The sequence below is a fragment of the Variovorax sp. FW305-3-2-15-B-LB1 genome (assembly GCF_058787635.1).
Genome location: NZ_JBYSZY010000039.1, coordinates 1 through 52,868, shown reverse-complemented (window position 1 = coordinate 52,868; position 52,868 = coordinate 1). Strand labels below are relative to the sequence as shown.

General features: G+C 66.4%; 70 protein-coding genes (1 of these 70 running past the window's edge). 49 read left to right on the top strand and 21 right to left on the bottom strand.

The genetic code is table 11. The annotated features are described in order from the left end of the window. From AC3WQR_RS22015 to AC3WQR_RS21960, 12 genes are all read right to left on the bottom strand, one after another. Positions 1–89, bottom strand: partial view of a hypothetical protein gene (locus AC3WQR_RS22015; RefSeq protein ID WP_492743665.1) — the 5' portion only. 136 nt of this gene lie to the left of the window's left edge; the window shows 89 of its 225 coding nt (coding positions 1–89); its start codon is at positions 87–89; its stop codon lies off the left edge, out of view. A gap of 7 nt (positions 90–96) precedes the next feature. Then, entirely contained in the window at positions 97–426 is a 330-nt protein-coding gene (locus AC3WQR_RS22010; RefSeq protein WP_492743663.1) for a Gp49 family protein, read from the bottom strand. Between the two features lie 60 nt (positions 427–486). Beyond that, on the bottom strand, positions 487–2,049 hold the full coding sequence (locus AC3WQR_RS22005; protein WP_492743661.1) for a DUF935 domain-containing protein: 1,563 nt from the start codon (positions 2,047–2,049) through the stop codon (positions 487–489). Further along, the gene (locus AC3WQR_RS22000; RefSeq protein WP_492743659.1) at positions 2,042–3,661 is read right to left on the bottom strand and encodes a hypothetical protein; all 1,620 of its coding nucleotides are present in this window, start codon (positions 3,659–3,661) and stop codon (positions 2,042–2,044) included. The genes AC3WQR_RS22005 and AC3WQR_RS22000 overlap by 8 nt, the downstream gene beginning before the upstream one ends. Beyond that, positions 3,661–4,197, bottom strand: a complete 537-nt coding sequence (locus AC3WQR_RS21995; protein ID WP_492743657.1) for a phage protein Gp27 family protein — start codon at positions 4,195–4,197, stop codon at positions 3,661–3,663. The genes AC3WQR_RS22000 and AC3WQR_RS21995 overlap by 1 nt, the downstream gene beginning before the upstream one ends. 3 nt (positions 4,198–4,200) lie before the next feature. Further along, entirely contained in the window at positions 4,201–4,503 is a 303-nt protein-coding gene (locus tag AC3WQR_RS21990; RefSeq protein ID WP_492743655.1) for a VpaChn25_0724 family phage protein, read from the bottom strand. Continuing rightward, positions 4,500–4,859 (bottom strand): DUF2730 family protein, encoded by a 360-nt coding sequence (locus AC3WQR_RS21985; protein ID WP_492743653.1) that lies wholly within the window; start codon positions 4,857–4,859, stop codon positions 4,500–4,502. The genes AC3WQR_RS21990 and AC3WQR_RS21985 overlap by 4 nt, the downstream gene beginning before the upstream one ends. Before the next feature lie 5 nt (positions 4,860–4,864). After that, the gene (locus tag AC3WQR_RS21980) at positions 4,865–5,401 is read right to left on the bottom strand and encodes a hypothetical protein (protein ID WP_492743651.1); all 537 of its coding nucleotides are present in this window, start codon (positions 5,399–5,401) and stop codon (positions 4,865–4,867) included. Further along, on the bottom strand, positions 5,401–5,868 hold the full coding sequence (locus AC3WQR_RS21975) for a D-Ala-D-Ala carboxypeptidase family metallohydrolase (RefSeq protein ID WP_492743649.1): 468 nt from the start codon (positions 5,866–5,868) through the stop codon (positions 5,401–5,403). Before AC3WQR_RS21975 ends, AC3WQR_RS21980 begins: the two co-directional genes overlap by 1 nt. Before the next feature lie 58 nt (positions 5,869–5,926). Further along, positions 5,927–6,313: a hypothetical protein gene (locus AC3WQR_RS21970; protein ID WP_492743647.1), complete on the bottom strand. Its 387-nt coding sequence runs from the start codon at positions 6,311–6,313 to the stop codon at positions 5,927–5,929. Positions 6,314–6,349: 36 nt separating this feature from the next. Continuing rightward, entirely contained in the window at positions 6,350–6,586 is a 237-nt protein-coding gene (locus tag AC3WQR_RS21965) for a hypothetical protein (RefSeq protein ID WP_492743645.1), read from the bottom strand. Between the two features lie 126 nt (positions 6,587–6,712). After that, the gene (locus AC3WQR_RS21960) at positions 6,713–7,111 is read right to left on the bottom strand and encodes a helix-turn-helix transcriptional regulator (RefSeq protein WP_492743643.1); all 399 of its coding nucleotides are present in this window, start codon (positions 7,109–7,111) and stop codon (positions 6,713–6,715) included. A gap of 117 nt (positions 7,112–7,228) precedes the next feature. On the opposite strand from AC3WQR_RS21960, the gene AC3WQR_RS21955 reads away from it, so the two are divergent. After that, a complete protein-coding gene (locus AC3WQR_RS21955) occupies positions 7,229–7,465 on the top strand; it encodes a helix-turn-helix domain-containing protein (protein ID WP_492743641.1) in 237 nt (78 codons plus the stop codon). Between the two features lie 26 nt (positions 7,466–7,491). Here AC3WQR_RS21955 and AC3WQR_RS21950 read toward each other — a convergent pair whose 3' ends face one another. Continuing rightward, positions 7,492–7,809 carry a hypothetical protein gene (locus AC3WQR_RS21950; protein WP_492743639.1) on the bottom strand — a complete coding sequence of 106 codons (318 nt, stop codon included), beginning with the start codon at positions 7,807–7,809 and terminating at the stop codon, positions 7,492–7,494. 93 nt (positions 7,810–7,902) lie between these two features. Between AC3WQR_RS21950 and AC3WQR_RS21945 the strand changes: the two genes are divergently transcribed. The 40 genes from AC3WQR_RS21945 (at position 7,903) to AC3WQR_RS21750 (ending at position 38,136) form a co-directional block, all read left to right on the top strand. After that, positions 7,903–8,379, top strand: a complete 477-nt coding sequence (locus tag AC3WQR_RS21945; protein ID WP_492743637.1) for a hypothetical protein — start codon at positions 7,903–7,905, stop codon at positions 8,377–8,379. Next, positions 8,376–8,711: a hypothetical protein gene (locus AC3WQR_RS21940; protein WP_492743635.1), complete on the top strand. Its 336-nt coding sequence runs from the start codon at positions 8,376–8,378 to the stop codon at positions 8,709–8,711. The genes AC3WQR_RS21945 and AC3WQR_RS21940 overlap by 4 nt, the downstream gene beginning before the upstream one ends. Continuing rightward, positions 8,708–9,028: an IclR family transcriptional regulator gene (locus tag AC3WQR_RS21935; RefSeq protein ID WP_492743633.1), complete on the top strand. Its 321-nt coding sequence runs from the start codon at positions 8,708–8,710 to the stop codon at positions 9,026–9,028. Before AC3WQR_RS21940 ends, AC3WQR_RS21935 begins: the two co-directional genes overlap by 4 nt. A 9-nt stretch (positions 9,029–9,037) precedes the next feature. After that, on the top strand, positions 9,038–9,907 hold the full coding sequence (locus AC3WQR_RS21930) for a hypothetical protein (RefSeq protein ID WP_492743631.1): 870 nt from the start codon (positions 9,038–9,040) through the stop codon (positions 9,905–9,907). Positions 9,908–9,939: 32 nt separating this feature from the next. Beyond that, positions 9,940–11,703, top strand: a complete 1,764-nt coding sequence (locus AC3WQR_RS21925) for an integrase (protein ID WP_492743629.1) — start codon at positions 9,940–9,942, stop codon at positions 11,701–11,703. 21 nt (positions 11,704–11,724) lie between these two features. Continuing rightward, positions 11,725–12,912 (top strand): ExeA family protein, encoded by a 1,188-nt coding sequence (locus AC3WQR_RS21920; RefSeq protein WP_492743627.1) that lies wholly within the window; start codon positions 11,725–11,727, stop codon positions 12,910–12,912. A gap of 3 nt (positions 12,913–12,915) precedes the next feature. Next, complete coding sequence (locus AC3WQR_RS21915) at positions 12,916–13,062, top strand: hypothetical protein (protein WP_492743625.1); 147 nt, start codon at positions 12,916–12,918, stop codon at positions 13,060–13,062. Next, on the top strand, positions 13,059–13,271 hold the full coding sequence (locus AC3WQR_RS21910; RefSeq protein ID WP_492743623.1) for a hypothetical protein: 213 nt from the start codon (positions 13,059–13,061) through the stop codon (positions 13,269–13,271). Before AC3WQR_RS21915 ends, AC3WQR_RS21910 begins: the two co-directional genes overlap by 4 nt. After that, the gene (locus AC3WQR_RS21905) at positions 13,268–13,753 is read left to right on the top strand and encodes a hypothetical protein (protein ID WP_492743621.1); all 486 of its coding nucleotides are present in this window, start codon (positions 13,268–13,270) and stop codon (positions 13,751–13,753) included. Before AC3WQR_RS21910 ends, AC3WQR_RS21905 begins: the two co-directional genes overlap by 4 nt. Then, complete coding sequence (locus tag AC3WQR_RS21900) at positions 13,750–13,959, top strand: hypothetical protein (protein ID WP_492743619.1); 210 nt, start codon at positions 13,750–13,752, stop codon at positions 13,957–13,959. The genes AC3WQR_RS21905 and AC3WQR_RS21900 overlap by 4 nt, the downstream gene beginning before the upstream one ends. Continuing rightward, a complete protein-coding gene (locus AC3WQR_RS21895; protein WP_492743617.1) occupies positions 13,956–14,204 on the top strand; it encodes a hypothetical protein in 249 nt (82 codons plus the stop codon). Before AC3WQR_RS21900 ends, AC3WQR_RS21895 begins: the two co-directional genes overlap by 4 nt. A 15-nt stretch (positions 14,205–14,219) precedes the next feature. Continuing rightward, a complete protein-coding gene (locus AC3WQR_RS21890) occupies positions 14,220–14,840 on the top strand; it encodes a DUF3164 family protein (protein ID WP_492743615.1) in 621 nt (206 codons plus the stop codon). A gap of 7 nt (positions 14,841–14,847) precedes the next feature. Further along, a complete protein-coding gene (locus AC3WQR_RS21885; protein WP_492743613.1) occupies positions 14,848–15,192 on the top strand; it encodes a hypothetical protein in 345 nt (114 codons plus the stop codon). 190 nt (positions 15,193–15,382) lie between these two features. Further along, positions 15,383–15,646, top strand: coding sequence for a hypothetical protein (locus tag AC3WQR_RS21880; protein WP_492743610.1), 264 nt, complete (start codon positions 15,383–15,385; stop codon positions 15,644–15,646). Beyond that, positions 15,639–15,950, top strand: coding sequence for a hypothetical protein (locus AC3WQR_RS21875; protein ID WP_492743608.1), 312 nt, complete (start codon positions 15,639–15,641; stop codon positions 15,948–15,950). The genes AC3WQR_RS21880 and AC3WQR_RS21875 overlap by 8 nt, the downstream gene beginning before the upstream one ends. A gap of 3 nt (positions 15,951–15,953) precedes the next feature. Next, complete coding sequence (locus AC3WQR_RS21870; protein ID WP_492743606.1) at positions 15,954–16,667, top strand: DUF2786 domain-containing protein; 714 nt, start codon at positions 15,954–15,956, stop codon at positions 16,665–16,667. Continuing rightward, positions 16,664–16,972 (top strand): hypothetical protein, encoded by a 309-nt coding sequence (locus tag AC3WQR_RS21865; protein WP_492743604.1) that lies wholly within the window; start codon positions 16,664–16,666, stop codon positions 16,970–16,972. Before AC3WQR_RS21870 ends, AC3WQR_RS21865 begins: the two co-directional genes overlap by 4 nt. Positions 16,973–16,983: 11 nt before the next feature. Then, the gene (locus tag AC3WQR_RS21860) at positions 16,984–17,268 is read left to right on the top strand and encodes a hypothetical protein (protein WP_492743602.1); all 285 of its coding nucleotides are present in this window, start codon (positions 16,984–16,986) and stop codon (positions 17,266–17,268) included. 53 nt (positions 17,269–17,321) lie between these two features. After that, a complete protein-coding gene (locus AC3WQR_RS21855) occupies positions 17,322–17,462 on the top strand; it encodes a hypothetical protein (protein WP_492743600.1) in 141 nt (46 codons plus the stop codon). Further along, the gene (locus tag AC3WQR_RS21850; RefSeq protein WP_492743598.1) at positions 17,459–17,911 is read left to right on the top strand and encodes a regulatory protein GemA; all 453 of its coding nucleotides are present in this window, start codon (positions 17,459–17,461) and stop codon (positions 17,909–17,911) included. The genes AC3WQR_RS21855 and AC3WQR_RS21850 overlap by 4 nt, the downstream gene beginning before the upstream one ends. Continuing rightward, complete coding sequence (locus AC3WQR_RS21845) at positions 17,908–18,354, top strand: Mor transcription activator family protein (RefSeq protein WP_492743596.1); 447 nt, start codon at positions 17,908–17,910, stop codon at positions 18,352–18,354. Before AC3WQR_RS21850 ends, AC3WQR_RS21845 begins: the two co-directional genes overlap by 4 nt. A gap of 234 nt (positions 18,355–18,588) precedes the next feature. Further along, positions 18,589–19,602 (top strand): hypothetical protein, encoded by a 1,014-nt coding sequence (locus tag AC3WQR_RS21840; RefSeq protein ID WP_492743594.1) that lies wholly within the window; start codon positions 18,589–18,591, stop codon positions 19,600–19,602. A gap of 49 nt (positions 19,603–19,651) precedes the next feature. Further along, positions 19,652–20,614, top strand: a complete 963-nt coding sequence (locus AC3WQR_RS21835) for a major capsid protein (protein WP_492743592.1) — start codon at positions 19,652–19,654, stop codon at positions 20,612–20,614. A gap of 58 nt (positions 20,615–20,672) precedes the next feature. Then, positions 20,673–21,206, top strand: coding sequence for a hypothetical protein (locus tag AC3WQR_RS21830; RefSeq protein WP_492743590.1), 534 nt, complete (start codon positions 20,673–20,675; stop codon positions 21,204–21,206). Between the two features lie 102 nt (positions 21,207–21,308). After that, a complete protein-coding gene (locus AC3WQR_RS21825) occupies positions 21,309–21,695 on the top strand; it encodes a DUF2190 domain-containing protein (protein WP_492743588.1) in 387 nt (128 codons plus the stop codon). A 31-nt stretch (positions 21,696–21,726) separates the two neighbouring features. Continuing rightward, the gene (locus AC3WQR_RS21820) at positions 21,727–22,233 is read left to right on the top strand and encodes a gp436 family protein (RefSeq protein ID WP_492743586.1); all 507 of its coding nucleotides are present in this window, start codon (positions 21,727–21,729) and stop codon (positions 22,231–22,233) included. Beyond that, positions 22,230–22,685 (top strand): phage tail terminator protein, encoded by a 456-nt coding sequence (locus tag AC3WQR_RS21815; RefSeq protein ID WP_492743584.1) that lies wholly within the window; start codon positions 22,230–22,232, stop codon positions 22,683–22,685. Before AC3WQR_RS21820 ends, AC3WQR_RS21815 begins: the two co-directional genes overlap by 4 nt. Before the next feature lie 29 nt (positions 22,686–22,714). Beyond that, positions 22,715–23,518, top strand: coding sequence for a phage tail tube protein (locus tag AC3WQR_RS21810; protein ID WP_492743582.1), 804 nt, complete (start codon positions 22,715–22,717; stop codon positions 23,516–23,518). 30 nt (positions 23,519–23,548) lie between these two features. Continuing rightward, complete coding sequence (locus tag AC3WQR_RS21805) at positions 23,549–24,391, top strand: hypothetical protein (protein WP_492743580.1); 843 nt, start codon at positions 23,549–23,551, stop codon at positions 24,389–24,391. Positions 24,392–24,393: 2 nt separating this feature from the next. Then, positions 24,394–27,828, top strand: a complete 3,435-nt coding sequence (locus AC3WQR_RS21800; protein WP_492743578.1) for an SGNH/GDSL hydrolase family protein — start codon at positions 24,394–24,396, stop codon at positions 27,826–27,828. Positions 27,829–27,890: 62 nt separating this feature from the next. Next, positions 27,891–28,400 carry a hypothetical protein gene (locus tag AC3WQR_RS21795; protein ID WP_492743576.1) on the top strand — a complete coding sequence of 170 codons (510 nt, stop codon included), beginning with the start codon at positions 27,891–27,893 and terminating at the stop codon, positions 28,398–28,400. Positions 28,401–28,618: 218 nt separating this feature from the next. After that, a complete protein-coding gene (locus tag AC3WQR_RS21790; RefSeq protein WP_492743574.1) occupies positions 28,619–31,867 on the top strand; it encodes a phage tail length tape measure family protein in 3,249 nt (1,082 codons plus the stop codon). Position 31,868: 1 nt separating this feature from the next. After that, a complete protein-coding gene (locus AC3WQR_RS21785) occupies positions 31,869–32,240 on the top strand; it encodes a hypothetical protein (RefSeq protein WP_492743572.1) in 372 nt (123 codons plus the stop codon). Next, a complete protein-coding gene (locus tag AC3WQR_RS21780; protein ID WP_492743570.1) occupies positions 32,240–32,716 on the top strand; it encodes a DUF1833 family protein in 477 nt (158 codons plus the stop codon). Before AC3WQR_RS21785 ends, AC3WQR_RS21780 begins: the two co-directional genes overlap by 1 nt. Further along, entirely contained in the window at positions 32,716–33,096 is a 381-nt protein-coding gene (locus AC3WQR_RS21775) for a hypothetical protein (RefSeq protein WP_492743568.1), read from the top strand. The genes AC3WQR_RS21780 and AC3WQR_RS21775 overlap by 1 nt, the downstream gene beginning before the upstream one ends. Next, on the top strand, positions 33,080–36,274 hold the full coding sequence (locus tag AC3WQR_RS21770) for a host specificity factor TipJ family phage tail protein (RefSeq protein WP_492743566.1): 3,195 nt from the start codon (positions 33,080–33,082) through the stop codon (positions 36,272–36,274). Before AC3WQR_RS21775 ends, AC3WQR_RS21770 begins: the two co-directional genes overlap by 17 nt. 147 nt (positions 36,275–36,421) lie before the next feature. Then, positions 36,422–36,640, top strand: a complete 219-nt coding sequence (locus AC3WQR_RS21765) for a Com family DNA-binding transcriptional regulator (protein WP_492743564.1) — start codon at positions 36,422–36,424, stop codon at positions 36,638–36,640. Further along, positions 36,588–37,379 carry a DNA adenine methylase gene (locus AC3WQR_RS21760; protein WP_492743562.1) on the top strand — a complete coding sequence of 264 codons (792 nt, stop codon included), beginning with the start codon at positions 36,588–36,590 and terminating at the stop codon, positions 37,377–37,379. The genes AC3WQR_RS21765 and AC3WQR_RS21760 overlap by 53 nt, the downstream gene beginning before the upstream one ends. A gap of 35 nt (positions 37,380–37,414) precedes the next feature. Continuing rightward, positions 37,415–37,903 carry a hypothetical protein gene (locus AC3WQR_RS21755; RefSeq protein WP_492743560.1) on the top strand — a complete coding sequence of 163 codons (489 nt, stop codon included), beginning with the start codon at positions 37,415–37,417 and terminating at the stop codon, positions 37,901–37,903. Next, positions 37,900–38,136: a hypothetical protein gene (locus AC3WQR_RS21750; RefSeq protein ID WP_492743558.1), complete on the top strand. Its 237-nt coding sequence runs from the start codon at positions 37,900–37,902 to the stop codon at positions 38,134–38,136. The genes AC3WQR_RS21755 and AC3WQR_RS21750 overlap by 4 nt, the downstream gene beginning before the upstream one ends. Positions 38,137–38,226: 90 nt before the next feature. Here the strand turns inward: AC3WQR_RS21750 and AC3WQR_RS21745 are convergent, their stop codons facing one another. Then, positions 38,227–38,679 (bottom strand): GNAT family N-acetyltransferase, encoded by a 453-nt coding sequence (locus AC3WQR_RS21745; protein ID WP_492743556.1) that lies wholly within the window; start codon positions 38,677–38,679, stop codon positions 38,227–38,229. 123 nt (positions 38,680–38,802) lie between these two features. Here AC3WQR_RS21745 and AC3WQR_RS21740 point away from each other — a divergent pair, with 123 nt between their 5' ends. Continuing rightward, complete coding sequence (locus AC3WQR_RS21740; RefSeq protein ID WP_070060858.1) at positions 38,803–39,831, top strand: aldo/keto reductase; 1,029 nt, start codon at positions 38,803–38,805, stop codon at positions 39,829–39,831. A 6-nt stretch (positions 39,832–39,837) separates the two neighbouring features. On the opposite strand, the gene AC3WQR_RS21735 is transcribed toward AC3WQR_RS21740, so the two are convergent. Next, on the bottom strand, positions 39,838–40,731 hold the full coding sequence (locus AC3WQR_RS21735) for a LysR substrate-binding domain-containing protein (protein ID WP_492743554.1): 894 nt from the start codon (positions 40,729–40,731) through the stop codon (positions 39,838–39,840). A gap of 77 nt (positions 40,732–40,808) precedes the next feature. On the opposite strand from AC3WQR_RS21735, the gene AC3WQR_RS21730 reads away from it, so the two are divergent. Beyond that, a complete protein-coding gene (locus AC3WQR_RS21730; protein ID WP_492743552.1) occupies positions 40,809–41,981 on the top strand; it encodes an NAD(P)/FAD-dependent oxidoreductase in 1,173 nt (390 codons plus the stop codon). Here the strand turns inward: AC3WQR_RS21730 and AC3WQR_RS21725 are convergent. Both AC3WQR_RS21725 and AC3WQR_RS21720 read right to left on the bottom strand, forming a co-directional pair. Beyond that, a complete protein-coding gene (locus tag AC3WQR_RS21725; protein WP_492743550.1) occupies positions 41,978–43,072 on the bottom strand; it encodes an oxidoreductase in 1,095 nt (364 codons plus the stop codon). The genes AC3WQR_RS21730 and AC3WQR_RS21725 overlap by 4 nt on opposite strands. Then, positions 43,069–43,473, bottom strand: coding sequence for a RidA family protein (locus AC3WQR_RS21720; RefSeq protein ID WP_492743548.1), 405 nt, complete (start codon positions 43,471–43,473; stop codon positions 43,069–43,071). Before AC3WQR_RS21720 ends, AC3WQR_RS21725 begins: the two co-directional genes overlap by 4 nt. Before the next feature lie 139 nt (positions 43,474–43,612). On the opposite strand from AC3WQR_RS21720, the gene AC3WQR_RS21715 reads away from it, so the two are divergent. From AC3WQR_RS21715 to AC3WQR_RS21705, 3 genes are all read left to right on the top strand, one after another. Continuing rightward, positions 43,613–44,515, top strand: a complete 903-nt coding sequence (locus tag AC3WQR_RS21715; RefSeq protein ID WP_492743546.1) for a LysR substrate-binding domain-containing protein — start codon at positions 43,613–43,615, stop codon at positions 44,513–44,515. A gap of 8 nt (positions 44,516–44,523) precedes the next feature. Beyond that, positions 44,524–45,819, top strand: a complete 1,296-nt coding sequence (locus AC3WQR_RS21710; RefSeq protein ID WP_492743544.1) for an acetyl-CoA hydrolase/transferase family protein — start codon at positions 44,524–44,526, stop codon at positions 45,817–45,819. A 69-nt stretch (positions 45,820–45,888) separates the two neighbouring features. Beyond that, on the top strand, positions 45,889–46,446 hold the full coding sequence (locus AC3WQR_RS21705; protein WP_492743542.1) for a DUF4189 domain-containing protein: 558 nt from the start codon (positions 45,889–45,891) through the stop codon (positions 46,444–46,446). On the opposite strand, the gene msrA is transcribed toward AC3WQR_RS21705, so the two are convergent. From msrA to AC3WQR_RS21685, 4 genes are all read right to left on the bottom strand, one after another. Continuing rightward, a complete protein-coding gene (msrA, locus tag AC3WQR_RS21700) occupies positions 46,447–47,151 on the bottom strand; it encodes a peptide-methionine (S)-S-oxide reductase MsrA (RefSeq protein WP_492743540.1) in 705 nt (234 codons plus the stop codon). It abuts the gene before it with no gap. 87 nt (positions 47,152–47,238) lie between these two features. Then, entirely contained in the window at positions 47,239–47,490 is a 252-nt protein-coding gene (locus AC3WQR_RS21695; protein ID WP_095745469.1) for a pentapeptide MXKDX repeat protein, read from the bottom strand. Positions 47,491–47,598: 108 nt separating this feature from the next. Continuing rightward, positions 47,599–48,393 (bottom strand): molybdopterin-dependent oxidoreductase, encoded by a 795-nt coding sequence (locus AC3WQR_RS21690; RefSeq protein WP_492743537.1) that lies wholly within the window; start codon positions 48,391–48,393, stop codon positions 47,599–47,601. Then, positions 48,390–49,013, bottom strand: coding sequence for a cytochrome b/b6 domain-containing protein (locus AC3WQR_RS21685; protein WP_369646898.1), 624 nt, complete (start codon positions 49,011–49,013; stop codon positions 48,390–48,392). The genes AC3WQR_RS21690 and AC3WQR_RS21685 overlap by 4 nt, the downstream gene beginning before the upstream one ends. A 97-nt stretch (positions 49,014–49,110) precedes the next feature. Here AC3WQR_RS21685 and AC3WQR_RS21680 point away from each other — a divergent pair, with 97 nt between their 5' ends. The 3 genes from AC3WQR_RS21680 (at position 49,111) to AC3WQR_RS21670 (ending at position 52,418) form a co-directional block, all read left to right on the top strand. Continuing rightward, entirely contained in the window at positions 49,111–49,839 is a 729-nt protein-coding gene (locus AC3WQR_RS21680; protein ID WP_070060847.1) for a response regulator transcription factor, read from the top strand. Between the two features lie 79 nt (positions 49,840–49,918). Then, on the top strand, positions 49,919–51,394 hold the full coding sequence (locus AC3WQR_RS21675) for a sensor histidine kinase (RefSeq protein WP_492743672.1): 1,476 nt from the start codon (positions 49,919–49,921) through the stop codon (positions 51,392–51,394). A gap of 100 nt (positions 51,395–51,494) precedes the next feature. Beyond that, the gene (locus AC3WQR_RS21670; RefSeq protein WP_095948677.1) at positions 51,495–52,418 is read left to right on the top strand and encodes a crotonase/enoyl-CoA hydratase family protein; all 924 of its coding nucleotides are present in this window, start codon (positions 51,495–51,497) and stop codon (positions 52,416–52,418) included. Positions 52,419–52,868 lie beyond the last annotated feature (450 nt).

The window sequence follows — 52,868 nt, the reverse complement described above, 5'->3', positions numbered from 1 at the left end:
CAGAGGAGGCCCGCCACTCCGCATGCGGAGCACAACACCATGAAGGCCAAGAAAAGCCCGCGCACGACGCTGACGTACAGATCAATCATGGGCAGATCAGGTGCGCGCGCCTGGTGCCGATTCGAAAAGTCGCTGCTTGAGGAGATAGCCCTCCAAAGCCCAGATCTTGTCGCGGGCGTTCTCGCGAGCAATCGACCGGCCGACCTGCTCATTGAAGTTCGCGGGGCTGGCTGCGGCGGATTCGCCGGTGACGGTGAAGCCATTGCGAAGCAGCAACGAGCAAACCGTCAGCGTCGTGCCCGGAAAAACGTAGTACTGCTCGCCCACGATGGTGGCGTCGATCTGTGCCGGAGTCAGGCGAGCGGCAACGGTCGCCCCGGCGGACTGGATGAGCGCTTCCTGCGCGGTATCTTGGGCGGTGGACATGGTCGACTCCATTGAAACGGTTGCGGGGTGCTGCCAGCTCCCCGAAATGGGCAGCAAAACTCAGTCGTCGCTGACCCGTGCGAACGTCTCGGCACCGAACATTGCCCGGGCGAGCAGCGACTGCAGCTTGTCGGTCCGCATGCGTGGATAGGCCGCCTCGGCCGCGGCCAGGGCGTCCTCGAACGTGCTGGCGCCCTCGATGGCCTCCATGAGGGGCTCGAACAGGCCCCCCAGTGCGTCGCGCAGCTCGACGTCGGAGACGGCCGCGATCGCTTCGTCGATCGCCTGCTGACCAGCCGCCTGGTCGCCCTCGGCAAACTCAACTGAGCCCGGCCGCAATGGCACGACCTTCTCGCCCGGCTTGGGCAGCGCCAAATTGGCGGGTCCAGGTGCCGGCGCCGGCGCGGGAGGCGCGGCCTCTTCCCAGCCCTCGCCGTAACGCGACTTGACCGAGGCGAGCGTCGGCTTGAAGCCCATGCCCGAGACGTTCTTGTCGGTCTCGCTCGCAGCCTTGAGGTCTTCTTCCTCCTTGATCTGGCGATAGACACGGCACGGCACCAGGCCGTTGAACTCGCAGATCCACGGGATCAACGTGCTGTTGAGGGTCTCGCTGAGCAGATCGCTGTCGGCCTGCGTCAGGTCGAGCCGTACCGCGGAGCGCTCTTTGCTGGCTGCAGCGAGAGCGCCTCCGCCTTGCTTGCGCGGCTCCTGGCCGAGGATGACCTCGGCAATGCAGTCGTCCATGTACTCCACCAGCGCCTGCTGCGTGGTGATGGAGCCGGTCAGCTTGCTTTCGAGCAACTCGATCGCCGTGCCTTCCGGTGTGACCACCGCGCCGTCGCTGTTGAGCGCCTTGAGCGCGTCGAACAAGGTGGCCTTTTCCTTCGGGCCCGAACCGCGCGGGTACTTGCCCCAAACGGTCGGGATGCCCAGGCGCTCGCAGAGCTTGTTCCACGACACGATGCCCTTGCGCTTGAAGAAGACCAGCCAGTAGAGGATCAGGCCGAGGCCGGTGCCCCAGGGGTTGTCGTCTTCCGGGTTGATGCGGTGGACGATGAACTTCTTCGGCCGCAGCGCTTCGCCGTCGAGCATGTTGTCTCGGGTCAGCAGGCGCAGCTCTGGCGGCTTGTTTTCGTCGATTTGCTTGAACACGAATCGGCGGCGGGCCCGCTTGACCACGCGCTTGGGAACGATCTGGCCGTTGACGATGGTCCAGACGATCTCCGAGATGGCAATGCCACCCAGCAGGGCCTTCATCAGGTCCTTGCAGATATTGTCGAACGAGCAGGCCTTCAGGATTTCCGTCAACGTTGCCGCGTCGGCCTCGGCTCGCGGTCCTTTCGCGATGGCTTCCGCCTGCCAGTCGCGGCTGACCAAGGCGAGCACACGTTTCTGCAGGCCGCTGGCCACCTTCGGGTCGCGCTCCAAGTCGCGATAGATCGAATCGTCGGACCCGCCACCGCCGCGCTCGAGCAGCAACGGGTCGTTGGTGCGCACGAGACCCATGTAGGTGTTCTCGAACGGGTCGCGAAGGCGGTTCGCGACTTCGGTGTCCATCTCGGGGCGCTGAACGAAGGTTGCAGCGGCCGTCGCGGTGCGCGTGCGGCGAAAGTTCTTAGCCATGGAGGAAACCTTGTGTGTCCGAGCCGCGGTGCTGCCCGTCGCTGATGAAATCGAATGGAGTGACCATGTTCAGAGCGGCGAACTCGCCCATCACCAGGCTGATTGCGAAGTCGCCGTGTCGGAACAGCTCGGGCTCGGCCAGGTCGCGGCGGTTTGCTCGGGCAACTTGGGGGATGCCGTTGTTGTCCTCGACCGAGCGAAGGTCCGACTCCAGGTTGTCGTCCCGCGGAAGGTCGTAGTCGTCGTCTTCGAAGCGCTGGATCAGCTTCGGCATGAACTCGCCGTACCAGGCGAGGCTGAGCACCACCTGGTGGATCATTTCGTGGCCGAATTGGTCGGCCGTGTACTCGGCGATGGTCTGGCCGGGCCCGGTAGCGTCGATCGCCGCGCCGCGGAAGCGAGTGCCGATGGCGTTGATGAGCGCCCAGAGGATCTGTTCCTGCTGGCGCGTGGGTACGTTCTGCAGCTCGAGCACGAAAGGCACCGTGCGTCGCAGGTGCTGGGTCACCTGCAGCGGCGTGATCACCGAGAAGTTCCGGTGCCGGGCATAGTCCATGCCCACAACCGTCTGCAGCACGGGGTGCAGCAGCTTCAATGCCGGCACCAGGTGCGTCTTGATCCAGGTCGAAGCGAACATCTCGCGGGCCTCGTTGGACTGACGCACGAAGTCATCGGGCAGGGACAGCCGCAGCACGGGTCTGACCTCGCGCATTGCGCGGTCGATCCAGACGCCCGGAATGGAGGCACCGCCACCGTCGCGCGGGATCGCGTCCAGCTCCTCACGCATGGCCGCTTTGCGAGGACCGTAGAGGTTGCGGATCTTCTGGTACCAGGCCTGCTTCCCCTCGGCCGTGGCCTCTTGGCCGGTCATCATGCAGACGCGCTCGTACAGGCCGTTGATCACCGCGTGATCGAACGTGGCCCGATAGACCACGGCATCCTTGCCATAGACACCCTTGAGGATGTCCTGGATCAGCTGGTTGAAGGCGTTCTTCCTGCCGTTGTGGGTGCTGATGACCCGAATCTTGCCGCCCCAGATCAACAACGCGGTGACGGCGTCGAGCAGCGCCTGGACGTTGCGGTGGTACGCCGCTTCGTCGATGACCACGATGCCCTGCAGGCCGCGAATGTTCGCAGGGTTCGACGAGAGTGCGACGATGGAGAAGCCCGAAGCGAAGCGGATGCGATAGGCCGCGATCTGCTGCGTGGTGCCGTCGTCCTTCTGGTCTTCGAAGATGAACTCTTCAATCGAGCTGATGCCCATGCCCTGTGCGCGAGCGATCACCTTGGCGAAGTGGGCACAGTAGCCAATGAACTCTAGGCCCTTTTCCTTCGTGTCGCCGATGTAGTAGATGTTGTTGCCGCCGGCGCTCTTCCGGCGGGCGGCGATCAGCGTGTCGATCAAGGCCTCGGCGAATGTGATGCCGGTGCGCCGCCCCTTCTCCGCTACCTTCAGGTCAGCGGTGATCGCGGCCCACTCGCGCTGATGCTTCATCAGCACGCCTTCGGCGATCGGGTTCAGGTTCGCGGGGATCTGCTTGACGGACGGGGGCAGCTCATCCCATTCGACGATGCGTTGCGTGTCCGAGCGAGCGGCGAGCTTGGTGACCACTACTTCATGCCCAGGACTTGCTTCGCCCAGAACTCGGCCTGCTGTTCATCCATGCCCTGGGCAAGCGCGGTTTCGCCGACCTTCTTGGCCGCCTCGTCGAGAGTCCGCCTACGGACCTCGCGCATCTTGAGCTCGATATCGATGTTGAGCTTGCTCGCGCCGCTCAAGTCCTTGAGTGCCTTCGCCAGGAACATCAGCTCCTGGGAGCCGATGCCTTCGTCGGACTCGCCCATCGTGGTGAGCGTCTGGAACGCGACGGCACGCAGCATCTCGGGCAGCAGGCGGGCCACGTCGCCGTTGGGCTCGTGTTCCAGCTTGTCCAGCCACACCTTGGCAACCTCCTGGCCCTGGCGGTACTTCTCCATGCTCTCGCGCGCCGACTTCACGTAGCGGCCCATGGCCGAACGGGAGACATCGGCACCGAGCGGCTGCAGGGCGCGCAGGATCTCGTCGATCGTGCAGCCCTCGCGGATCAGCTGGTTCACGACAGAGACGATGGACTCGTCCAGAACGGCAACGGTGGATTTACGGGGCATTGGCTACCCCGCGCGCGGACGCTTCACGCCTGGCTGAATGGTGCGGCCAAGCGCCACGTCTTCGCCGCGCGAGAGCAGCTTGGCGATGCGCACGCCGGCGACCAGGTCGACCGCGATCAATGCTTGCTCCTCGAGCCAGGCCAGATCGGTGTGCAAACGGTCGACCGAGACCATGTGGCCGAAGTTGCTGAGCATCGTCTGCAGCACGAACTCGTTGGTGGAGTAGGCGGTGCTTTCGTGGAGCACGCGCAGCAGCGTCAGCCGGCGGTCTTCCGCGAGAGCGGTTGCAAAGTCGGCCGCGCTCATTTGCGTTCCATCAGGTAGTCCTCGACGCGCTGCATCGACAGGGTGAGTGCCGTCAGCTTCGAGTGATTCGATTCGTGCTGGGACTTCTGGATTGCGCCGAACTCCCGAAGATCGCCCTGCATGTTCGACAGCTGCTGCGGCGTTGGCATGTAGCTCATGTGCGTCTCGACCTTGTCGATGCGGCTGCCGTACTCGCCGATCTTCTGCAGGAACACCGTCTCCAGCGCCTTGATGTGTTGGGTGCTGTTCTTGCTCTGGGCGACGATCCAGGCGTACACGCCGACACCGACCGTGCCCAGCATGTTGATAACGCCTAGTGCGAGAGCCAACCAGAAACGTCCGGCTTCGTAATCCATTCCTGTCACTGGTTGGCTCCCGTGGTCGTGATGCGTTTGATCAGATCGTCCTTGTCTTTCGACTGGCGCGAGCTGCCGAACTCGAACTGGTGGGCATCGCGAAGGCAAAGGCCGAAGATGCTGGCGATGGTCGACAGCAGCCCGACGACCTCGCCCGGGATCTGCTGACGGAAGAAGATCAGAACGATCAGGCAAGACAGCAGGCCCAAGACATCGAGCAGCACCATCAGGTCGGCGCGCACGTTGTAGCGGCCTGCTTTGACCAGCTGCACGTCGCGCTCGCGGGCGTTCTGCCGGTCTGCCAGGTGCGCCGTCTCCAGCTCCTTGTCCGCGGCTAGCATCGCAAGGTTGAACTGCTGCGCCAGTTCGGCATTGGCGCGGATCGCCTGCAGGGCTTCCTCGGGCGACTTCACGCCCGCGACCTGCTGCGCGATCGATACGACCTTGTCGGCCGTGGCCACCGACGAGTCGCCTGCGCCGAAGTACCGCATCACGGTGGGCGCGAACTGCGCAAGAGCGAGGGCAATCGATACGGGGTCCATCAGATGATCCCTTTCACGTAGCGGACGCTGCCGCCCGAAAAGAGCGCGGTGATGACATCGCGGCGAGGGTTGGCCGCGTTGGCTTCCTTCGGCGCGGCCAGGTGCACCCATGTGCCCTCGAAGATCAGTTGATCGAAGCGAAGGGGCGAGTCCTGGATGGCCTGGCAGATCTGCCGCGGCGTGCCGTAGCCCGGGCAGATGAAGTCGGCGGCCAGGCCGTCGACGTGGGCGGATGACGCGCTGCCGCCGACCGCGCGGTTGACGGTCTGGCTGCGGTAGCCCGAGCTGATGAGGATGGGCTTTCCACCCAAGAGACTGCGAACCTGCTCTAGCAGCAGCGCAAGCCGCTTGAGGTTCTCGACGATCAAAATGCCGGGCTCATTGCGGAGCCCTAGCCTGGTCGCGGTCTGCGAAGCCGTCAGTTCACTGAGTGCGAAGTGCGGCGAAAGCTGTTGGTCTTGCTGCATGCACGGCAATGTGCCGCGCGCGCGCGAGGGCGACTAAATAAAACGTTTTGTAGTTTTGCTATTGCAGAGGCGTGTAGCCCCGGCTTCGCACGCACTCGCGCATGGTGGCGTAGAGCGTGTCGAGATTCTGGCTGAGATAGCCTGCCTGGACCGCGGTCTGCCCTGCAACGCCGCCGACCGCTACGCCTGACGGCCCTGCTGCGACGCCGGCAGCGACCAACCCCACGGATGCGCCACCAACAGTTTCCAACGTCGAGGCACGGTTTACCGCTCTCTTGTCGTCATACGCCCCTCGTGAGAGGTTGCGGCATTCGTCCAGGTCCTGGTTGTACTTTTCGCGGTTCGGTGCCGTGGCCGGGTCCACCCAAGCATGGCGGAACTGGTCGGGGCCAGCTGCACAACCGATCAACAGGCAGGCCAGCGCGACAGCGGGGATTCTTCTCATCGTTATTCCTTGATTGAAGCGGACCACAGCAGCCGCTCACCTTCGATCTCTGCCCAAAATCTTTGCCACATAGCGTTGCAGCCTCAACAACTGGAAGGGCGTCAGCTCGATGACAAGAGTGGTGCCGAACTCGCGGTCCATGAAGCGCAGTACTGCGCGTCGATCAGGCAGCGAGCGCATTGCTTTCAGCACTTGCCGCTGTTGGTCGCGCAAGCGGCCGTTTGAGGGCGGGTCCCAATCGCGCATCGGCTGGGTCTGCACGTACTGGGTCACATTCACCACCGTGACATCTCCGCCTGCCGATCCAACCTGCACGCTGTTGTTACCCGAGTTCTTTTGCTTCGGAAGCAGTTTGGCGATGAGCGCGGCAATCCACCTCGGTATCTCCCGCCCCACAACCTACCTCCGCCCTTTGACGCTGACGCGGCCGCCCGCGCTTCCGACCTGGACGGCGCCGGCGGCGGTGTTGCTCAGGTGGATCCCCCCCGCTTGGGCACCGAGCAGCGCCCCGAGTGCAGCACGTCGGACCTCTTTCGATGCACTGCGGAAGTGGTCGAGCAGCACCTGCTCCTCCGCCGTCAGCGTCAGGGGCGGTGGCCCCTTTCGGGACCCCGTCACGACATAGGCCACGTCAAGGCCGTGCGCGGCGAGCAGCGCCAAAAACGCGGCGTTCGGAAACGCACTCCCTCGCTCCCACGCGATGACCGTCGTCTTCCCCGCACCACCGAGTTGTCCGAAGGCGGTCTGAGACAAGCCGAGTCTCTCCCGCTCCTCTTTCAGTCGTTCAGCGATATCCATTTTTTGAACCTGCAATCTTCTTGCGAGGTTCCGAAAACTGAACCATAATCACGCCTAACTAGTTCAAACAATCCGCCACTGGCGCCAACCAGTGACAACAAAACAGGACGCAGCAACATGCTTAAAACTCGGCAGCAGGTCCGCGCCGATTTCGCCCGCCGAGGCGGATCGATCTCCGCCTGGGCGAAGCAGCGCCGCTTCAGCCCCGCTCTCGTTCTCGCCATCCTCGGCGACGACGACATCAACCCCCGACGCAAATGCCTCCGCGGCGAGAGTCACGACATTGCCGTGGCACTCGAGTTGAAGGAAGGGGAGCTTTCCCGACTTGCGTCGTCGCAGCTCGCCCCCGCCTGAGGTGCAGTCCGTGTCCTACACGCATCTTACCGACGCCCGGGTTTCCCTTCAGCGGGGGGCGATGGGCTTTCGCTCGGATCGTTCTTTGATCGGCGGTAGCTACGTGCGTCGTCCAGCGCCTGCGCCAGCTCGTGCAGCGTCTTGTGTGCCGTTTGAAGTTGCGGCGAGTGGATCGCCGGCAGTTCTTGACGCCACGCATCCGCAGTCTGGGGGCCATCAATGACCCCCAGCATTTCCAAAGCGCTCACCACGAGAAGCAGCGCTCGGCCGATGCCCTCAATGCGGCCGGCCAGCTCGTCGAAGTCGTCTTCATTCATTCCCGGTTCTGTCGTCGTCGATGTCATGCCTGAATTCTTCGGGCTCGCAGCGCTGCGCACTAGACCAAGCGCGGATCTTTGTTTGGAAGCGCGTTTTGAGCCTACCGCGAGGTCCTTCCAATGAGCCGTCGCAACTGGAAGAACGTCCGGCCGAAGAGCCTGGTAGAGGCGCTCCGCGTGTGCAAGGAGTACGCGCAGGACAAGTCCAACCTCAGCATCGAGCGCATTGCTGATCGCATGGGCGTGACGCACGACAGCCTCTACAAGTGGCTCGGCAGCGGGCGCCTGCCCGCGATCCTGATCCCGGCCTACGAACACGCCTGCGGCTGCAGCTTCGCCAGCGCTTGGCTGGCGGCCAGCGCCGGCAAGTTGGTGATCGACATGCCTACCGGTCGCAAGGCTGACTCCACTGACGTGATGAATGTGAACAGCAGCTGCGCCACCGCGCTGCAACTGCTCGTGACCTTCTATGCCGACCGTGCCTCGGCCGATGCCGATGCAACGATTTCTGCCCTGCGCACGCACTTGGAACAGGTCGCCTTCCATCACCACAACGTGGCGCAGTACGAAGCGCCCCAACTGGAGTTTCTGCCATGACGGTCGCACGCTCAATCCCGCTGCAGGCGGTGCGCGACGCGCTCATGTTCGCCATCGTTCGCCGGAAGGCGACCGGCGTGACGGTGTCGCGTTTTGCTGCCTACACAGCCATTCAGCCGCTGACGGGCGTCACGTGCTCGTCACCGGCCTATCGCCGCAACACACCGCAGCGCAGCCTCGAGAGCATGCACCTGTGCGGCATGTGGCGTGGTGACCTGGACCGCCTCGTAAACCGCCAGCGCCTCGAGCACGGCCTGCCCGAGGTGCGTCGCACCTGGGGTGCGGGACTGCGCGCCCTGCAGGCCGAGTGCAAGGGGTTCTCGCTGCCATGAACGCGACCCGTACCACCGACTACACCAACGAGGCGCAGCAACGCCTCCTGAAGGTGATCCTGGCGCTCTTCTCGGACGTCGTGCAAGGCCTCACGCCCAGCACTCTGGCGCGCGCTGTTGGTTGCTCTCCCGCGGTCATCACGCGAGATCTCGACAACCTGCGCACGGCGGGTCTAGCCGAACGCGACGAAGCCACCGGCATGTGGCGCCTGACACCACGCCTCCCGCAACAGGCCATCAAGGTCTGGAACTCCATCGATCACGCCCAGCGCCGCCTGGACGAATCACGTGCCCGCTTTTCCCGCAACCCCGACTGAGACACACCCATGCCAAGAGCCAAGACCGAACGCACCATCCCAGCCGAGCCTGTGCTGGATCAGCCCAAGATCGAAACCGCGATGGAGTTGATGCGGATCGACCACGCCGAGGCGAACGAACTCGCCCTCCAGCTCGGCTATGACGGTGCGTTGACCGCCCCGGCCCTGGAGGACGGAATCCGCTTCTACCAGCGCCGGTCGGTCGAGGCCTGCCTGGAGCTGGGCAAGCGCCTGTTGCTGCTGCGCAAGATCACTCCGCACGGCGATTTCACCGGACGCGTCGAGCTGCTGGGCTTCTCTGATCGGACCGCCCAGCGATTCATGCAGGCAGCGGCGAAAACCGCCCAATCCGCCAATTTGGCGGGTTTGGCCTCCCAGGTCAAAAGCGCCAGCGCGTTCCTGGAGCTGGTCACGCTCGATGACGACGTCCTCGAAAACCTCCAGACGCTCGATGGCATCGATCGCATGAGCGCCAGTGAACTGCGCAGCGCCCTGAGAGACGCAAAGGCCGAGGCTTCTGCGAACGCCGACTTGATGGCGGACAAGAACGCCAAGATCGACCAGCTCAAGGCGGCCCAGCGGCGTATCAGCAAGGCCAAGCCCGACGAGGAACTGGCCGCGCTACAGAAGGAAGCGACGTCGCTCATGAACGACGCCCTGGGCTGCCTTCGCGGCAACTTGCGCCAAGCGCTGATCGCGCTGCAGAACCACTCGGAAGACAACGGCGTCTTCATGGCCGGGCTCGTCGGCCAGGTCCAGGCCGACCTGACGGCGCTCCGCGACGAATTCAGCCTGCCTGACGTGTCCCTGGCCGCCGATGCGGCCCTGGCCAGCGAAGTCCAGGAATGGGGCACGACCCGCAAGGCAGCCAACGCCTAAACGCCGCCCAGATGCCCCCCCGCACACCCGCCATGACAGAACGACTCGTCGACGTCGCCCGTCTTGCTTCCGCTGCCGGCCATGGCCGGAAGGAAAGCATCTACGCCGCTGCGTGCGTCGAGCTGGGGGTAAGCCGCGCAACGCTGCTGCGTTCGCTGCGTGAGGTGGTCGTCCGGCCCCAGCGCAAGCAGCGTAGCGATGCGGGCGATGTCGCGATGACTCGCGACGAGGCCTTGCTGCTAAGCGCGCTGCTCATGGAGAGCCATCGGAAGAACACGAAGCGCCTGTTGTCGATCGGCCAGGCCGTCGAGATCCTGCGCGCCAATGGCGAGATCCGCGCTGAGCGCGTCGACGCCGACACGGGCGAGTGCAAGCCGCTTTCCGAGAGCGCCATTTCCAGGGCACTGCGCATTCATGCGTTGCACCCCGACCAGTTGCTGCAGGCTGCACCGGCCGTCGAGCTGCGTAGCCTGCATCCCAATCACGTCGCGCAGATTGACGCGAGCATGTGCGTCCTGTACTACCTGAACACCACCAAGCCGTCCGAGGCGGGCCTGCAGGTGATGGAAGCCAAGAAGTTCTACAAGAACAAGCCGGCCAACCTCAAGCGCATCGAAAGCGATCGCGTCTGGTCCTACGAGTACACCGACCACAACAGCGGCGCGATCCGGGTTCACTACGTGCTCGGCGCAGAGAGCGGCACCAACCTCGCCGAATCGTTCATCGAAGCCATCCAGCAGCAGGACGATGACCCGGTCTATGGCGTCCCATTCATCCTGCTGATGGACATGGGCAGTGCCAATACTGGCGGCCTGTTCAAGAACCTCGCGCGCAGGCTCGACGTCACCGTGATTCCCCACGCGCCTGGCAACGCCCGCGCCACAGGCCAGGTCGAGCAGGCACGAAACATCATCGAACGCAGCTTCGAATCCGGCCTCAAGCTCCGGCCGGTCGCCGACCTGGCCGAACTCAATGCGCTGGCTCGCCAGTGGGCCCGCTGGTTCAATTCGACGAAGGTGCACAGTCGCCACGGCCGCACGCGCTTCGAGCAGTGGATGACGATCTCGGCCGACCAACTGCGCATCGCACCGAGCCGCGATCTCTGCCGCGAGCTGCTCACCCACGCGCCGCTGCAGCGCAAGGTCAGCGACTACCTCACCGTTGAATTCAAGGGCCGCGAGTTCGACGTGCGGCACGTGCCGCGCGTGATGGTCGGAGAGCGCCTGCAGGTCACCTACAACCCCTACGTGGCTGACGCGGCCATGATCGTGGACACCGACGCGGAGGGGCAGGAGCTGCTGCACAGCGTACCAGTGGTCGTGCGCAACGAGGACGGCTTCCGCATCGATGCCAACGTGATCGGCGAAGACTACCGGCGCCACGCTGACACCCTGGCCGACACCAACCGCAAGGAAGTGGAGCGCGTCACGATGGACGTGGCCACGCTCGCGGAAGCCGAAGCCAAGCGCAAGGCCAAGGCCATTCCCTTCGGCGGCCGCATCGACCCGTTCAAGACCATCGAGCAGGCCCAGGTGCCGACCTATCTGCCCAAGCGCGGCACCGACCTGCAGCCGGCTTTCAGCAGTTCTCGCGTGGCCGCCCCGCCGCGCATTCTCACAGGCTTCGACCTGGCAGCAGCGCTGGCCCGGATCGGCGTCCAGATGAGCCGCGAACGCAATGCCCAGGTCGCCGCCTGGTACCCGGACGGCGTCCCCGAAACCGACCTGGCCGAACTCCAGCACCGCCTGACGGTCCGCGCGGGCCTGCGTGTCGTCGCCGGCGGCGCGGCCGATTGATCACCCACCACGAGAAGGACCATGCAAGAAGTACTCGACACCCTCGGCGTGACCCAGAGCAGCCTGGCGCGCGGATCCGGCCTCAGCCGGTCTGCCACCAGTCGCCTGGTCGCTCACGGCGAATGGCCGACCCGCAATCCCGCCGATGCCCGCAAGCGGGTCGAAGCGCACCTGCGTAAGTGCGGCGCCACGGCGACTCAGCTGATGGCGTTGTTCGCCACCCCCGCAAAGAAGTTGGCCCCGCCGAGCTGCGAACTCGACGGGGCCGCCCCTGAAGCCTCGACAGACGAAACCACAAAGGAAGACTCCATGCTACTGCAGAACGAAGCCCTGACCCCGGAAGCGCGCAAGCACTTCAACCTGCCCCGCAACCCGTTCGTCGACGACGTGCAGAGCGTCGACGACGTGTTCCAAAGCCCGAGCGTTCGCTATGTGCGCGCCGCGCTCCTCGACGCGGCCAACAGCCACGGCTTCATCTCGGTGGTCGGTGAGAGCGGGGCGGGCAAGTCCACGCTTGCCGAGGACCTGGAAGAGCGGATCAAGGCCGAGAAGCGCGACATCGTGGTGGTGCGCCCCTACGTACTTGCGATGGAAGCGAACGACGCCAAGGGCAAGACCCTCAAGAGCAGCCATATCGCCGAGGCGATTGCCTGGGCGCTGGACCCATCTCTGAAGGTCAAGAGCAGCCCGCAAGCCCGCTTCCAGCAGGTGCATGACCTGTTGAAGGCGAGCCGCAAGTCTGGCCGCCGCCACCTGATCCTGATCGAAGAGGCGCACTGCATGCCCACGGCGACGCTGAAGCACCTGAAGCGTTTCATCGAACTGAAGGACGGCATGCAGCGCCTCATTGGCGTCGCGCTAATCGGCCAGCCCGAGCTGCGCAAGACGCTGGGCTCGCAGAACGCCGAGGTGCGCGAGGTCGCTCAGCGCTGCGAGGTGGTTGAGCTGGAGCCGCTGGACAACGAGCTGGAGGCGTACCTCAAGCACAAGTTCGCTCGGTTCGACCTGAAGTACGAAGACGTGTTCGCGCCGGATGCTGCGGACGCGATCCGCGCCCGCCTGGTGCACATTCCCCGCGGCGGCAAGGCCTCTGACGCCCGCAGCGAGTGCTACCCGCTGGTGGTCAACAACCTGGTGTGCCGCGCAATGAACGCCGCCACGATCGCTGGCTGGCCCCAGGTGGACGCACAGGTGATCGGACGGTGCTAAGCCATGTCGCTCTACCTCATCACCGTCAAGATGCGCGACGGCTCAGGCGCCCGGTACCGGGGCCTGTTCGCCAGCGACTGGGACGCGATCGCCACGATGCTGGAGACCTTCTTCGATGCGAGCGCGATCACTGCCAGGAGGCTGGCATGAAGAGCGTCGATGCCATCGTCGAAAAGGCACTCGACCGCGCTGAAGGCAACGCGGTCTTCCTTGCCATCTGGATCGTCCTTGTCGTCGGGGCCTGCCTCGCGGCGCTGGCCATCCACGACTACGAGCTGCGCAACCAAGAGCAGCTCGAACGCGCGCACACGGCCGGCATGGCCATCGGCTCGACCATGTGCGGGAGGGACTCGAAATGAGCATGCTCTGGCTTGGAGATCACCGCACACCCAAGGGCGCCGTCACCAGCCCGACGCGGCGCGCGATCCTGCAGCACCTGCAGATGAATGGCGAGCAGAGCACCGAGCAGCTGCACGAAGCCTTCAAGAATTTCACCACCTGGCGCATCAGCGCCGGCCATGAGCCGCCGAAGAACATGGGCTGGCTCGACGGCCACCTGCGCCACCTGCGCTCCGCTGGACACCTCAGCCGCCGCATCGACGAAGCGGTGGAAAAGGTGTTCTGGAAGATCGGCAGCGACGCCGTCGCTGTCCAAGAGGTCGAGCCGGATCTCGATGAAGAGCGCGGCGCGGAGACCGTGGCACCTCGACAGGTGAACCTCATGCACGGCCCGGTCTATGCACCGCCGGTCAGTGCGCCAGCGCGGCCGGGCGCCATGGACTTCAGCAAGTTCCCCAGCCTGATGGGCCAGCGCCGTGTCGCCTACCGGAGCGGGTCATGAGCGAGGTGGACCGCTTGAAGATCGTGCTGCTGGCCCTGCTTCCGAACGATGGCTCGCTCATCGCCAGCGCCACGTTGGCCCGCGTGGCTGGCATCGACCGCGTGCAGGTTGACATTCTTCTGGAAGACGCGGTGAACGCCGGGCGAGTCGCGTATTACACGCCGACGTACAGCTATCGCGCGGTCAAGCAAGGAGACGCCCTGTGACGCCCGCAGAGCACGCCATCGCCGTCCAGGCCTTGATCAACCAGCTGGCGCCGGTGGTGAGTGAAGCATCCCGCACGGTGCCGCACACCGTGGTCCTGGCCGCGCTGCTCGGCATGTTCCGTGTCACCGCGATCCACAGCCCCTGCTGCACGGAGACCGCTGCCAGCGCCTGCATGTCGCTCGGCCTCGAGCTGGGCATTCATCACGCCCGGCAGCTACCGCCCGCAGGGGCGCCGATTCACTAACCAAAGGAGTTCCCCATGTCCAGAGACACCCCCGACCAGACGCGCTACATGCGCAACGCAATCGGCCACCTGGTGCCACGTGAGCAGGTCCGCGAGCAAGACCTGCTGCGCGACCAGGTCGCGCGATCGTTGGCTGAAGAGGCCATGGACCTGAGCGATCGCCTCAAGGCGTTCAAGCTCCGTGCCCTCGGGGATGTCGCTGACCTGGTGCGCATTGCGGGCGAGCGCTACCAGGTGACCCTCGGCGGTGAGAAGGGCAACATCACCATCAGCGCCTTCGATGGTTCGGTGAAGGTCGTCCGTTCGGTCGCACAGAACATCGTCTTCACCGAGGAGATCGAGGCTGGCAAGCAACTGATCAACCGCTGCATCGACCGCTGGACCGAAGGTGCCAACGTCAACGTCCGCGCCTTGGTCGATCGCGCATTCCGCACCGACGCGAAGGGGCAGATCAAGACCACGGCCGTTCTGGAGCTGTTCCGCCTGGAGATCGACGACCCCGAATGGGTGACGGCCATGGCTGCCATCCGCGACAGCATCCAAGCCAACGGCACATCGACCTACGTGCGGGTCTACAAGCGCGTGGGCGACTCGGAACAGTACACCTCGGTCCCCCTCGACCTGGCGAACGTCTGAGCGCCCCATGAAGGACGATTTTGAGCATCGGTCGGTCGACGGCGCCACCGCGCCGCGGCTGACGGGCCTTGGCCCGAACAGCCCATTCGCGATGGCTGCTCAGTACCTGCGCCACTCGCCGATCGCAGACACCGAGGCACCTGAAGCGGCGATCGCGGTCGCGCAGTCGGAAGCCTTGGACTCGACTGACATGGGCGCTCAGCCTATGGCGTTCTCGTTGCTTCCCACGGGCGTGTTGCGGATCACCGTGGGCGAGAGCGAGATCGGGTTCTGTTCGGCTTCCGCCACGCGAGGCCTCGCTGCCTGGCTGAGCCAGGCACTCATCGAGCGCGGGGCCAGCGCCAATGACTGAGCCAGCGCATCCCGATCCATGGTGGCCTGCCAACGACCAGGCCGACAAGACGCCGGTCGGACCTACCGACATCTGATTTCTCCCTGATCAGTTGACCGGCGGGCCCGGCGATCGATCTTTACCCAGCGCCTCGGCGCTGGGTCTTTTCCCAAAGCGTCGGTGGTCGGCGTTTCGTGAAAGGACTTTCTCAATGAGCAATGGAACCAAACCGAGCGCTGCCCCGAAGGCACGTCCGGCCAAGCTGCAGGTGAACACCAACGGTGCCTGGAAAGACATCGTGCGCTTCGATGCGAGCAAGGACGTCGCTGCGGCGGAGGTGATGGATGCCGCTGAACGACTGGGCCGCGTCGATGGTGGGCGAATCAAGTTCCGCGTGGCCATCGACGACGATCTGTCTACGGCGCTGTACTACTGGAGCAGCGACACCGGCTGGAAGGTGGCTCCCCGTGCGTGACCCGAGTCTGATCTTGGTGCTTGGCACCTCCGTCCCTCTTGCCGTCTGGTGCCTGATCCGCTGGGGCCTTGGCGCGGTGCAGTACCTGGCCGCCGCCTTCGGCATCGCTGGGGCGCTGGTTTTGGCTGTGCCTGGCGTCGATCCGGCCCTCGGGTTCGTCGCCTTCCTGGTCAGCAATATCGGGTGGCTGGGCTTCAGCGCCACGCGGCGCCACTGGGGCCTATTTTCCCAGCAGGTGGCGTTCCTCGTGACCAGCGTGGTCGGGATCTGGAACTGGTGGCTCGGGCCGCTCGTGCTGGGGTAAGCCATGACGCGAGATCAAGCGCTGCAGAAAATCAAGAAGTGCCTCGCCCTGGCGAAGAGCACCAATCCTCACGAGGCCGCCGCCGGCATGCGCCAGGCGCAGAAGCTAATGGCGGAATTCGACGTCAGCGGTGCCGACGTCCAGCTGTCTGACGTGACCACCGCGACCTGCTCGACCCGCACGAACTCCCAGCCACGCTGGGAGGTGCGCCTGGCTGGAATGATCGCCGACGCCTTCGGCTGCGAGACGATGTGGACGCGCACAGGAAAGTGGGTCACATGGGCCGACGCGGGCGGGCGCATGGTGCACAAGTGCGAGGTGATCTTCATCGGCATCGGCTCAGCTGCTCAGGTCGCCAGCTACGCATGGGACGTGCTATCCCGCCAGTGCGCGAAAGCGCGCCTTGCGCACATCCGCAAACAGCCCGCCAAGTGCAAGCCGATCACGCTCACGGCTCGCGGCGACGAGTTCGCACTGGGCTGGGTGGTCGGTGTGAGCGCGAAGCTCGACGCCTTCGTCGGCACAGAGCGCAACGTGCTGCTGATCGGGCAGTACAAGGCCGTCACGTGGCCCGACGCGGCCGAGCTCAAGCCGAAGGACAGGGCGGCAGGTCGCAACGTCTCGCTCAACGACCGGCACAGCGGCTATGTCGCTGGCCAGCGCGCCCAGCTCGAGCGCGGCATCGACGGCATGGCCGAGCAGAGGCTGCTGTCATGAGCGCCTGCATCGTGATCGAGATGGAGGGCTGCGTCGACTGGCCCGAGACCTTCGGCGGCTATGTCGTCATCCCGGCGCAGAAGCGCCCCACCGCACTGCAAGCCTCGCGCGAGGCAGCCGAACAAGAGGTGATGCGGTTGGTCACCCTCCATCCTGGATGCCGCTTTGTCATCTTCGAAGCTGTCGCGCTCGGCATGCGGATCTCGGTGCCCACCCACGTCAACATCCAAGGCGACACGCTGGTCTCGGGAATGGTTCCTGCCGTTATGTCGCTGCCCGACGTCGATGCCGAAATCCCGTTCTAGGAAGCAACACCATGACGAACACTCGTTCCTGTGATGCCCTCGGCTGCAGCGCGCCCGTCAGCTCCGGCCGTTTCATGTGCATTCGGCACTGGCGCATGGTGCCGGTTGAGACGCAGCGCACGATCAACACCCGCTACCGCGCCTGCCGCGCGGACTTCGCATTCCTGAGCGATATCGCCTACCTGCAGGCCTGCGTCGACGCGCTCTCGCACATCGCTGGTGTTGAGCGCCTAAACCCCGCGCCGACCACGTACGACCGGCTGCTGCGCCAGGCTCAACGAAAGGCGGCCTCGTGAGCGCGCCCACCAGGCGTCAGCTTGCTGCGGGGCAAGTCCGAAGCCTTCGCGCGATGCGCTTGAAGGTCCTGGACATGGCCGCTCAATGGGATGAGGTGGACCAGTACTCGATGAACGTCCTCGAGGAGCTGGCCGATCGCTGCGAGGCGGTGGCGGTCGACCTGGTCGAGGACACAACTGGAGGCGAGGAATGAACGCACCGGAAAAGAACTACATCGGCGCCATCCATGCGGTGCAGAACAAGCTCGGCATCAAGGGCGAGGACGCCGAGTCGCTGAAGATCGCGGTGGTCGGCGTTGCCAGCTCGAAGGACATGACGCAGGCGCAGCGTGCCCGCTACCTGGCACACCTGCGCGGCATCGAGAAGCTGCGCGAAGACCAGCAGAGGGCGGGCAGCCGCGGTGCCGTGCACCGGTCCGCCGACGACGTCCAGGACGATCGCTGGATGAAGGCTCGCGCGCTCTGGAAGCTGCTGGCCACCGCCGGCCAGGTCCGGGCCGACACCGATGCCGCGCTGCTGGCGTACGTCCGCCGGCAGACCCATGCCGACAGCTGGCGCTTCCTCAACGGACACCAGATCAACACCGTGATCGAGAGCCTCAAGCGGTGGTGCCGGCGCGCCGGCGTGGAGATGGACGCATGAACGACCCGCGCGTGACGTCAGAGGATCTGGCACCGCTCGAGCTGGTGATGGACGAAGCCTATCCAGCCCGACTGCGCGAAGTGGCGGAGCGCTTGTTCCTGCAGCTGGTCGACGAGGAAGAGCAGCCGCCGGAATCTGCGCGCGCCCAGCGTCTGGCCGAGATCGCGCTGCGGCAGACCGAGCGGCTGAGCATGGAGCTGGGCGGCGGCAACTTCTACATGCACAAGGGCGTGTCGTTCCGACTCACGCCGCGCAACCGTGAGATGTGCGCGAAGTTCACCGGCAACAACTACGACGTGCTCGCGCTGGAGTACAAACTCAGCGACATGCGCGTGCGCCAGATCATCGGCGACTGGCAGCTCGAGCAGTTCACTCGCCGCCAGGGCACGCTGCCCGGGCTTGAGAAAACCGCCATTTTGGCGAAGCGCCGCCAGGGCCGGTGAGCAGCTTCCTGGCCCCATTCCCCCGCGAATTCGATTTGGGACGATTTGGGACGGGGTTGTGCGCGTTGACGGCGCCTTAAAGGCCCGTAGACAATCCCCCCGGATCGGAATCCACCGCCGCAGCGCATCCGATCCCACGCCGCTGCCTCCCGCGCGCGAGGCCAAGCCGGCACCTCCAAAAAGATAAAACGCTTTAATTAGTGCCACCTACCCATCGCCGCGACAGTGCGGCCCATGGGTTCCACCGCAGCACTCCCCGACAACATCGAGATCTTCCGAGCTGGCCGCCGCACGGCTGACTCGGGCGTGGTCTACGAGATCACCGAAGCGGATCTCGTCGCGGCTGCGGCTGCCTACGACCCCAGCGTGCACGAAGCGCCGCTGGTCGTCGGCCACCCCAAGAGCAATCTCCCGGCCTATGGCTGGGTCGCTGGCCTGACGGTCGGCGCCGGCGGCGTGCTGATGTCCAGCCATCGCCAGGTGGACCCCCAGTTTGCCGAGATGGTCAACGCCGGCCGCTTCAAGAAGCGCAGCGCGAGCTTCTATCACCCCACGGACCCGATCAATCCCACGCCGGGCATCTGGTACCCGCGCCACGTTGCCTTTCTCGGCGCGCAGCCGCCGGCCGTCAAGGGCCTCAAGGACATCGAGTTCAACGAATCCGATGAAGCCAGTGCCATCAACTTTTCCGAACCGATCAACACCCAGGAGCCCGACATGAGCAAGGAACTGCAAGACAAACTCGACGCCCAAGCCCTCCAGCTGAAAGCCGAGAAGGACGCCCGCGAGAAAGCCGAACGCGATCTCGCCGACGAAACGAAGAAGCGCACCACGGCCGAAGGCCTGGTCACCAGCTTCAGCGAACGCGCCGCAACCGAACGCCACGCGGCGCACGTCTCTTTTGCCGAAGCGCAGGTCAAGGCCGGCAAGCTGCTGCCGAAGGACCAGGCCACGTTCGTCGCGGTGCTCGACACCGTGGCGGCCGTACAGCCGGTCGAGTTCTCGGAAGGCGACGCCAAGAAGACCGTGTCGCCGATCGAATTCCTCAAGACCCTGGTCTCGGGTGCCGCGCCACTGGTCGACTTCAGCGAGCAGGCCCCGGCCAACCTGGCCGATGGCGCCAGCAAGCTGGCCGCCAAGGGCGACAGCGAGGCCGTTGTCGACAAGAAGGCCAAGGCCTATGCCGCGGCACACAAGGTGGACTACGCCGAAGCGCTGCGCCAGGTCACGGTGACCTTCAGCAACTGATCGGCCGCGCCGTTCACCACACCCCGCAATCCACCAAGGAATCGACGCCATGTTGACACTCGAACAGATCCGCCTGGGCCAGAGCCAGGTACTCACCAGCCTGCTGCTGGGCTTCGGCCAAGGCACGCTGATCGCCGAACGCGTGATGCCGCGCCTGCCGCAGGCCCTGAGCAAGGTGACCATCGCCCAGGTCGGCAACGAACGCCTGAAGCGCTACAACCTGCGCCGCTCGCCAGGCTCGGCCACCAAGCAGGTCAACATCAAGCTGGACAACAAGACCTACTCGGTCAAGCAGTCGGCCGTCGAAGTACCGATGGCGCGCGAGCTGATTCGCGAGTCTGATATCGCCGGCAAGCTCAACATCAGCGCGAACATCGACATCTCGCAGATCGCGATGAACACGGCCAGTGATGTGCTCAACCTCGACTACGAGATCGAGGTGGCGGACATCGCGACCAATCCTGCGAACTACGCCGCGGGGCACGTCCAGGCGCTCGCTGGCGCCACGAAGTGGAGCGCAGACACCGGCACCCCGGTGACCGACATCGAAGCGGCCAGCAACATCATCCGCAAGAAGATCGGCAAACGCCCGAACGTCCTGAACCTGTCGGCCGATGCGTACAGCGCACTGCGCCACAACAAGGAAGTCAAGGCCAATCTGCCCACTCTGAATCAGACCGGGCCGGCGACGATGCAGCAGCTCAAGGACATCCTGGGCGTCGACGAGATCAATGTCGGCGACGCGATCTGGATGAACGACCAGGACGTCGGCACAGACGTGTGGGGCAACAACGCCCAGCTCGAATACCGTCCCAAGATCGGCGCGAACGGTACGTCGATCAGCCTGGCCGAGCCCGCCTTCGGCTTCACCAATGTGCTGGAAGGCCATCCGTACTCGGAGCCGCCGGTCTACCGCGAGAGCGTGAAGAGCTGGATCTACGGCGCCACCTTCGAGCGCTTCCCGAACATCGCCTTCAACACGGCGGGCTTCCTCTTCACCAACGTCAAGTAAGCCGCACGGCACCGCGCGATCGCGGTGCCGGCTTGCTTGCAACCCTACGAGGTTCCAAATGGCCAAAACACTTCTGACCGCGCTGGTGACGGTGATCCTTCACAACGCCGCGCGCGAACGCATCGAGATCCCGCCTGGCGAAGAGATTCCCGACGGTCTTCTCAGCGATCACGACATCGAGGCGCTCAAGGCAAGCAAGGCGATCGAGGATTCCAACGACGCCGAGCGACTCGAGCGGCGTGCCCAGCGCGCGGAAGAGATGGGCAACCGCGAGTTCGAGGAAGCGCGCCGCCGGGTTGCCGCTGACAAGAGTTCGCGCGTCGGCCCTGTCGGCGCGGACGCCGTCTTGCAATCGACGCTGTCGACGAGCCACGACATCCTTCACGGTGCGCTGTCCAGCCTTTCGACGTCGACCGACCTGAGCACCTCGGCGAGCGATATCTCCAGCCTTTCGACCACGACGAGCCTGAGCACCGCTGCAAGCGAAGTCTCCAGCTTGTCGACGTCGGCCAGCCTGAGCACGGCCGTGGCACCGACGCCAGCACCGCCCGCGCCGCATAAGCCGGCCGCCAAAACCCCCGCCAAGCGCTGATCGGACAACCACCCCGAGAGAGCGTCGCCCCCGGCCGGCCAACGCGAGTGCCGGCCGGGTTTGAGCACAGCAGGTTTTCAGCCCACCACCCAGGAGATCGACATGCCTTCGCAGAACAACACCGGCGCGCAGTACGACAAGCAGCACGCCCTCACCATCACCCTGATCGCCACGGTTGCCGCGTGCCGCTTCATCGGCTACGACGGCGCGCACGCCACGTCGGCCGGCGGCGTCCATGACTCGCAGGGCATCACCGAGTTCGGAGGCGTGGCCGGCGAAGCCATCACGGCCATCACCAGCTACAGCGGCCTGGTCGAAGCCAGCGAGGTCATCGCCTTTGGCGATTTCGTGAAGCCGGCGGCGGACGGCAGCGGCCGCGCCGCAATCGGCACCGCCACCGAGAACTGCGGTCGCGCACTCGGCGCCGCAAGCGCTGCAGGCGTCCTGTTCGAAGTGGAGCGCACGCGCCACGTCCACACGCCCGCCTGATCCTCGTTCCGCTTCAACAGCCTGACCCTCCATGATCTACGCGACCGTTGCCGACATGATCGCCCGCTTCACCGAGCGAGAAATGATCGAGTTGACCGACCTGGTCAACATCCCACAGCAGACGGTCGACGTGGCGCGCGTGGAGGTCAAGCTCGCCGATGCCACGGCCTTCGTAGAGGGCTACATCGGCCAGGTCTATCGCCTGCCGCTGCGCGGCTGCCTCAAGCCTTCCACCGTGCCAGGTGGTGTCGCCGAATACCAGACCCCGCCGGTGCTCACGCGCCTGGTGTGCGACCTGGCGCGCTACTACCTGCACGATGACATCGCGCCCGAGCACGAGGTGTACCGCCGCTATGTGGCCGCGGTGAAGGAACTGACGGCGATCGCCAACGGCGACGCCCAGCTCGCCTGCCCTTGGGGCGGATCGCCCGGCGACCTGGTCGGCGCCGATGCGCAGTCCGGTTCGGAGACGCTGAGCAGCTTTCCCAGCCGCCAACTCAACGACGCCAGCTTGCGCGGCTACGAAGGCTACCGGTGAGCTGGGATCTGCTGGTCGGTCAGCCTGGCATCGTCGCGCGCCTCGAGGCCGCGACTCGCCAGGGCCCGGGCGCCTGGTGCCGCAAGATCGCGACGGCACGCGAGCTGAGCGACGTCGTGGAAGACCAGCAGGTCACACCCGGCCTGTTCGTCCTTCACGACGCCTTCCAGGTGCTTGAAGCCGACGAGTTCTCGGCCACCCTGGTGCATCGCTGGTTCGTGGTGCTGTCGGTCAAGAACGCGGCCAGCCAGCGCACCCCTTCAGCGCTCGACGAAGAGGCCAGCCAGCTCCTCGCCAAGGTGCTCGACGCCCTGGTCGGCTTCACCCCGCCGCGCTGCGCCTCGCCGCTGATCCCCGCCACCCCGCCGCGCCCGTTCTACAGCCCGGCGAAGTTCGCCTATTACCCGCTCGCGTTCACCCACAAGAGCTTTCACTGCACCACCGGCGGCTGATCGCCGCCCACTTTTTCTAGGAGCACATCATGGCAACGAACAAGTACTGCTGTTTCAAGGGCCGCGGCAAGATCCACATGGCCGATGCGATCGCCTTCGCCGCGCGTACCGTTGGTCTCATCCCTTCGGGCAATGCGTCGGTGTTTGAAATCAACGTCACCGAGTCCACAGAGACGGTCAAGGACTACACCTCGCCCGCCGGCGGCACGCACTGCAACTTCCGCGAGATCGACGAAGTGCAGGGCAAGATGACGCTGCTCTGCCACACGCCCCTGAACCTCATCCGTACGCTCTATGGCGCCGGCGCAGCGGACAACGTTCCGACGGCAGCAGTGGTTGGTGAGCCGGTCACTCTGTTCGCTGGCTCGATCGCGCCGCTCGCAAACCTGATCGACGAGTCGGTGGCCCCCGTGGTCAAGAGCGCCGACGATGTGACCACCTACGCGCTCGGTACCGACTACGTCATCACGCCGGCCGGCAGTATCGAGCACGTCCCCGGCAGCACCATCGCTGCGCCGGTCATCACCGCCGGCGTCGGGGCACCCAACCTCAAGGTGAGCTACACCCGCAAGACGCAATCGGTGATCCAGCTCGCGGCCAAGACCAGCGAGCCGCAGTTCTTGCACTTCGACGGTTTCAACGTGGCCGAGACGCCGCAGATCGCCATGCAGTTCTCGCTGTACAGGCTGCGGCTGTCGACCGGTGCCACGCTGCAGCTGGTCGCCGATCAGCTCTCGAAGCTGGAGTTCACGTTCCTGGCCGAGCGCGACTTCTCGCGCCCGCTGGGCACGCTCACCAACCCGCTGAGCCAGTACGGCACGCTGAAGATCTGACGCGGGCACAGCGCCGCCTGTTGAGCCGCCATGGACTTCAATGCCCACAACCCGCATTTCTTCAGCCGCGGGACGGTTCACTTCACGCCGCCGCTGCGCGCTGACGGCGGCGTCAATGGCACGGCCTACAGCGCGCGCTGGGGGGGCAACTGGGATGCGCTGCCACCAACCCCTGCAGGCGTGCTTCGCATGCCTCCTGGCCGCTTCGTTGGCAATGCACGCGGCCTGGCGATCACGCCTGACGTGACCAGACTCAACACCAGCGCCTGGGACTCGCGATCCAACCTGGTCGTCAACGGCGTAACCGCCGCCATCAGCCTTTATGGCCACGGCGCCCAGAACCTGGCCGATGCGCTGCACGCCAGGCGCACGCAGGTGTCGGGCAGCCCGGTCCTCGAGCCATTTGGCTGCAGTCGGGCCAGCGTCGAAGCCGGTGCCATGTTCTTCGTGCGACATACCGTCGACCTGGCACAACCAGTTTCCGTGTTCCCTAGCTGGGCCACCTGGACCGAAGGAGTGCACTGGCAGCGAGAGGCATTCGGGATCCGCTTGCTGCAGGGTTTCAGCGGCCCGGTCGGCGCCTCGTTGACGATCGGCTACGTGCCTGAAGGGCGTGCCGAGTCGTTCGAAGCGTTCCAGACACCCGGGCTCGAGCTGGGCTTGGTCTACGTCGGCATCAACCGCGCAGACAACGCTCCGGTCCGGCTCGATTGCTACCGCGCGCAGCCGCTGCTCGACGGCAGCATGACGCCGATCAGCGAGCAGGCCGGCGAAGTCACCCTCAAGTTCAACCTCAAGCCCGTCCGGCCGGTCTCCAACGGTGCGCCCGCACGCTGGTACCGAATGGCCCGTGGCCACTATCCGGTGCAATAGCAATGGCTCTTCTACAGTACGCCCGCGGCCTTTGGGCCTCGTTCTCTCAGTTCGAGAATCCGTTTCAGACGCCCAACGGGATGGAAGAAAACCTCCGGGTGATCGACGACCACCTGGCGCTGTTCACGCTTGCACCGCCGCAGGCACCCGGCACCGAACGACCGGAAGCGCCTGGCGACGGCGACGGGCAGGCCTACACCGATGGCAGCTACGCGACCTACAACGGCGGCGCGTGGAAGGAATATCCACCGCGCAAGGGCGTCCGTGTGGTGCTGGCCACCGGCTCCGAAAGTTGGCTCAACACGGGAACCAGCTGGGAGCAGTACAGCGTGGTAGACACCGGCCCAGCCACCGCGCTGGCCGAAGCTGCGCGCGTGGCAGCAGAACTCGCCTCGGCAGTCGCGCTCGCTCGCGGGAGAACGTACGCGACTCCCGCAGACGGGGTGAACGCCGCCGGCACTCCACCTGGTGTGGGCCTCAACGAGTACTTCACTGTTCCCAGCGCGTCGGCACAGGGATCTGTCGACCTGTACAAGAACGTCGCTGGAGCGGCGGTGCTGCAGGTCGGCAAGTCGATCCCGAACACCGACGCCGTGAAGAAGCCTGTTTGGACTGGCGTGCCCAACGGCTGGCCTGACACGTTCTTCACGCACTCCACGCCGGGTGTCGACTTCTTCAAGAAGAAGCGCTGGAACTCGTCCAACACGGCAATCCCCACGCTGACCGTGGTGCCCGGAACCGTCTTTCTCTCCGGGAAGGCGCTGCAACGGTCGCTACCAGGAAGCACGGTCCTTGAAGGTCCGTGCATTCAGGTGGCCGATCTCGGGATCACCCCAGGTGCAGACAAGATCACGGTGTACGGCCTGTTCACCGGCACTGGTGGCGCCGTTACCGTCATGCCTGTTCGGCCGTACTCCGCTGCAAACGCCGGCACGGCCGTGCAGGTCACCGGGGTATCCGATACCGGGGCGACCAGCATCACTGCCAATGCGGTGGGTCAACGGCTTCGCGCCACCATTGATGTCCCCGTGGGCACTGCATACATCTGGGTGTATCCGTATCACGCGACGGCGGGCGGCACCTTCAAGCTGGAAGCGCTTTGGGCGTTCAAGGGTGATGTAAACCAAGGCCCAGACTGGCCAACGGCATACAGCACCTACGAACGCCTGCAGCTGGCCGATACAGCGGGAGAAGTGGCAGCGCAGGGCAGCGCCCTCGGGGCGGTGCAGCGTGCTACGGAGTACGGCTTCGATCAAAAGGGCGTCGTGTCTGGCGCGGTCGCCGTGGCACAGGGCCTCACGTCCCCCTCGACCGGTGGACGCGACGTGCCGTTCCGAGGCTGGGGCGAGACCATCAGCGCGCCCGGCGTGCCGTTCAACGCCATCCGCGTGAAGACGGTGACGCGGTACTCGCTCACGGCCGACGCTAACAAGTGGCGCTCGATCAATGCGCTGGTCCGTGTGGGGCCGACGCCCCACGTTGGCGGTACGCCCGTCGCGGCGGTGGGCTCCATCCAAGTGCTGCCAGGAGACGACACGCTCAACGACCTCATCATTCTTCTGCGCGACCCGGCCACTGGAGCGCTGAAGACGGTGAACCCGCCCGACGACACATTCATCGCCATCACGGCACAGAACAGTGCTGGTGGCCCGGCCGCCCTTGGCGAGCCTCGCGGGACCATGCCGAACACGCTGGGGCAGAGCTACTACAACGCCCTGACCGGTGATGCCACTGCGCAGACGTGGAACGAATACGCGCCCGCAAACTTGCGGCTCGGGTTCGAGCTGCTGCTCATCACCAACCCGGTGGAGAGTTCGGCTTTCTCCCCTTCGCAGCCGCTTGCCAACGCGCTCGGCGCTATTGCACCGCTGCATGTCCCTGAAGTGGTGCTGCCGCCGACCCTCATCGCCGAGGAAGGTAAAGAGTTCAACCTCTTCTATGACAACGTCCATGTGGATGACGCACGCTCCTATTCGGTGAATGTGGATCTGCCCGGCTCGGTGGGCCGGCAGATGAACGATCGGATCAACTGGGTGCCCACGGCGGCAATGGCTGCCGGCGTCCTGACCTATTCCTGCTACGACAAGCGGACGGGCTCGTTCCTGGTCGCCAAGCAGGCCCAGCTGCGTGCGGTCGCAGCCAGCGCCGGCGGCGGGCAAACGATCAACTTGCTGGAGATCGGGGACAGCTTGATCGCGGCCGAGGTGATCACCGACGAGCTGGTCAAGCGCTCGGCGGCCGATCCCAACTTCAAGGTCCTGCTCTACGGCACGCGCGGCACCGGCGCAAATCGCCACGAGGGCCGAGGTGGCTGGAGCATCCCCGACTACACGACGGCCGGCCGCGTGTATCGCAGCTTTGGTGTCACGGGAGTGGTGACGCCGCCCGCCATCAATTCCACGAAGTACACCCAGGGGGCAACGACCTACCTGGTTCAAGAGGTTGCGCTCGATGGCAGCGGGAACGGCACGGTCATCTGTTCCATCGACAGCGGCCCTGATACGCCTGCGGCCTCTGGTGTCCTGACCAAGGTAGGCGCCACGCCGGGCGACGTGTCGATCACCTACGGCTCTTCGATCACCTTGAGCGGCAATCCGTTCTGGATCAGCGGCGTCGTGAACTTTGCGCAGTACCTGATCGACAAGGGCTATCCGGCGATGCATGCCGTGGTGATCAGCCTTGGCATCAATGACGTGTTTGGTCAGGCTTCGGACGCTGCGGCCTCGTCACTGGCAGACAGCCGATTTGCCCAGCTGGACACCCTCATCGCCTCGATCAAGGCGTCCAACGCCAACACCAAGATCTTCCTGCGCCTGCCGTCGCCGCCGTCACACGACCAAGACTCCTTCGGCATCAACTACAACTCGGGCCAGACGCGCGACCGCTTCAAGCGGAACATCCTCATCTGGAGCCGCCAGCTCATCGCGAAGTACGCAGGGCAGGAGGCCAACCGGGTCTACCTCATGGCGTCCAACGTGGCGCTCGACACGGTCAACGATATGTCGGTGGCGGCGCGCACGCCTACCAACCTCCAGCAGACGCTCGTTTTCCGGTCCGTGGACCTGCTGGCGGCCGAGATCCCGACAGTCGGGGCTACCTATGTGATTTCCAGCAGCACCTGGACGGTCGTTGGGGTCACCTCGGCGGTGACGAAGGCCGCGCAGACGCTGCCGCTGGATGAGGACGGGACCAAGCACGTGACCATTCCGGCACGGTACGGCGCGCAGATCGAGATGAGGGCGTCAATCGCAGGTGCGTCAGCCCCAGAGATCGCGGTGATCACCAAGTCCTCGGGGACCGGCGCTGCAGCGCTGGCCTACGTCGAGGTGGCAGGTGGTGCCCGGGTGCAGAACAACGGCGTCCATCCCGGCGATCGCGGCTACCGAAACATCGCCGGCTACGAGTACTCGACGCTGAAGTACGCCTTCAGCGCCTGAGGCGATCCGACCGTTTCCCAGGTTCTCGCGTGAGGACCAATTTTCAATCTGACTGGAGTGACATGACGCTACGCAACCTCTTCAACAAGCCCACCGAAAAGCCGATCGGTGAAGTTCCGTTCCTGGTCTACAAGGTGGGTTACGACCAGTTCGATGACGCGCTCGAGCTGGGCGCCTGGCTGCAGACCTTGAACTGGGCCACCTTCGAACTCGACTCGCTGCGTGCGCTCAAGAAGGACTCGCCTGAGCGCCTGGCACTCGATCGCACCATCGCCGGCTGCCTCGCGCTGCCGGCGGCGCCGCTCGGGGCGGCACCGGCAGACCAAGCGGCCGAGCCGCGACGCCTCCAAGCCGCTGACGTGGCCCAGATGCCGATCGTCATGGTCGGCGAGGCGCTGGCGGTGGTGATGGAGGTGAACGCGGATTTTTTTTTCCAGACCCTGCCGAGGCTGGTGCAGACCTCGGACCGGATGAAGTCGATTGGTTCGGAATTGCTCAGCAGCTTGTTGGGGCCGGACACAGCCAGAACGATATCCGGCGCTACACCCTTGCCCAGCTCCGCGCCTACCTGACCGCGATCGGCGAGCAGGACACCAGGCGCATGGAACACGAAGCAGCCCATGCCGCCGTCGCGCTCGGCGGCTCGTTGGGCTGACATCGGACACGACAATCTAAAAGGTTTTATTTAGCTCCCCTCGCGCGCGCGCGGCACATTGCCCGCATGACGCGATTCACCGACTCTCCGAACACGCCGTGCCTTGCGCACGGCGTTGGCATTTAAGGGGGCACGGTGAACCAGGAACTCGAAGTCGGCCTGCGCATCCGTGCGTTCCTGGACGAAGCCCGCAAGGCGGTCCAGGGCCTCACCACCGACCTGCAGAACCTCGACAAGGCGGGGAACAAGACAGGTTCAGGGCTCAGCTCGGTCGGCAAGCAGGCCGCTGGCGCGCTCAGCGGCAGCGCAGCGCCAGGCGCCGCTCCGCCTGCAGCACCTGCACCGCCACCGCCCGTTCCTGCACCGCTACCGGTGCCCACGCCCATTGCACCCAGGGTCGACGAAGACGCGGCCGCATTGCGGCGCCTCATGGCCGCGCTACAGAGCGCCGCACCGGCGGCCGAGAAGCTCGCTGCAGCGCAGGGAACGCTCAATGCGGCGCTGGCCAGCGGATCGCTCACCCAGGAGCGCTACGCGACGCTGATGGCCGCCGCAACGGCTCGCTGGGGCGCCCACAACGACGTCGTGCAGCGTGGCGGTGTATCGGCGGCGCAGACGGCCGCCGCGATGCGCATGCTCCCGGCGCAGATCACGGACATCACCACGAGCCTGGCCAGCGGCATGCCTGCATGGCTGGTGCTCATCCAGCAGGGCGGGCAGATCAAGGACAGCTTCGGCGGCATCGGGCCCGCGGCTAAGCAGATCGCCAGTCTCTTCACGCTCGCGCGGGTCGCCGCCTTCGGCCTGGCCGGGGCCGTCGCTGCGGTCGCCTTGGCCGCTTTCAAGGGCGCACAGGAGGCACCTGCGTACAACGAAGCGCTGATCATGTCCGGCAACGCTGCCGGCACCACGGCGGGCAAGCTCGGCGACATGGCTGCGCGCATCAGCGACGTCGTCGGCACGCAGTCCGCCGCTGCAGCGACGCTGACCGCGATCGCCGGCTCGGGTCGCGTTGCAGCCGGAGACATCGAGCGCTTCACTTTGGCCGCTCAGCAAATGGAGCGCGCCGGCGGCCAGGCGGCCGAAAAGACGGCTGCTGCTTTCATTGAGCTGGGCAAGGCACCGCTGCAGGCCAGCCTGAAGCTCACCGAGTCGCTCAACTACCTGACGCCGGCGACGCGGGACCACATCAAGGCCCTGGAAGAACAGGGCCGCACGGCCGAGGCCGCGGTGGTGGCGCAGCAGGCCTACTTCGAAATGATCAACGGCCGCACGCCGCAGCTCGAGGCGAACCTCGGGAGCCTGCAGCGCATGTGGCGTGCCGTGGGCGAGGCGGCCGGCTGGGCCTGGGACAAGATGCTCAGCATCGGCCGCCAGGACACGCTCGACGCGCAGATCGAGGCGCAGAAGAAGACCGTCGATCGGCTGGCACAGAACCTTGCCAATCGCCGCGGCCGGGGCCTGGCTGCTGGCGACGTTGACGGGCCATTGACCGCCGCGCGTGAGCATCTGCGCAACCTCCAGGAAGACAAGGACGAACAGGCTTCCCTCGCCCGCACCCAGGGCGAAGTGGCGAAGGTGCGCCGCGAATACAACGAAGCCGAGAAGGCGAACGATCGTTGGGCCGACAAGGCGTTGACCAAGAACGAGCAGATCAACAAGGCGCTGACCACCTACCGGGAGAACAACAAGAAGATCAACGCCGGGCGCGTCAGCGACGGCATGGCGCCGCTTGACGCGAAGACCGTGGCCGCCCAGGAAGCCGCGATCCGCAAGGAGATCATGAGCAAGGGCGGCGGCGGTGCGCCCAGCGCCTTCCGCACGGCCAGCGCTGAGGTCGCGGTCTCCATGGCCGAGCTGAAGGCGAACTTCGGCGCGCTGCAGGCGAACATCCGTACCGGCGACGCGATCATCGTCCAGGCACTGAACGACGGGAATGTCTCGATCGAGGATGCCTACCAGGCACGCCTGGCGCAGATGCGTACCGAGAGCGCCGCGCAGCGCGAAGTCCTGCAGGCCGATCTGCGTGAGATCGACGCAGCGCTGGCGAAGGCGAAGAACTCGGCCGAGAGTGGCCCGTTGCGTCAGCGGCGCGTGGAGGTCGCGGCACAGATCAGCCTGGTCGACGCGAACCTCACAGAGCAGTCGCGCAAGCTCGGGATCTGGAAGACCGAGCAGGAGCGGACCCTCGGCGCAATCACCGCGAAGATCCGCGTTGACGTGGCGACTCTCACCGGCACGTTTGATCGCGACGCGCTGCAGGCGCAGCTCAAGGCCCAGTTTCAGGGCGACTACGAGGCCGCGGGCCGCGCCGGTACCGAGTTCGAACAAGCCAATGGCCGGGCCCGGATCGACATGCTGGTGGCGGCAGGCACGGCACAGGGCGAGTTCAACGCCAAGCTGGCCGAGGCCCAGCGCCTGCAGAACGCTCTCGCGGTCCAGGAGCAAGCCGTACAGGTGTTGCAGCAGACCGGCGCCATCAGCAGCATCGAGGCCGAGGGCCGGGTAGCGGCCATGCGCGAGCGCCAGGCGCCGGCGCTGCAGGCGATCGTCGAGCAGCTGCGCGCAATGCGTGATGCGATGCCGGTAGAGGCCGCGGCCGCGATCGACGCCATGAACGTCAGCATCGGCCAACTGCAGAACACAGTGCGAGCGGCGACGCCGGAAGTCGTGAGCTTCGGCACTCAGGCGCGCAGCACCGCCATCGATGGGCTCGCGAACGCGGCGGGCCAGGCGGTGACCAACTTCAAGAACATGCGAGAGGTGCTCAAGAACACGCTCAAGCAGGTCGTCGGCGACATCTTGAGCAGCGGGGTCAAGAAGGCGCTGACCAGCCAATTCAAACCCGATGCCTCAACCAGCAGCGGCAGCAGCAACGGTTCCAGCTCCAACCTGTTCGGGGCGATCGGCACGCTGTTCGGGAGCTTCTTCGGATTCAGCGAAGGCGGCCATATCAAGGGCCCTGGCACCGGCACCAGCGACAGCATTCCGGCAATCGTCGACGGCCGCCGCCCGATCGCCGTCTCGAACAACGAGTTCATCCAGCCCGACAAGGCTGTTCGGCACTACGGCGTGGGCTTCATGGAGGCCGTGCGCAAGCTGCAGTTTCCCCGCCCAGGCTTCGCCTTTGGCGGCCTGGTGCAGGCGCACCAGCGGGCGCGCTTCGCCACGGGTGGATCCGTGGGCCCGGCTGGCGGTGCGATGCCGGTCGGCCCGGTCCCGATGTCAGTCACCCTGAACAACAACGGCACGCCGCAGCGCATTGCGGACAACAGCGCCACCTGGAATGGAAAAGAGATGCTGGTGAACCTGATGCTGGAAGACGCGCAGAACGGCGGGCCCATCGTCCGTGGCATGCAGCAAGCGATGAACCGGAGCGGCTGACATGGCGTTCACGACTTTCCCGGCCTATGCCCAGTTCATGCTGGACGGCTACCAGGTCGCGCCGGCGTCGGGCGTCGAGCGCATCGAGATGGACGACGGGTTCATCCAACAGGCGCCCAAGCAGTCGCTCGCCCGCTACGAGATCCCACTGACATACCGCCTGGCCAGCGCGGCTGACAAGGATGCATTCGAGGCGTGGCGGCGCCAGGATCTGCGCCAGGGCGCGCTGCACTTCGTCTGGCCTGACGTGGCCGACTACACCGGTGCCACGCTGCGCCGCGCGCGCATCGTCAATGGCACGGTGGTCTACAAGCCACTCACCACGCGCTTGGACGAATGGACCGCTGCTTTCTCGCTGGAGTACTACGCCTGATGGCCCGCACCAAGTCCTCCCGATTCCACGAGGCGGCGCAGGCCGTCTCGGCGTCCGAGTCGCCGCTCTTCCTCTTGGAGCTGCGCCATGCGCTGCTGCCCGAGCCCGTGCGCCTGGTCAACGACGTCCAGGACGTGCTGTCCAACGGAAAGAACTACATCGCCGCGCAGTTCGGCCTGGTGCCGCCCGACGACAACGACAAGACCACGCCGAAGGCGACGTTGCGCATCGCCAATGCCGGCGGCGCGATCGGCGCTTTCTTCGAGCGCACGCATGGCGGCCGCGGCGCGACGATGCGCGTGCTGCAGATCCTGCGCAGCAACCCGAACTTCGTCGAGGAAGACCTGGTGCTCGACCTGAACAACGTCAAGGTCGACACGCGCTCGGTTTCGGGTCAGCTGGGCTTCGACGACGTGCTCAACAAGGCCGGCACCGCCTACCTCTATCGTCCCGAGACGGCGCCCGGGCTCTTCTGATGGCCGCGCATTGGTCCGCCGGCTACATCGGCATTCCGCATGCCCGACTGGACTGCGCCGAGCTGGTCGAGCTCGTGCTGCGCGAGCAGCTTGGCCGCGCGGTGCATTTCCCCCGCAAGGAGCGCCTCGACGTGTTCCACCGCGCCGGACTGATCACCAGGCACTGCGCAGACTTCGCCCGCCCGATCGACGAGCCCTATGACGGCTGCGGCGTGCTCATGTTCTCCCGCGGCCGCATGGCGCACGTGGGCTTGTATTGCGTCATCGACCAGCCCTACGTGCTGCACAGCGACTCTGCGTTCGGCGAGAGCGTGCTGTTCCCTCTGACCCGTGTCGCCCAGACACACCGAATCCAAGGCTTCTATGCGTGGCTCGATTAAGGCGCATGGCGCCGTCGACGTGATCTGGTGTCCGAACCCTTTGCGCCTGGCAGGCGAGCGCCACGTGCGCAGCGTGTTGCTCACAGGCACTGATACCGTCGACAGCCTGGTGCGGCGCCTGGCGCTGCAGGGCACGCCGCTGCAGGCGAACCTCAACGGTGCGGACCTGGCGCGTCGGCGCTGGCGACGCAAGCGGGTGCGCCGTGACGACGTGCTCGTGCTGCGCCAGCTCGCACGCGGGGTCGAGGCCGGCGCGGTCGCCGCGGGCGCGGCCTGGGGAAAGGGCGCATCGATCACCACGGCCCTGGCCATCGGTACCGTCACGACGTTCGTGGTCAACGCTGCGATCGCGCTGGCCATCAGCGCGCTGCTGTCATCGCTCACCAAGAAAAGCGGCCCGAGCAAGAGCAACGAATTCACGCCGTCTTCCTACGGCGTCGAGGGCGGTGCCAACAGCCTGCGCGCCTATGAGCCGCTGCCCCTGATCCTGGGCGAGCACCGCTTTTTCCCGGACTACGCAAGCCGGCCGTTCTCCGAGTTCGTGCCCGACCCGACGACGGCCACCGAGATAGTCAACACGACGCCGGCGACGACGAACCTGTCGCCGCCACCTTTCGAGTTCATTCCGCCCGAGGAGCCCGAGCATGCTGGCGACCCGCTTGGGCCGCCTTCGGCGAGCCCGCCATGGACCTACATCGGACCGGGTGAAGCCACCAACCAGTACTACTTCGGCGACAACCAGGTGCGCAACTACACGATGCCAGTGCAGGTGGGCAACCCGGAGAGCGGACCAGTCACGCGCCCCCACACTTTCATCATCAGATACACCGAGAACCCGCCTGCGCCGTTCCCAGTGCCGCCCACGATCGAGGTCACCACCTACGAGATCTGGACATCGGGCATGGCCGGGCCGTTCGACTGGCGCCCGATGTCACCGCTGCCGTCGATCCCGGTCATCTGGCGCTACGGGTACACACTGATCTACAACACCGAACGCCTGGTCAGCATCTTCAACTTCGGCTTCGGGGATCTGTCCATCAGCGACCTGCGCATTGGCGCCACGCCGGTCTTCCACTACAACGCGGTGGAACGCCACGACAGCGCGGTGCCGGCGGGCCAGGGCGATCGCACGCAGCTGCTCGGCTACACCAGCGAAGGCTGGCCTGGCAACAGCTATCCCGACAACGTCCAGCTCGTCGACGGCGGTAAGGTCGAGAACCATCCTCTGATCGAGAACTTTGGCTGGGTGGAGCGCGCAGCGTCCACGCCGTGCCGGTTCATCCAGATCGACATCACGGGGCGGCTCTTTCTGCAGTCCGACCGGGGCATGGCTGGTGCGTTCTGCTCATTCGACGCGGAGTATCGAAACGCGGCCTCCGGCGCATGGACGCCGATGCCCTACAGCCCCTTCGTGATCTCCAACGGATCGACGGTGCCGGTGCGACGGACCTTGACCGCCATGCTGGGCGTGCCGGCAAACGCGGTGCGCGTGCGCCGAAACCTGCCCGACGCCACCGATGCATCGCTGATTTCCGAGTTCGAGTTCACCCGGGTCAAGTTCTTCCGAGATGCCGAGGCGCTCTATCCGGCCCAGCGGCGCATGGGCGTAATGATCAAGGCCACGGGCCAGCTCAACGGGCGCATCGACCGTCTCTCGGCGTTCGTGCAGGCGAAGCACTGGCGCTGGGACAGCGGCGCGCCGTGGAGCGGCGCGATGCCCGGTGTCGGGTCGGGCGCATGGGTGTGGGGCACGACGGTCAACCCGGCCTGGCTGTTCCTGTACTACGCCCGCGGTGGGTTCCTGAATCCCACCGCCGCGCCAGGTCACCTCGGCCTGGCCGGTTGGCTCGACCAGCCCGCGATCGGCAACGGCCCGCGCCTCTTCGGTGCCGGGTTGCCCAACGAACGGATCGACTACGCCGCCATCGTGGCGTGGGGGCAGTTCTGTGCTGCAGCGGGTCTGGAATGCCGCATGGCCATCACCGGCGCGCGACCGGCCGGCGACGTGCTCGACGACATCGCAGCCGCGGGCCGAGCGACGAAGACCTGGGCGCCGGGCAAGCTGTCGGTTGTCTGGGAAGCCGCTGGCCAGCCCGTCGTGGCGGCGTTCGGCATGAGCAACATCGTGGCCGGCAGCTTCGAGGTGCAGTACTCGACCGACAACACCGTCGACGAGTACGTCGTCAACTACACCCGCTCGGACGCGGACTACGAGGGCGACGCGGTTTCCGCCAAGGTGCCGGGCGTGGCCATCCCGGTCAACCAGAGCAGCGGGCAGGCGGCCTACTCGATGTCGCAGGCACAGGCGCAGCGCCTGGTCAACCTGCTGGCGGCCGCGCGGCATTACCAGCGCCGCATCATCAAGTGGGAGACCAACATCCTGGGCATGACGGTGCAACGTGGCGACGTCGTGCACCTGGCACACGATCTCACCGCCTGGGCCCACAGCGGCCGTCTGGTCGAGATGGCGGCCGCGGGCGGTTTCATCACCTCGGTGACCTTGTCGGCCGAGGTCGACAACCCGACCGACGCCGACACGCTGTACCTCTGGATCCGGAAGCCCGGCGGTGCGTTCTTCTCAGTCGAATGCGTCCCGCCGGCGGCCGCCAGCCGGACGCTGCAGGTGGTGCCGGGCGCCTGGCCGTTGGTCAACGCGCCGGCCTTCCTGACCGTCACGACGCAGAACCCGCTGAGCGATCACTGGGTGAACGCCTCTCAGCCGATCGACTACACGTTTTTCGCAGGGCCGACGCCCACGCCCGGCAAGCGGGCCCGCATCATCGCCATGGAGCCTTCAGGAGCGCGCCGCGTGCGCATCACGGCCCGAGACGAGTACGAGGCCTACTACCCGCTCGAATACGGCGTCGGAAGCCCTGCAGAGCCCGCCAGCGGCGAGCAGCTCGTGGCCAGGGCATACAACCTCGGCGCCGCGCCAGCGCCCGAGGGCGGCACCCTGCTGACCTGGGAGTTGGAAGCAGCGCATGGCGCGACCGTCATGGTGAGCGTCAACGGCGGCCCGGTCGCCCAGGTGCCGGTGCAGGGCTACCTCACGGTGTCAGGCACCGAGTTGCTGCTGCCGGCCTACGCGCCAGGCACCGAGATCTTGGTGCAGGTGCTGCCGGCGACGGCCGGCACGCCGGTCAAGGTGATGGGAGACACGCTCACCCTGACGATGTGAAAAAAGAACGGGCGACCTGGTCGGGTGCGTCAACACCTCTCCAGGCCCCCACATGCAGAACGAGCCTGCAAGCCGGCAAGGCCCGCCCACTCTCGCGAGAGCGCGCCGAGCCTACCAAACTTTTCCTGACAGAAAACAGGCTTGCAAATGGAACAAGACGAGATCCGATGCGGCGCATGCGGCCGCAAGCTCGGGACCGGCAGCTACCGCTGGCTGGTCATCAAATGCCCGCGCTGCAGCGCGATGAACACCCTGAGGGCCGAGAGCCCCACCCCCGAGCGCCCAGAGCGCCCTTCAATCGAAGGAGCGTCTCATGCAATCCGTCCCCATCATTCCCTGGCTCGGCGGCAAACGCCGCCTGGCTGACCTGCTGCTCGGCCGGTTTCCACCGCACACCTGCTACGTCGAGGTGTTCGCCGGCGGCGCGGCGCTGTACTTCCTGCGCCACCCAGCCGAGGTCGAGGTGATCAACGACGTGAATGGCGACCTGGTCAACCTGTACCGGGTCGTGAAGCACCACCTGGAAGAGTTCGTGCGCCAGTTCAAGTACGCGCTGTCGAGCCGGCAGATCTTCAAGTGGACGCAGGACACGCCGCCCGAAGTACTCACGGACGTCCAGCGCGCCGCGCGCTTCTTCTACCTGCAGCAGCAGGCCTTCGGTGGCCGCGTCGACGGGCAGACCTGGGGCACGGCCACCACGGCGCCGGCGATCAACCTGCTGCGCATCGAGGAGAACCTGTCGGCCGCTCATTTGCGCCTGGCCAGCGCATACATCGAGCAACTCGACTGGGCCGCCTGCCTGGACCGCTACGACCGGCCGCACACGCTGTTCTACATGGACCCGCCGTATTGGCAGACCGAGGGCTACGGCGTGCCTTTCCCGTGGGAGCAGTACGAGCTGATGGCCGCCAAGCTGCGCCAGCTCAAGGGCAAGGCGATCATCAGCCTCAACGACCACCCAGATATTCGGCGGTGCTTCGAGGGCTTCGGCATGGAGAGCCTGGCCATCGACTACACGGTGGGCGGCGGCGCCAATCGGGCCGAGCGCCAGGAGCTGATCATCTACAGCTGGGACCGTGATATGGAGCCGGCCGGTCTGTTCTGAGGCCTCGGGGCACACCGGGCGGAGAGAATGGCGACATGACCACCTACTATCACGCCAACTCAGTGCTCCTTCGTCCGGGGAGCATCCTCGAGCCTGGTAACTATGGGCGAATGATCAGCGTCTACCGCAATGACGGCGGCTTCAACGGCTGGAAGATCGCGGCGGAACTCGCGTTGGAGGCCAAGCGGGCGCGCGATTTTCCCGAACTGCCCAGCCGCTTGAGCAGTTGCTTTGCTTTTCTCGATATCGCATCTGCATCAGCTCTGACCACGAGGCAGAAGCTCGGAGGCGTGTTCAATGTTCTGTACGAGGTGGAGTTAGTGGACAGCAGCGCTCCATCTCACGTCGGGGACTTTGACCTGGTCACCCGGTGCTACTCGTCGAATCCAGAACACGCTTTTCTACAGACCGTCGAGGACGTCGGCAATATGTACTGGGGTGGAAGGCCGGGCGGCACACGCGAGCTTCTCACTTCGTCCGGGCTGCGGATCCTCCGACAGGTCAGTTGGGGACCGTTGGTGTGACTTTCCTCAAAGACAACGGCATCCTGGCCAAGATTCCCGGCGACGTGATCGGCAATGGCTCGCGGAGCCTGCCGCCGCCAGGCCGCGGCCAGCCGCCCGAAGCCAAGGTCGTGGTCGACGCTGGAGACCGCGGCAAGGTCCGCATCACCTATGAACTCGCGAACCACTGGCACGGGAAGGCTCAGATGTGGTCCTGGAGGGCAGTGTTCGCGGAAGCGGTGGGGCAGGAGTAGGCGCTCATCGGCGCTAGACTTTCGCCACACGTAATTCCTTTTCCCACGGCGCAAGAAGCGCCACCACCCATTTATCTCGCCGCGGAGCGCTCATTTATCGCGGCGCGCTTCAAACACACTCAACGGATCGTCCGGATAGTCCCCGAAGCGCTCGCGCCGCGCATACCCCGCACGCGCATAGAAGGCCAGCGCCTCGGGCTGGCTCACGCCCGTCTCCAACCGGAACATCGCGCATCCGCGTGCCGCCGCCTCGGCTTCGAGAAAGCCCAGCACCTTCGCCGCGACGCCTTGCCCGCGGTTCTGCGGGCGCACGTACATGCGCTTGAGTTCGCCGTAGCCGGGGTTCATGACGACGGCGCCGCAGCCGATGGCCGTGCCGGCCGCGTCGCGCGCGACGGCGAACAGCACATGCGCGGCCGACAGCGCGGCGATGTCGATGCCGTAATGGCTCTCGGGCGGGTACAGCGGCTTCTGGTACGCATCGAGGTCGTCGATGAGCTGGATGACGTCGGGCTGGTTCGGGTTTTCGATCGAGATCTGCATCGTTCGATCGTAGCGAGCCGAAGCACCGCAAAGCCCGACGCGCGACGGGGTTCTGCGCGGCGGCCAACAATGGCCGCGTCATTCATCTGGTTCGTCTGTTCGTTCGATTCAAGGAGTAGAACTTTGGAATACCGTCATCTGGGCAAATCAGGCCTCAAGGTCCCCGTGCTGAGCTTCGGCACCGGCACCTTCGGCGGCAAGGGCGAGTTTTTCAGCGCCTGGGGCAGCACCGACGTGGCCGAGGCGCGCACGCTCATCGACATCTGCATGGACGCTGGCGTGAACATGTTCGACAGCGCCGACATCTACTCGGGCGGCGCCGCCGAATCGGTGTTGGGCGAGGCGATCAAGGGCCGGCCGCGCGACCGGCTGCTGATCTCGACCAAGGCCACCTTCCGCAGCGGCGAGGGCCCGAACGACGTGGGCTCGTCGCGCCATCACCTCGTGCAGGCGGTCGATGCGTCGCTGAAGCGGCTGGGCACCGACTACATCGACCTGTTCCAGCTGCACGGCTTCGACGCCAGCACGCCGGTCGAAGAAACGCTGTCCACGCTCGACGACCTCGTGCGCGCGGGCAAGCTGCGCTATGTGGGCGCGTCGAACTTCTCGGGGTGGCACCTCATGAAGTCGCTGGCGGTGTCCGAGCAGCGCGGCTATGCGCGCTATGTGGCGCACCAGGCGTACTACTCCCTGGTCGGGCGCGAGTACGAGTGGGAGCTGATGCCGCTGGCGCAAGACCAGGGCGTGGGCGCGGTGGTCTGGAGCCCGCTCGGCTGGGGCCGGCTCACGGGCAAGATCCGCCGCGGCCAGCCGCTGCCCGCCAACAGCCGCCTGCACGTGACGGCCGACATGGGCCCGCCCGTGCCCGACGAGCTGCTGTACCGCGTGGTCGAGGCACTCGAAAAAGTGGGCGCCGAGGTCGGCAAGACGGTGCCGCAGGTCGCGCTCAACTGGCTGCTGCAACGCCCGACGGTGTCCAGCGTGGTGGTTGGCGCGCGCGACGAGGCGCAGCTGCGCCAGAACCTCGGCGCGGTGGGCTGGAACCTCACGCCCGCGCAGGTGGCCGAGCTCGACGCGGCCAGTGCGACGACGCGCACCTACCCGTACTGGCACCAGCAGGGCTTCAAGGAACGCAACCCGAACCCGGTCTGACCGGGTTCAGTCGGGTGTCAGCCCCAGCACCCACTGCTTGAACTGCTCCAGCGCCCCGGAGGCCGGACGGCCTTCGGGGTACGCGAAGTAGTAGCCCTGGTGCACGTCCAGGTGCCGGTCCACCGGGATCACGAGTTCACCGGTGCGCAGCTCCTGCTCGACCAGGATGCGCGGCGCCAGCCCCACGCCCATGCCCGCCGCCGCGGCGGCCACCACCATGGTGAACAGCTCGTAGCGCGGCCCGCGCGAGGCATGCACCGTGTACTCCCATTCCTGCTGCGCGTACCAGTCGCGCCACGCATGGGCGCGGGTGCTCAGGTGCACGTGGCGGCAGCGCTCGAAGCCGGCTTCGTCCCACCGGGCGTGCGCGTCGCGGAACGCGGGGCTGCAGATGGGCACCATCTCGCCTTCGGAAAAGATCAGCCCGCCGCGTGTGTTCGGCCAGAACTGGTCGCCAAAGTAGATCGCCGCGTCGTACGCGTTTTCCTGGAACGAGAAGGGCTGCGAGCGCGCCGACAGGTTCACCGTGATGTTCGGGTGCAGCCGGCTGAAGTCGGGCAACCGCGGAATGAGCCATTGCGTGGCGAAGGTCGGCACCACGGCCAGTTCGAGCACGAAGCCCATCTCGTGGCCGGCGCTGATCTCCAGAGTGTCGCGGCGGATCTGGTCGAGGTGGCGGCGGATGCGCGCGGCGTACTCGCGGCCCACGTCTGTGAGCGTGAGCCGCTTGCGCACGCGCGAGAACAGCGGCACGCCCAGGCGCTGCTCCAGCGTCGCCACCTGGCGCCCGACCGCGCTTTGGGTGAGCGCCAGCTCGGTCGCCGCGCGGGTGAAGCTCCCCAGGCGCGCCGAGGCCTCGAAGGCCTGCAGCGCGCCGAGGTTGGGAATGTCTTTTCTCATCGCGCTATTCTGGCGGGAGCTTGCGCGGCCCGGGCAACGGCCCGGGCCCGCACATCGAAGACACGGAAAGGCATCACATGCGGCGTGTGGCGATCATCGGCGGCGGGGCCATCGGCTCGGCCATCGCGTACTTCCTGGGCGCCGACCCGGCAGGCGAGGCCTTCGACATCACGGTGGTGGAGCGCGACTTCTCGTACCGCCAGGCCTCGTCGGCGCTGTCGGCCAGCTCGATCCGGCAGCAGTTCTCCACCGCCATCAACATCGAGATGTCGCTCTATGGCATCGAGTTTTTCCGCACGTTGGGCGAGACCCTGCGCGTGGGCGACGACATGCCGGACATCGGACTGACGGAACCCGGCTACCTGTACCTGGCCTCGCCGGCGGGTGTCGACGTGCTGCGCGAGAACCACGCGACGCAGAAGGCGCATGCGGTGGACGTGGCGCTGTTGACGCCCGAGGAACTGAAGGCGCGCTTCCCGTGGCTCTCGACCGAGGGCATCGCGCTCGCATCGCTCGGCCTCTCGGGCGAGGGCTGGTACGACGGCTACAGCCTGCTGCAGGCCTTTCGCAAGAAGGCGGTGTCGCAAGGCGTGCGCTATGTGCAGGCGCAGGCGACGGGCCTGCAGCGCGAGGGCCGCCGCGTCACCGGCGTGCAGATCGACCGGGGCGACATGCTGCGCGCGGACATCGTCGTCAACGCGGCGGGCGCGTGGGCGGCACCGGTCGCGCAGTGGGCCGGTATCGCGCTGCCGGTGCGCGGGCGACGGCGCAGCGTGTTCAGCTTTTCATGCCCGAGCACCTTGCCGGGTTGCCCGCTGGTCATCGACACCTCGGGCATCTGGCTGCGGCCCGAAGGGCGCCAGTTCATCTGCGGCTTTGCCCCGCCCGAAGACCGGGACCCCGACGACGCGCCGCTCGAAGTCGACCACGAGGCCTTCGAAAACTTCATCTGGCCGGCGCTGGCCGAACGCATCCCGGCCTTCGAAGCCGTCCGCATGACGGGCGCCTGGGCCGGCTACTACGAGATGAACGTGTTCGACCACAACGCGATCCTCGGCCAGCATCCCGACTGCGACAACCTCTACTTCGTGAACGGCTTCTCGGGCCACGGGCTGCAGCAGTGCCCGGCGGCGGGGCGCGGCATCGCGGAGCTGATCCGCTTCGGCGGCTACCGCAGCCTCGACCTGTCGCCGCTGTCGTTCGCGCGCATCCTCGAGAACCGGCCGCTGCGCGAGAAAAACATCATCTAGCGGTGCTGCTCCGCCGGCTTGATGTCCCCCACGGGCGACAGCAATGCCGGGTCGAAAGCGGCGAGCGTGCGGCCTTCCTTCAGCCGCTTCGGCCAGTCGGGGTTCGACAGCGCGCCGCGTCCCAGCGCCACGAAGTCGGCGCCGTCCGCGAGCGCCGCCTCGGCGCGCCCCGGGTCGTGCAGGCTGCCATTGGCGACGATCGCTAGGCCGGGCGCGTGGCGGCGCGCGAGCTGCAGCAGGTTCGGTCCCGCATCGCCGAAGGCCGGGCGCCAGGCTTCGAACTCGGTGACGTGCAGGTAGTCGATGCCGCTGTGCGCCAGCGCGCCGAACACTGTCGCCGCACCGGCTTCGGTTTCCGGCCACTTGTGGCCGAAGTCGTTGACCTTGCCTTGCGAGATGCGCACGCCGACCGGCGCCGAGGCGCCCAGCATCTGCCGCACGGCGCGCGCCATCTCGACCGTGAGCTGCACGCGCTGCGCGAGGGCGCCGCCCCAGCGGTCGGTGCGCGTGTTGGTGTGGCCGGTCAGGAACTGGTCGAGCAGGTAGCCGTTCGCGCCGTGGATCTCCACGCCGTCGAAGCCCGCCACTTCCATCGCCAGCAGCGCGGCCCGGGCGAAGCCACGAATCGCCTCGGCGATGTCGGCATCGGTCATCGCGCGGGGCACCGGGTATTCACCTTCGCCGCGGTAGGCCGTCATCTGCGTGCCCAGCGGGCGAACGGCCGACGGCCCCGCCGTGTGGTCGCGAAAGCGGTTGAACTGCGACAGCGCGCCCGCATGCATGAGCTGCGCGATGGCGCGCCCGCCCGCGCCCTGGATCGCCTTCACCACCGGGCGCCACGCGCGGGCTTGTTCGCCGTCGCTGAGGCCGGGCTGGCGGGCATAGCCTTGCGCGTACGCCGTGTCGGTGTAGATGCCTTCGGTGATGACGAGGCCGAAGCCGCCCCGCGCAAAGCGCTCGTAGTAGCGGGCCATGGTGCCGTTGGCGTGGCCCTCGGGCGAGGCGCTGACGCGCGTCATCGGCGCCACGGCGAGCCGGTTGGGCAGCTGCAGGCCGTGCAGCTTCGCCGGCGCGAGCAGCGGCGTGCTCATCGGGCGTCTCCGGGCGCGACGGCGATGGCCTCGATCTCGATCATCGCGTCGGGCGAGTACAGGCCCGAGACCTCGACGATGGTGTCGGCCGGGTAGGGCGCCGAGAACCACTGGCGGCGCAGTTCGACGATCTTCGGAAAGTGCTGCATCGAGGTCAGGAAGATCGTCACCTTGACCACGCTGCCCAGGGTTGTGCCTGCAGCTCTCAGCACGCGGTCGAGGTTCTTGAAGGCCTGCTCGGCCTGGCGGTCGAAGTCGCCCTTGCCGACGATCTCGCCGTCGTCGCCGATCGCGGCCTGGCCGGACACGAAGACCAGGTTGCCGAGCTGGATGGCCTGCGACAGCAGGAAGGGGGCGTAGGGGTCGGGTTGCGTGTGGATCTGCTTGGGTTGGAGTTGCATGACAGGTGCCTTTGATGGTGAATTTCAGATCAGCCGTGAAAGTGGTTTCTTCCCGCGACCCCTGAAATTTAGGGATGAAGAGGGCGCCCGACAAAGGCTGATTTTTCAGCCAATGGATGAGTTAAGCTAATCTGTCTGCATGCGAAGACTTCCTCCCCTGGGCGCATTGCGCGTGTTCGAGGCCGCGGCCCGCCGGCTGAGCTTCAAGGCCGCCGCCGACGAACTGCACGTCACGCCCACCGCCGTCAGCCACCAGATCAAGCAGCTCGAGGAAACGCTCGAGGTGCGCCTGTTCGAACGCGGCACGCGGCAGGTGCACCTGACGGCCGCCGGGCACCAGCTGTTTCCCGCGCTGCGCGACGGCTTCGACAGCTTCGAGCGCGCCGTCGACGGCGTGCGCCGCCTGAAGGGCACGCGCATCGCCACGCTGTCGTCCACCGTCGGTTTCATGGCCCGGCGGCTGGCGCCGCGCGCGGGCACCTTCCGCGACCTGCACCCCGAATGGACGCTGCGGCTGGACGCCACCAACCAGGTCGTCGACCTCGACACCGAGGCCGATGCGGCGATCCGCTACGGCAACGGCCGCTACGCCGACCTGGTCGTCGAGCCGCTGTTCCAGGACCACTACGCGCCGGTCTGCAGCCCCGCGCTGGCGGTCGCGGCGCGGCAGGACCTGAAGAGCGTCTCGCTGATCCATTTCGAATGGGGCCGCGCGGGGCGCGACGAAACGCTGGCGCCCGTGTGGCGCACCTGGCTCGCGCGCGCGGGCCGCACCGACGTCGAGGCGCAGGCCGGCCTGTCGTTCACCGAAGAGATCCACGCGGTGCAGGCCACGGTCGCGGGGCAGGGCGTCGGCCTGCTGAGCCTGGCGCTCGTGGCCGACGAGCTGGCGTCGGGCCTGCTGGTGCAGCCCTTCGAGTTGTCGGTGGAGAGCTACCGCTACGACCTGGTCTACAGCCCGCGCGCCGCCACCCGCCCCGCGACGGACGTGCTGCGCGACTGGGTACACCGCGAGTTCGGCGGCGGCGAAAAGAAGGCATAGTGGCAGGCATGACTGCCCAGACCCTGTACGCGCAAAAGCGCGTTTCCGCCGCCGATGCCGTGCGCCAGGTGCGCAACGGCGACATGATCATCGTGCCCACGGGCGTCGGCGAGCCGCCCTCGCTGCTCACGGCCTTGTCCGAGCAGCGCCGCGACTTCCGCGACGTGAAGGTGGCGCAGATCCTGGCGATGCGCAAGTACGCCTACATCGACCCCGAGACGGTGGAGCACGTGCGCCACGTCGCGCTGTTCTTCGGCGGCGCCACGCGCGCGGGCGGGCAGGCAGGCTGGATCGACTTCATTCCGAACTACTTCTCCGAGATCCCGGCGCAGATCGAGCGCGGGCAGATCGCGGCGGACGTGGTGTTCAGCATGGCCTCGCCGATGGACGCGCACGGCTACTTCGCGCTGAGCCTGGGCCCCGACTACACGATGGCCGCCGTGGCGAAGGCGCGCGCGGTCGTGCTCGAGGTGAACCCCAACGTGCCCTACGCGCACGGCAACTGCCACGTGCACATCTCGCAGGTGGCGGCGCTGGTCGAGAGCAGCGAGTCGGTGATGGAGGTCGGCCTGCCGAAGATCGGCCCGGTGCAGGAAGCCATCGGCAAGCACGTGGCCGACCTGATCGACGACGGTGCCACCTTGCAGATCGGCTACGGGGGCATTCCCGACGCGGTGGTGATGCAGCTCACGGGCAAGCGCGACCTGGGCATCCACACCGAGATGATCGGCGACGGCATCCTCACGCTGGTGGAAAGCGGCGCGGTCACCAACCGCCGCAAGAACTACCTGCCGGGCAAGTCGGTCGCGACCTTCGCGCTGGGCTCCAGCAAGCTGTACCGCTTCATGGACCGCAACCCGGGGCTGGAGATGCACCCGGTGAACTTCACCAACGACCCGGCGCTGGCGGGGCTGAACGACAACCTCATCGCCATCAACGCCACCATGCAGATCGACCTGCTGGGCCAGTGCGGCTCCGAGAGCCTGGGCCACGCGCCGTACTCGGGCACGGGCGGGCAGTCGGACTTCGTGCGCGCGGCCAACCGCTCGCGCGGCGGCAAGGCTTTCATCGTGCTGCCTTCGACAGCGAAGGACGACACCATCTCGCGCATCGTGCCCTCGCTGTCGCCGGGCACGCATGTGAGCACGAGCAAGAACGACATCAACTACGTCGTCACCGAACATGGCGTGGCGCAGCTGCGCGGCAAGTCGGCCAAGCAGCGCGCGCAGGAGCTGATCGCGATTGCGCACCCGGACTTCCGCGCAGAGCTGACGGAGCAGGCGAAGCAAGCCAAGCTGCTTTGAGTTTCGCAGGGGGCAGGGCGTGACTTAGGGCACTCCTGTGCGGTCCGGGCGGCGGCTACATTCGCTGCGATGAGCACCTCGTTGCGACATCTTTTCCTGCTCGGCGCGGCCTGCGTGCTGTCCGGCCAGGCGTTCGCCTGCAGCGGCCCGGGCCAGCCGGGATGCCCGCCACCGAACGCGCCGGGCTGGCCCCACAACAGCCGGCCGCCGCCCCGGGACACCGTGCCTGTGATGCCCGGCGGCACGGGCCGCTACAGCGACCCCGACGAGTACCTGGCGCCGCCGCCGCCCGACCCCACCTTCTCCTACAAGTGGGGCGCGTACGTCATCGACAAGTCGAAGGGCGCCTTCGGCGGGGTCGACAACCGGGCGACCCAGGCCGATGCCGAAAACAACGCCATCGCCCAGTGCGTGGGCAACGGCGGCACCGCCACCGGCTGCCGCAGCATGACGCTGACCTGGCAGGAAGGCTGCGGCGTGGTCGTGATGGGCCGCAACGTGCTGTCGATGAAGGCCAACAAGCTGCAAAGCGCGGCGCAGGCGGAAGCGATGGCGGAGTGCTCCGCGCACGCGAAGGACTGCAAGGTCGTCACCGCGCGTTGCAACGCGCTCGTCGTCAATCGCTGATCAGCTGGCCTTCGTCGCGCGTACCAGCGACGGCGTGGCCTTGTAGCTTTCGGGGAACAGCTTCTTCAGGTCGTCGATCTTCGGCAGGTCGTTGATCGCGATGTAGGGCTGGTTCGGGTGCAGCGTGAGGTAGTCCTGGTGGTAGTCCTCGGCCGCATAGAAGGGCTTGGACACCTCGACCGTGGTCGCCAGCGGCTTGTTGCCGAAGGTCTTGGCCTGGTTGAGCTGGGCGATGTAGGCGTTGGCAATGCGGGCCTGCTCCGCGTTTTCGGCGAACACGGTGGAGCGGTACTGCGGGCCGGTGTCGGGGCCCTGGCGGTTGAGTTCGGTCGGGTTGTGCGCCACCGAGAAATAGATCTGCAGCAGCTTGCCGTAGCTGACCTTGCGCGGGTCGTAGCTGATGCGCACGGCCTCGGCATGGCCGGTGCGGCCGGAGCCGACCTCGTTGTAGCGCGCGGTGCGGGCCTCGCCGCCCGCGTAGCCAGAGAGCGCATTGCTCACGCCTTCGACGCGCTGGAACACGCCCTGCACGCCCCAGAAGCAGCCGCCTGCGAACACGGCGGTGGCGGTGGTGGCGCCCGCGGGTGCGGTGAGGTCGACCGTGGGCGCGGGCACGCGGCGCGCGGTCTCGGCAAAGGAAGGGGCTGCGTGCCAGGCGAAGGCGGCGACAGCAAGCGCGCCGGCGGCGATGGCGAAGGATTTCATGGCGGTCTTTCGTAGGGAGCGCAGGAAAGGGACAGTGATCCCGATCCCGCCGGCCGTCAATGGCGGCGGGGCCGGGGAGACGGCGGCTTACTTCTTCATCTCGTCCTTGCCCATCGCGTCCTTCTTCATTTCGTCCTTGGCCATGGCGTCTTTCTTCATGCCATCTTTGGCCATGCCGTCCTTCTTCATGGCGTCCTTGCCCATGGCGTCTTTCTTCATCCCGTCCTTGGCCATGCTGTCCTTCTTCATGCCGTCTTTAGCCATGTCGTCCGCGGCCAAGGCCGAGGCGCCGGCGAAGGCCATGCAGGTGGCGAGGAGGGTGGCGGTGAGCTTGTTCATGTCGGTCTTCCTGAGTTGAGGTTGGGTTTTGTTGTCAAGATCGGCGCGGTCCCCGATGGAGACTCGGCCTCGCGCTTTCTTCGGCAGTCGAGCGGCTGCGGCAGCCGCTCAGCTCCCTCCGAACCAGTTGTAGCCCTGGTCTTCCCAGTAGCCACCGGGATAGGTGTTCGTCACGTACATCGCCTGGATGTGCTTGGGGTTCTTGTAGCCAAGCTTGGTCGGCATGCGCAGCTTCATCGGGAAGCCGTACTTCGGCGGCAGCGGCTGGCCGTCGTAGCTCAGCGTCAGCAGCGTCTGCGGGTGCAGCGCGGTGGGCATGTCGATGCTGGTGTGGTAGTCGTCCGCGCACTGGAAGCCGACGTACTTCGCGCTCAGGTCCGCGCCCACATGGCGCAGGAAATCGGCAAAGCGCACGCCGCCCCATTTGCCGATGGCGCTCCAGCCTTCGACGCAGATGTGGCGCGTGATCTGGTCCTGCTGCGGCAGGGCGCGCAGCTCGGCGAGCGTCCAGCGGCGCTTGTCGGCGACCATGCCGCCCACTTCGAGGCGGTAGGTGGCTTCTTCGACCTCGCGGACCTCGTCCTCGCCGTAGTAGGCGTTGAACGGAAAAGGGCGCGTGATCTCGGCCTCGGTGTAGGTCGGCGCCAGCCGCGTCGGGCTGAAGAGCCAGCCCTGCACCTCGTCGTTGAAGCGCGAGACCTTCGCGAGCGCGGCTTCCACGTGGCTGTCGTCGCTGATGCTGCAGCCGGTGAGCATCGACAGCCCGCCCAGCGTCAGCGAACGGCGCAGGAACAGACGGCGCGAAGGCGCGTCGAGCTGGCGCTCGATGAGGGCGCGGGCTTCGCGCACCACGGCCTCGCCGTCGACACCGACCAGGGGAGGGCGTTTGAAAAAGAGGCTCATGGGGTGTGGGGCGCGCGACCGCGCAGCATGGTGAGCAGGGTGCGGGGCACGAGCGCCACCATCACGAGGTGCACGGCAACGAAGGCCACCAGGGCCGCCATCGCCACGAAGTGGACGCGGCGCGCGGCTTCGTAGCCGCCCAGCAGCTCGCGCAGCAGCGGAAACTGCACCGACTTCCACAGCACCAGCCCCGACAGCACGATCGCGACGAGGTCGACGATCACGAACAGGTAGGCCAGCTTCTGCACATGGTTGTAGTGGCGCGGGTCGGCATGCGAGAGCCTGCCGCCGAGCGCGGCCCGCGCATCGCGCCAGAGGCCGGCCGGCGTGAGCGGGAAGAACTTGCGCGCGAAGCGCCCGCTGGCCAGGTTCAGCACCAGGTAGACGAGCCCGTTGAACACCAGCAGCCACATCGCCGCGAAGTGCCACTGCAGCGCGCCGCCGAGCCAGCCGCCCAGCGTGATCGAGGCCGGAAAGCGAAAGGCAAGGAAGGGCGCCGCGTTGTAGATGCGCCAGCCGCTGGTCACCAGCACCAGCACGGCCAGCGCATTGAGCCAGTGCGTGACGCGCATCCACAGCGGGTGGATCGGTCGGTGGTCGGGGGCGGCGCGTGTCTGCATGGGCCGGATTGTTGGGCGCACCCCCTCGCCGATTCATCACGCAAAGTTCAAAGATTCGTGATAACTCCGGGGGGCGTCTCGCGGGACAATCGCGGCCATGGACACCGCCAAACGCGTGCTGATCGTCGAGGACGACGCCCACATTGCCGAGCTGCTGCGCATGCACCTGCGCGACGAGGGCTACGCGGTCGAGCACGCCGCCGACGGCAACGCCGGCCTGCGCGCGCTGGAGCGCGGCCAGTGGGACGCGCTGGTGCTCGACCTCATGCTGCCCGGCATCGACGGCCTCGAAATCTGCCGCCGCGCCCGCGCCATGGCGCGCTACACGCCCATCATCATCGTGAGCGCGCGCTCGAGCGAGGTGCACCGCATCCTCGGGCTGGAGCTGGGCGCCGACGACTACCTGGCCAAGCCCTTCTCGGTGCTGGAGCTGGTGGCGCGCGTGAAGGCGCTGCTGCGGCGCACCGATGCGCTGGCGCGCAACGCGCGGCTGGAGTCGGGCAGCCTCACGCTGGGCAACCTCGACATCGAGCCGCTGGCGCGCGAGGTGCGCGTCGACGGCAAGCCCATCGAACTCACGCCGCGCGAGTTCGACCTGCTGTATTTCTTTGCGCGCCATCCCGGCAAGGTGTTCTCGCGGCTCGACCTGCTCAACCAGGTCTGGGGCTACCAGCACGACGGCTACGAGCACACGGTCAACACGCACATCAACCGGCTGCGCACCAAGGTCGAGGCCGACCCGGCCGCGCCGCGGCGCATCCTCACGGTGTGGGGGCGCGGCTACAAGCTCGCGGCGGACGACGCCGCACCGAAGGGTGACGTATGAGCGCCGCGCAGGGCCGCCCCAAGCAAGCTCGCTCCCGCCTGGCGGGAAGGCGCGAAGCGCCAAGGGTGCTTCAATGACGATGGCCTGGGCCACGCTGTCGCGGCGCCTGTCGATCGCCTTCGCGGTGCTGCTGCTGGCCTGCTGCGGCGCCTCGGCGTGGCTGCAGATGCGCGCCGGCGCGCAGCACGCGCAAGAGGTGACGCAGCGCCTGTCGCTCGGGCTCGCGGCCCACATCGCGCAGAACACCGAACTCATGAAGCCCGGTGGCCTCGACCCGGTGGCGGTGAAAGACCTGTTCGACAAGCTCATGACCGTCAACCCCAGCGTCGAGGTCTACGTGCTGGGGCTCGACGGCCGCATCGAGGCCCAGGCCGCGCCGCCCGGCCACCTCAAGCGCGACAAGGTGGCGCTCGGCCCCATCCGCCGGCTGCTGGCCGGCGAGCGGCTGCCCATCGCGGGCGACGATCCGCGCAGCGTCGACGGTGCCAAGGTCTTCAGCGCCGCGCCGCTGCGCATGGACGGGCGCGACGCCGGCTATGTGTACGTGGTGTTGCAAGGCGAAGACCACGACGCGCTGGCCGCCAACCTCTCGGCCGACACCGTGCTGCGCACCACGCTGTGGTCGATGGCCTTGGTGGCGCTGCTGGGGCTCATCGCCGGGCTGGTGGCGTTCCGCCTCATCACCCGGCCGCTGCGCGAACTGACGGCGGCGGTGCGGCGCTTCGAGGCCGAGGGCATCGCGGCGCTGGAGCGCGAAGCGCCCATGCCCGCGCCGCCGCGCCACGCCGACGACGAGATCGCGCAGCTGCAGCAGGCCTTTGCGCAGATGACGCGCCGCATCGCCGAGCAGTGGCGCGAACTCAGCTTGCAGGACCGCCAGCGCCGCGAGCTCTTCGCCAACATCTCGCACGACCTGCGCACGCCGCTCACCTCGCTGCACGGCTACCTCGAGACGCTGCTGCTCAAGGCCGGCACGCTCAGCGAGGAAGAGCGCCGCCGCTACCTGGAGATTGCGCTCGGCCAGAGCCGCAAGGTGGGCCGGCTCGCGCAGGAGGTGTTCGAGCTGGCGCGGCTCGAGTACGGCGTGGTCAAGCCCGAGAAAGAAAACTTTGCGCTGGCCGACCTCGTGCAGGACGTGTTCCAGAAGTTCGAGCTCGCGGCCGAGGCGCGGCACCAGCAGCTCAAGCCCGACATCGCGCCGAACCTGCCCGTGGTGTCGGCCGACCTCGGCATGATCGAACGCGTGCTGACCAACCTGCTGGACAACGCCATCCGCCACACGCCGGCCGGCGGCGAGATCGAGGTGCGCCTGCGCCCGTCCGACGCCGGCGTGGCGGTGCAGGTGAGCGACACCGGCCCCGGCATTCCGGGCGAGCTGCAGAAGGGCCTGTTCACGCGGCCGGCCTTTGCCGATGGCGGTGCGCGCGGCGGCGGGCTGGGGCTCATGATCGTGCAGCGCATCCTGCAGCTGCACGGCAGCGACATCCGGCTCGTGCCGCAGCCGGGCAAGGGCGCGGTGTTCCTGTTCCGGCTGGGAGGCGCCACAGCGCGCTGAAGGCGTTGAACCCGGCGGTCGACGGGTTTGCCAGCGGGCGGCGGGCGATGCTACAAGCGAAGCGGCATCACCCCCCAAGAACAGAAGGAGACCACTGACCATGCCCGCTTTCGAGACCGTCCTGATCGACAAGGACCCGCAGCACCCGCGCATCGCGCGCTTGGTGCTCAACCGCCCCGAGAAGCTCAACGCCATCGGCGACAGCACGCCGACGGACATCCGCCGCGCGGTCGAATGGGCCGAGGCCGACGACGAGGTGCATGTGATCGTGGTCGAGGGCGCGGGCCGCGCCTTCTGCGCCGGCTACGACCTGGGCGACTACGCCGAAGGCCACGGCCGCGAAGGCCAGGGCGACCATCCCTGCCGGCAGGAGAAAACGCCGTGGGACCCGATGCTCGACTATGCCGCCATGAAGCGCAACACCGAAGACTTCATGTCGCTGTGGCGCTGCCGCAAGCCGACCATCGCCAAGGTGCACGGCTACGCGGTGGCCGGCGGCAGCGACATCGCGCTGTGCTGCGACCTGCTCACCATGGCCGACGACGCGCGCATCGGCTACATGCCCACGCGCGTGTGGGGTTGCCCGACCACCGCGATGTGGACCTACCGCCTCGGCGCATTGCGCGCCAAGCAGCTCATGTTCACCGGCGACACCATCACCGGCACGCAGGCGGCCGATTGGGGCCTGGCCAACTTCGCGGTGCCCGCGGCGCAGCTCGACGAGGCCACGCTGGCGCTCGCGCAGCGCATCGCGGGCGTGCCCAGTTCGCACCTCATGATGCACAAGATGGTCGTCAACCAGGTCTGGCATTCGATGGGGCTGGAGCAGACCCAGATGTTCGCCACCGTGTTCGACGGCATCACGCGGCATAACCCCGAAGGCATGTGGTTCCGTCGCCAGGCCGAGGCCGAAGGTTTCAAGAGCGCGGTGCAGTGGCGCGACAGCGGCCGGCCGATTCCTGAAGGCGACGAGGCCAGGGCGCGCATCGCCGAGCTCGAGGCGAAGCTGGCTGCGCGCGGCTGAGCGGCGCCATCGCGTGGCACCTGCTTCCATGTCACGCGACCGACTCATTTCTCTTTGGTGATCCGGTGCGCCTGAAGGTTGTCAACAGTTAGATGACGGCAAATGCCCATACATGCGATGACAGTTCAGCTCGGACATCTCTTCAGGAGAATGTCATAGAGAAATGTCCAAGATCCGGCGCTCCAACGCCCCGCGCTTACCCCTTCAGCCGGTCTTGATCTCCACCCCCATAATGTCGATACATATTGTTTCGAGGGCTTGAAGTTGACCGCTAAAAAACAGACTACAAAAACCGCCCCGGTAAAGCGGCGTGTGCCGAATGTCGACCGGCTGCATGACAAACGTGTGGATTGCCACTCCGTAATGACCACCATGTTGATTGCCGCCGAAAACTGACCCAGCTAACGCAGTAATTTCCGTCTAAGACTGACCCACGTAAAACCCTACCCT

Coding starts and splice junctions, on each gene's coding strand:
- AC3WQR_RS22010 (WP_492743663.1), bottom strand. CDS start 426: ATGTCCACCGCCCAAGATACCGCGCAGGAAGCGCTCATCCAGTCCGCC.
- AC3WQR_RS22005 (WP_492743661.1), bottom strand. CDS start 2,049: ATGGCTAAGAACTTTCGCCGCACGCGCACCGCGACGGCCGCTGCAACC.
- AC3WQR_RS21995 (WP_492743657.1), bottom strand. CDS start 4,197: ATGCCCCGTAAATCCACCGTTGCCGTTCTGGACGAGTCCATCGTCTCT.
- AC3WQR_RS21990 (WP_492743655.1), bottom strand. CDS start 4,503: ATGAGCGCGGCCGACTTTGCAACCGCTCTCGCGGAAGACCGCCGGCTG.
- AC3WQR_RS21985 (WP_492743653.1), bottom strand. CDS start 4,859: ATGGATTACGAAGCCGGACGTTTCTGGTTGGCTCTCGCACTAGGCGTT.
- AC3WQR_RS21980 (WP_492743651.1), bottom strand. CDS start 5,401: ATGGACCCCGTATCGATTGCCCTCGCTCTTGCGCAGTTCGCGCCCACC.
- AC3WQR_RS21975 (WP_492743649.1), bottom strand. CDS start 5,868: ATGCAGCAAGACCAACAGCTTTCGCCGCACTTCGCACTCAGTGAACTG.
- AC3WQR_RS21970 (WP_492743647.1), bottom strand. CDS start 6,313: ATGAGAAGAATCCCCGCTGTCGCGCTGGCCTGCCTGTTGATCGGTTGT.
- AC3WQR_RS21960 (WP_492743643.1), bottom strand. CDS start 7,111: ATGGATATCGCTGAACGACTGAAAGAGGAGCGGGAGAGACTCGGCTTG.
- AC3WQR_RS21955 (WP_492743641.1), top strand. CDS start 7,229: ATGCTTAAAACTCGGCAGCAGGTCCGCGCCGATTTCGCCCGCCGAGGC.
- AC3WQR_RS21950 (WP_492743639.1), bottom strand. CDS start 7,809: ATGACATCGACGACGACAGAACCGGGAATGAATGAAGACGACTTCGAC.
- AC3WQR_RS21945 (WP_492743637.1), top strand. CDS start 7,903: ATGAGCCGTCGCAACTGGAAGAACGTCCGGCCGAAGAGCCTGGTAGAG.
- AC3WQR_RS21940 (WP_492743635.1), top strand. CDS start 8,376: ATGACGGTCGCACGCTCAATCCCGCTGCAGGCGGTGCGCGACGCGCTC.
- AC3WQR_RS21935 (WP_492743633.1), top strand. CDS start 8,708: ATGAACGCGACCCGTACCACCGACTACACCAACGAGGCGCAGCAACGC.
- AC3WQR_RS21930 (WP_492743631.1), top strand. CDS start 9,038: ATGCCAAGAGCCAAGACCGAACGCACCATCCCAGCCGAGCCTGTGCTG.
- AC3WQR_RS21925 (WP_492743629.1), top strand. CDS start 9,940: ATGACAGAACGACTCGTCGACGTCGCCCGTCTTGCTTCCGCTGCCGGC.
- AC3WQR_RS21920 (WP_492743627.1), top strand. CDS start 11,725: ATGCAAGAAGTACTCGACACCCTCGGCGTGACCCAGAGCAGCCTGGCG.
- AC3WQR_RS21915 (WP_492743625.1), top strand. CDS start 12,916: ATGTCGCTCTACCTCATCACCGTCAAGATGCGCGACGGCTCAGGCGCC.
- AC3WQR_RS21910 (WP_492743623.1), top strand. CDS start 13,059: ATGAAGAGCGTCGATGCCATCGTCGAAAAGGCACTCGACCGCGCTGAA.
- AC3WQR_RS21905 (WP_492743621.1), top strand. CDS start 13,268: ATGAGCATGCTCTGGCTTGGAGATCACCGCACACCCAAGGGCGCCGTC.
- AC3WQR_RS21900 (WP_492743619.1), top strand. CDS start 13,750: ATGAGCGAGGTGGACCGCTTGAAGATCGTGCTGCTGGCCCTGCTTCCG.
- AC3WQR_RS21890 (WP_492743615.1), top strand. CDS start 14,220: ATGTCCAGAGACACCCCCGACCAGACGCGCTACATGCGCAACGCAATC.
- AC3WQR_RS21885 (WP_492743613.1), top strand. CDS start 14,848: ATGAAGGACGATTTTGAGCATCGGTCGGTCGACGGCGCCACCGCGCCG.
- AC3WQR_RS21880 (WP_492743610.1), top strand. CDS start 15,383: ATGAGCAATGGAACCAAACCGAGCGCTGCCCCGAAGGCACGTCCGGCC.
- AC3WQR_RS21870 (WP_492743606.1), top strand. CDS start 15,954: ATGACGCGAGATCAAGCGCTGCAGAAAATCAAGAAGTGCCTCGCCCTG.
- AC3WQR_RS21865 (WP_492743604.1), top strand. CDS start 16,664: ATGAGCGCCTGCATCGTGATCGAGATGGAGGGCTGCGTCGACTGGCCC.
- AC3WQR_RS21860 (WP_492743602.1), top strand. CDS start 16,984: ATGACGAACACTCGTTCCTGTGATGCCCTCGGCTGCAGCGCGCCCGTC.
- AC3WQR_RS21855 (WP_492743600.1), top strand. CDS start 17,322: ATGCGCTTGAAGGTCCTGGACATGGCCGCTCAATGGGATGAGGTGGAC.
- AC3WQR_RS21850 (WP_492743598.1), top strand. CDS start 17,459: ATGAACGCACCGGAAAAGAACTACATCGGCGCCATCCATGCGGTGCAG.
- AC3WQR_RS21845 (WP_492743596.1), top strand. CDS start 17,908: ATGAACGACCCGCGCGTGACGTCAGAGGATCTGGCACCGCTCGAGCTG.
- AC3WQR_RS21840 (WP_492743594.1), top strand. CDS start 18,589: ATGGGTTCCACCGCAGCACTCCCCGACAACATCGAGATCTTCCGAGCT.
- AC3WQR_RS21835 (WP_492743592.1), top strand. CDS start 19,652: ATGTTGACACTCGAACAGATCCGCCTGGGCCAGAGCCAGGTACTCACC.
- AC3WQR_RS21830 (WP_492743590.1), top strand. CDS start 20,673: ATGGCCAAAACACTTCTGACCGCGCTGGTGACGGTGATCCTTCACAAC.
- AC3WQR_RS21825 (WP_492743588.1), top strand. CDS start 21,309: ATGCCTTCGCAGAACAACACCGGCGCGCAGTACGACAAGCAGCACGCC.
- AC3WQR_RS21820 (WP_492743586.1), top strand. CDS start 21,727: ATGATCTACGCGACCGTTGCCGACATGATCGCCCGCTTCACCGAGCGA.
- AC3WQR_RS21810 (WP_492743582.1), top strand. CDS start 22,715: ATGGCAACGAACAAGTACTGCTGTTTCAAGGGCCGCGGCAAGATCCAC.
- AC3WQR_RS21805 (WP_492743580.1), top strand. CDS start 23,549: ATGGACTTCAATGCCCACAACCCGCATTTCTTCAGCCGCGGGACGGTT.
- AC3WQR_RS21800 (WP_492743578.1), top strand. CDS start 24,394: ATGGCTCTTCTACAGTACGCCCGCGGCCTTTGGGCCTCGTTCTCTCAG.
- AC3WQR_RS21795 (WP_492743576.1), top strand. CDS start 27,891: ATGACGCTACGCAACCTCTTCAACAAGCCCACCGAAAAGCCGATCGGT.
- AC3WQR_RS21785 (WP_492743572.1), top strand. CDS start 31,869: ATGGCGTTCACGACTTTCCCGGCCTATGCCCAGTTCATGCTGGACGGC.
- AC3WQR_RS21780 (WP_492743570.1), top strand. CDS start 32,240: ATGGCCCGCACCAAGTCCTCCCGATTCCACGAGGCGGCGCAGGCCGTC.
- AC3WQR_RS21775 (WP_492743568.1), top strand. CDS start 32,716: ATGGCCGCGCATTGGTCCGCCGGCTACATCGGCATTCCGCATGCCCGA.
- AC3WQR_RS21770 (WP_492743566.1), top strand. CDS start 33,080: ATGCGTGGCTCGATTAAGGCGCATGGCGCCGTCGACGTGATCTGGTGT.
- AC3WQR_RS21765 (WP_492743564.1), top strand. CDS start 36,422: ATGGAACAAGACGAGATCCGATGCGGCGCATGCGGCCGCAAGCTCGGG.
- AC3WQR_RS21760 (WP_492743562.1), top strand. CDS start 36,588: ATGCAATCCGTCCCCATCATTCCCTGGCTCGGCGGCAAACGCCGCCTG.
- AC3WQR_RS21755 (WP_492743560.1), top strand. CDS start 37,415: ATGACCACCTACTATCACGCCAACTCAGTGCTCCTTCGTCCGGGGAGC.
- AC3WQR_RS21745 (WP_492743556.1), bottom strand. CDS start 38,679: ATGCAGATCTCGATCGAAAACCCGAACCAGCCCGACGTCATCCAGCTC.
- AC3WQR_RS21735 (WP_492743554.1), bottom strand. CDS start 40,731: ATGAGAAAAGACATTCCCAACCTCGGCGCGCTGCAGGCCTTCGAGGCC.
- AC3WQR_RS21730 (WP_492743552.1), top strand. CDS start 40,809: ATGCGGCGTGTGGCGATCATCGGCGGCGGGGCCATCGGCTCGGCCATC.
- AC3WQR_RS21725 (WP_492743550.1), bottom strand. CDS start 43,072: ATGAGCACGCCGCTGCTCGCGCCGGCGAAGCTGCACGGCCTGCAGCTG.
- AC3WQR_RS21720 (WP_492743548.1), bottom strand. CDS start 43,473: ATGCAACTCCAACCCAAGCAGATCCACACGCAACCCGACCCCTACGCC.
- AC3WQR_RS21715 (WP_492743546.1), top strand. CDS start 43,613: ATGCGAAGACTTCCTCCCCTGGGCGCATTGCGCGTGTTCGAGGCCGCG.
- AC3WQR_RS21710 (WP_492743544.1), top strand. CDS start 44,524: ATGACTGCCCAGACCCTGTACGCGCAAAAGCGCGTTTCCGCCGCCGAT.
- AC3WQR_RS21705 (WP_492743542.1), top strand. CDS start 45,889: ATGAGCACCTCGTTGCGACATCTTTTCCTGCTCGGCGCGGCCTGCGTG.
- msrA (WP_492743540.1), bottom strand. CDS start 47,151: ATGAAATCCTTCGCCATCGCCGCCGGCGCGCTTGCTGTCGCCGCCTTC.
- AC3WQR_RS21695 (WP_095745469.1), bottom strand. CDS start 47,490: ATGAACAAGCTCACCGCCACCCTCCTCGCCACCTGCATGGCCTTCGCC.
- AC3WQR_RS21690 (WP_492743537.1), bottom strand. CDS start 48,393: ATGAGCCTCTTTTTCAAACGCCCTCCCCTGGTCGGTGTCGACGGCGAG.
- AC3WQR_RS21685 (WP_369646898.1), bottom strand. CDS start 49,013: ATGCAGACACGCGCCGCCCCCGACCACCGACCGATCCACCCGCTGTGG.
- AC3WQR_RS21680 (WP_070060847.1), top strand. CDS start 49,111: ATGGACACCGCCAAACGCGTGCTGATCGTCGAGGACGACGCCCACATT.
- AC3WQR_RS21675 (WP_492743672.1), top strand. CDS start 49,919: ATGGCCTGGGCCACGCTGTCGCGGCGCCTGTCGATCGCCTTCGCGGTG.
- AC3WQR_RS21670 (WP_095948677.1), top strand. CDS start 51,495: ATGCCCGCTTTCGAGACCGTCCTGATCGACAAGGACCCGCAGCACCCG.